Raw genomic sequence first — 57671 nt, 5'->3', positions numbered from 1 at the left:
TCAATTCCATTGCCTAGCGATTTTGACATCTTACGCCCCTGGCTATCACGGATTAATCCATGAATTAAAACATTTTGGAAAGGTCGTTTACCCGTAAACTCTAAAGATTGGAAAATCATACGCGACACCCAGAAGAAAATAATATCATAACCGGTCACTAGGGTACTGGTTGGGAAGTAGCGACGATAATCGTGACCTTCTTCTGGCCAACCCATGGTTGAAAATGGCCACAAGGCAGATGAGAACCATGTATCTAAAACATCCGGATCTCTTAACCAATTTTCTTCATCACTGGGGGCTTGTTCGCCAACATAAACTTCACCTGTTTCTTTATGGTACCAGGCTGGAATTTGATGTCCCCACCAAAGTTGACGTGAGATCACCCAATCATGAACATTTTCCATCCAAGTTTGGAAAGTTTGATTAAAGCGTGGTGGGTAAAATTCAACTGCTTGATCGGTTGCTTGATTAGCCAAAGCTTGCTGGGCTAAAGGTTTCATCTTGACAAACCACTGAGTAGATAGATAAGGCTCTACGACCGCCCCAGAACGCTCAGAATGGCCCACTGAATGCGTATGTTCTTCAATCTTAACTAAGTAGCCTTGCTCTTTTAAATCTTTTACAATTTGCTTGCGTGCATCGAAGCGATCCATGCCTGCATATTTTCCACCTAATTCGTTAATAGTGCCATCTTTTTTCATCACATTCATTCGTGGTAGATGATGACGGTTACCGACTTCAAAGTCATTCGGGTCATGAGCTGGGGTAATCTTCACTACACCTGTACCAAATTCTCGATCCACATACTCATCTGCTACGACAGGAATTTCACGATTCATTAATGGTAAGAGTACTTTTTTACCGATCAAATGTTGATAACGCTCATCAGCAGGGTGTACAGCAATCGCTGTATCACCTAAAAGTGTTTCAGGACGGGTGGTGGCAATTTGAACCACTTCATCACTACCAACCATTGGATAATTAACATGATAAAAAGCACCTGGTACATCTTTATGGATCACTTCAATATCGGATAGAGCCGTTTGGGCTTTTGGATCCCAGTTAATAATATATTCTCCCCGATAGATAAGTCCTTTTTCATAAAGTTTAACAAAGACTTTATTAACTGCTTTGTTTAAACCGTCATCCAGTGTAAAACGTTCACGCGCATAATCGACTGAAATACCCATTTTCCCCCATTGCTGGCGGATAATGGTTGCATATTCTTCCTTCCAAGACCAAGTTTTTTCTAGGAATTTCTCCCGCCCTAAATCATGACGACTTAAGTTTTCATCTTCTGCTAAACGCTCTTCCACTTTAGCTTGAGTCGCAATTCCAGCATGGTCCATACCAGGTAACCATAAAGTATCATAGCCTTGCATTCTTTTAGAACGGATAATCATATCCTGCAAAGTCACATCCCAAGCGTGACCTAAATGTAATTTACCCGTTACGTTAGGGGGTGGAATTACAATTGAATATGGCTCTGTTTTAGAATCTCCTGAAGGCTTAAATACACCTTGTTCTATCCATTTTTGATATTTACCTGCTTCAACCGTCTGAGGTTGGTACTTACTTGGCATTTGCTTCGTATTTTCTACCATCGTTACACCTTCCTTAATTCATTTTCATAAAAAAAATCCTATGCTTTGCATAGGACGTCAATTACGTGGTACCACCTAAATTTAATCAAGTAAAAAGTTACTTAATCACTCTTTCTTGTTAACGGAGCAGACTCCGTAAGACACTATTGTTGATTTCTCATGTCTTATGACTCCAAGCTACCTTCATTCATCGAGAAACTTTCAGCGCAAGGTTTCCTCTCTGGGTGGTGATGAATTACTCTTCTCTTCTTAGTCAAATTAAAATTTAAGTTGGACTTATTTTATCATTCTTTACAGCTTTGAACAAGGCCTTCGCCATTTAATCATTATTTGCTAAATAATCTTTCACTAACTGAAAAACTGCCTCAATTTTATCTTCAAAAATCAAAGCATTGGGCTTGCTAATTAGAATTGGTGTCTGATTAATGATTACTTGAGAATCTCCTCTAAAATAATGAATAAATGAAGCGGCCGGATAAACATTTAAGGAAGTTCCTGCGATAATCATGAGGTCTGCTTGACTAATGGCTTGGATTGATTGATTAATGGTCTCTTCATTCAAGCTTTCTTCATATAACACCACGTCCGGCTTAATAATCGCTTGATCTTTAGGACAGCGTGGAATGCCCTGAGCATCTTTTTCTAATTGATCCAGAGCATAGTAGCTACCACATTGCGTACAATAATTATTTAAAACAGACCCATGAAGTTCTAAGACTCGACTTGAACCAGCCTTTTGATGGAGGCCATCGATATTTTGGGTGACAACTGTCACTTCTTTTCCTTTGTTTTCTAATTCTTTTAGAAAAAAATGAGCCAAATTGGGTTGTATTTCTGGATAGACTAAATGCTCAAAATAGTATTCAAAAAAGATTTGAGGATGTTGTTTATAGAAGGAATGCGAGATTATTTCTTCCGCTGAGTATTGGTAATTGGTTTCTTGCATAAACAAACCATCTGCAGAACGAAAATCTGGAATACCAGATGCGGTTGAAACACCGGCTCCACCAAAAAAGACAATCTTGCGACTTTTCTGAATGATTTGAGCAAATTCTTTGATCTGATTTTCGATCATTATTTTCAATCTCCTTTAAATTTTAAAAAAGAACCGTCAACAACCACTTACATCAGTCGTTAGACAGCTCTTTTTAATATCTTATAAATTATAAACTAGCGATTACTTCAATTTCTACTAACACATTCTTAGGTAAGGTCTTAACAGCCACTGCTGAACGAGCTGGTTTGGATGTGAAATATTCAGCATAAATTTCATTAAAAACGGCGAAATCACCCATATCTGCCAAGAAACATGTGGTTTTTACAACATTTTCTGCAGAGTATCCTGCTGCATTTAGTAGAGCATCGATATTAGCAATTACTTGCTTTGTTTGATTTGTTATTTCTTTTGCTTCTATTTCACCTGAGGCTGGATTGATTGGGATTTGACCTGAACAGAAAAGTAGCTCTCCTACTTGTTTTGCTTGAGAGTATGGTCCAATTGCTGCTGGGGCTTTTTTTGTATTGATTGTTTTAATTTCTGTCATAATTACTCCTCTTTCTTAATGAATTCTTGCGACAACAACTTATAATAAATCATTGAAGGCTGTAGCCGCTTCGCTTTGATAACTAGCAGTGATTTCACTTGTCTTGATATTTTCCAAGGCTTCTTTCACTAGTTGGTCAATTGGTAAGAGCGCCTCATACTCTTTAACAGTATGAAGTCTAGGCTTAGTCCAAGGTGACTTTGGTGCAAAGACCGTACAGCAATCTTCATAGGGCTCATTAGAAATATCGTAAGTTCCAATGGTTTCAGCCATTGCTATTATATCATTTTTATCAACCGCAATTAAAGGTCTTAATATTAAAGAATGGGTCACTTCATTAATCACTTGCATCGATTGTAAAGTTTGTGAGGCAACTTGACCTAGCGACTCCCCATTAACAATTGCTCGGGCTTTATGCTCTTTTAACAAAGCATCCATTAGACGTAACATGATCCGACGCATAATAGTCATGGATAAATTATCGGGAACATGTTCTCGAATCGCCAACTGAATATGAGCAAAAGGAACCTCGTGAAAAGTAATCGCAGTGGCGTACTGAGCGAGAACTGCTGTTAATCGTTTAGCTTTTTCAAGCGCTTGTAAAGAAGTATAAGGTGGACTGGCAAAATGAACCATTTCCAACTTCATTCCCCTTTTTATCATTTGATAACCAGCAATCGGTGAATCAAAACCACCCGAAAGCATTAATAAGCCTTTCCCACTTGAACCATAAGGTAAGCCACCCATACCTGGATAATTTTTTAAACTAAGATAGGCAATATCTTGATGGATGGATATGACCACTTTGTGTTTAGCTTTTCTCAGATCAACCGTTAATTCCGGATGGGCTTGCAGAATGATGCTCCCTATTTCTCTTTGAATGGCAATACTATCATGCTCAAAGTTCTTATCCGATCGCTTAGCAATTACTTTAAAGCTATCTCCCGGTTGAGCATTTAACTCAGCAAAAAGTTCAAGGGCTTTTTTTCCAATTTCTTGAAGATCCTTTTCAACAGGAAAAACAGGTTCAAACCTTTGAATTCCTGGAATTGTTTTAATGATTTCAATCAGTTCATCGTAAGCTGTTTCGTGCCAATAAAGATGCATGAAATCATGATGTGCATGAATTTTAATTTTCTCTAAATGTTTGGTTTTATAGCGTATATGCTCAGCAATTTTATTTTGAAACATTTTACGGTTACGCCCTTTTGTTGAGAGCTCCCCATAGTGAATTAACATCTCTTTCAATCTTTTAGGCTCCTTTCAAATCTTGCTTAAACTTTGTTGAAATCTCATGGATTGGTTTAATTAATTGATCTACTTCTGCTTGGCTGGTTGTCTGCGATAAAGAAATTCTTATTGAAGAATTAGCTAAATTGTTATCAATGCCCATCGCTTTAAGGGTATGATGGTCATTTTTCTTACGACTTGAGCAAGCAGAAGTTGTCGAAATCATGATATCAGCATTGGAAAAAGCTTGAAGTAATACCTCGCCTGGCACACCTGGAAAGGCCGCACAGATAATATGTGGACTCACTTGCTCCTGGCTACCACCAAAGACTTGCCAATTCATTTTTTTAAGTGCTTGAGTTATTTGAGTGCGATAATGATTTATGTGTTTGATACTTTCTGCTTGGTTTTCCCAAGCTAATCTTAAAGCTTTGGCCGTTGCTACAATCGCTGGTAGGTTTTCAGTAGAAGAGCGCATACCAAACTCTTGACCGCCTCCAAATAATAAAGGTGCTTTCGTAACACGTTGGCGAATGGCTAAGAGTCCCACCCCTCTTACCGAGTGAAATTTATGGCTAGAAAGAGTTAATAAATCAATTCTACTATGATGCATAGCTTTCATCCTACAAGTTATGGCTTGAACAGCGTCAACATGCCAAAGGATTTGTGGATAGTTTTCTAATTTTTGTGCCAATGGTTCAACTGGTAAAAAAGATCCTACCTCATTATTGACTAACATAGTAGAAACAAGTAATACTTGATCACTCAGTAGATTTTCAAAGCTGTTTAAATCCAATTGACCATTATGATCCACCGGTGCTAGGATTACTTCAAAGCCTCTTGTTTTTAAGTGGTCAATTTGCGAGCGAATAGAAGGGTGCTCAATAGCTGATAGGATAATTTGTCGCCTATTAGGATGAAGCTTAGCGTGAGCTGATAATAGACTTTGAAGTGTCCAATTGTTAGATTCAGTCCCTGATGAGGTACAAAAGATTTCATTGCTTTTAAAAAGTAATAAGTCTGCAATTTGTTGCCGAGCATTATTCAACAGACTATTGGCCTCTTGACCTAATTTGTGGGCACTTGAAGGGTTAGCAAAATATTTTTGAGCTACTTGATTGTAGGTGTCTAAAACAGTAGCACGAGCTGGAGTGGTTGCGGCATGATCAAAATATAACATCTGTAATCCTTTCTTACTTCTATTTAGTAACGACAATTGACTCAAGAAAAAACCGAACAGATCCCAAAACCAAGGAATCTATTCGGACTTTACTTTTAATAAAATCGGATTTGTTTTTCTTGATGATACATCCTTCGAACTTGCGTCGGTGCATCTGGATCGACTTGACGAAGGACTTTTTCAATGGTTGCCAAAGCTTCACGGTAACGGAATTCTTGGTGGAAGTAGTATTGCGCTTCTTTAATTGCTTGGTCTACCTCTGGGTAATCGTAGCGAAAACGATTGGAATGTTGAATCATATATTCGGTGAGCATGGCTGAATCGATGGTTTCTTCAGTCATTGCCTCCAATTCATCTAAACCTTGTTCTAAATTACCTTCCATCTCATCAATTTGATTCATATCCACTCGGACACGATTGAGTTGTTGAGAGAGGTTCTCAATATGATCAGTTACCTTATAAAACAATTCATAATAGCTATCATGTAAGCCAGGCAAATGGTTTTTTTCTAACTTACGCTTCATATTTCTAAGGTCTAGTTCATATAAATCAAGATTTGATTTAGCTTCTTTCTCTCGACTGGTTAAGCCAGCTATCGATTTTACTAACTGATTTTGTTCATCTGCTATTTCTTCAATAGAACGCTCGATTTTACGCATTTTGCTTTCTATTTGAGTAAATACGGCATGATTTTGTTCAATATCAACTTCCATAGCTTTGAATTTTTGATACTCTAAGCGAATTCTTTCGGTTAAGTCATTGACTTGGTCTAATTCATTATTATGTAAGATGTAAGATTGAGAGATCCGATCGACTTCTATTCCTGCATAACGATTGTTTTCAGTTACTGCTTCAATTCGTCCCTTCAATTGATGAAGGTGACTATTCACATATTCTTTAGCCATAATTTCTGATTCTAACTGATCGTATAAGGAATTAATTTCACGCTCTGCTTTGTCCATTAAGGTTTTAGCGTCAGCTAAATCAGCATTTTTAATCTCGTTTTTGGCTTGGTTTAACTGCTCTTGAATTTTATCAATTTCTTCTAAAACATTAATATTATCAAAGTTAAAGCGACTAGCCACCATTTTTTCGTAGCCATCTCTAATATCTTCAAGTGAATCTTCATATTCACTTTGAATCTTATCGTACATACTTGGAATCTTTTGTAAGATTTCTTCAAATGACGATAAGTCAGCCTCTAAGTTATCTAGCATATCTTGAGCATCTAGATGATCACCGTTAGCAGTTAGTTCATTATATTTAGTGAAGTTCAACTCTAAATATTGAAGGTTTTTTTCAAGCGTTTCAATCGCTGGCCCATAATCAAAAGAATGATTCATGACACTTTTGCGAGCAGTTTGATAACGTTCAAGTAAGGCTTCATAACGTTCTTGATTTTCATCCTCTGTTGCCAATAATTCTGTTAATTCCTGGTGCAATTGATGAACTTGAATTTCTGTTTCATCAAGAATTTCACGTGCTTGATTTAGTGCGTTTTTTGCTCTCACTAGATTCATTTGTTCTACAAATTGTTCAGAACCTACCAAAGCGGCTTCTATTTCAGTAAATTGAAAGTTGGTAATGGTTTGCCAAGTAGCCACTAAACTTTCATATTTTCTTTTTGTTTGACCAGATAGATTCATATTCTTCAAAGTAAAGAGCTGGTCAGCAACAGAAATAGACATCATTTCATCTTTACGTTGTTCCAAATCTTTAATTTCTTTCTTTCTCTGTGTACGGAAATAATAAATTAATCCATAGATTAAGAGTATTGCTACAATGATCAAGAACAGGATGTCCGTGAATTTAATACTCATTCCTTTTCGCTCCTCTACTTATTTCTAATCCCCTGCCTATTGGCCTTTTGCATAAATAATCACCATACATTATAACATTTGAAGGCTTTCTTTTAAAGGCATTGTTCAATAAAAAACTTCCTTAGGCTCTAATGGAAAAAAATAAGATTGGGAAAGCTCCCAATCTTATGTAACAATCTCTTTAAGATTTAGCCTAATTTATTGTAGTATTCTACGACTAGGGCTTCATCAATTTCAGCATTTAATTCGCTACGTAATGGTAAACGAACTAAGCTACCTTCTAATTTATCTGCATCAAAGTTCACAAACTCTAAACGAGTAACTGTTGTTTCTAATGCTTCCTTGATGATAGCTAAATTACGTGAGCGTTCACGAACACTAATTACTTGTCCTGGTTCAACAATATATGACGGGATATCTACACGCTTGCCATCAACAGTAATATGGCCGTGGTTTACTAGTTGACGTGCTTGACGACGAGTAGTAGCTAAACCTAATCGATAAACTAAGTTATCTAAACGACGCTCTAACATAACCATGAAGTTTTCACCATGTTTACCTTCGGAGATTTTGCCAGCGCGATTAAATAAAGTGCGGAATTGGCGTTCATTTAATCCATACATAAAGCGTAATTTTTGCTTTTCATTTTTTTGTAAAGCATATTCTGATAATTTTTTACGTTGATTACCGTGTTGTCCTGGTGGGAACGGACGTTTTGATAACTCCTTACCAGTTTCAGTTAATGAAATTCCTAAACGACGAGATTGTTTCCATGAGGGTCCTGTATAACGTGACATTAAAATTCCTCCATAAAATATGTATTGGAGTAAAATAAGTGGTTAGAAAATCGAATGCGTGCAGTTAGTTTTTCACCTTGTGCAGCCGTGGTTACTCATTAACGCTGACGTTACTAACTGTTGACGCGCTTTCTTTTTCTATGCTGCATTATTTTACACTCTTTTTATTATACCGATTAATAAAAGATTAGCAAGTTTTTTAATCAATTTTACTCAGTAAATCGATTACCATCTCAGCTGATTTGCGTCCGGCCAATAAAATAAATTCATCAAAACTTATTCCAGCTTCTTCATCTGCTTTATCGGAGATTGAACGAATGATAATAAATGGTGTTTTTAGAATATAAGCAGCTTGTGCGATAGCCGCTGATTCCATCTCAACTGCTTTTACGTTAGGAAAAACTTGACGAATATTGTTTACTTGTTGACTGTCACTAATGAATTGATCTCCTGAAGCAATCAGTCCTCTAATTGCGGTTTGTCCTTTCTCTTTAGCCAATCGATAGGCCAATTGACTGATATCTTCATCTGGTTGATATATTGTCGGCATGCCAGCCATTTGACCTTGGTCGTATCCAAAGACTAAAAGGTTTACATCGTGGTGGATTAAACCATCAGCAATCACCAAGTCACCCACTGATAAGTCTGGTGACAGACCTCCGGCACTTCCAGTGTTTATAATTAAATCCACCTCAAAATGATCAACCATTAAAACAGTTGAAAGGCTAGCATTAACTTTTCCAATTCCTGATTGAACTAGGACAACTTCTTTACCACTCAATCTTCCTTGATAAAACTCAAAGCCATAGTAATTATGAACTTCTAAATTTGATAGTTCATTTTTTAAGAGACGAATTTCTTCTTCCATTGCACCAATAATTCCAATTTTTTTCATCTAACCACCCCTCCTATGCCAAAAAAGCGATTAACAAAACTAAGACTAATAGAACACCTACTATGATAATGCCATTATTTAAAAAACGGTCAATTTTAGCTGAATATTTAGCTCTTTTTCTAATAGAACTAATATCTTCCCCCATTGATTGATGGTGATAATCCTCGAGTGAACTTGCTTGGTCTTTATCAACTGATTGCTCATTAAAAGCTTTGTATACTCCATCTCCTTCTGCATCCATCTCATTAGTCATGTCAAAGTCATTCTGACTATCAAATTGTGAAGTCACTTCCTCATAATAATTTGGATAAGGTTGTGAATCATCCATCGCTTCTGCCCGATTAACAAATTCGTGGTAGAGCTCACTATCTTCTGAATAGATCGACCGATCAAAGCAATCCACTTGATTGTTTGAAGAAGGCTGATGATTTAAACGATCATTTCCTTCTTGCTCATAATTTAAATAAGCTTGATAATCGTCGTGTTTTTTCTTTTTACTTGAAAATAGTCCCATAACTAAACCTCCAAACTATTTAACCAAATGCTTAAAGCATATAAAGTTTTTAAATCAATGATTTCACCATTATTAATCATTTCCCTCACTTGTTGGGCCGTAAATAAGTAATGCGAAACTTCTTCATTTTCATCTTGATCTAGCTTTTCTTTTGCCTCTTCAATGGATTTAGCAAAGAAAAGGTATATGGCCTCATCAATATAACCCGGTGAAATATAAAATTTAGAATTAAATATCCACTCTGCTGAAGCGTAACCCGTTTCTTCATTTAACTCACGTTTGGCGGCTATAAGAGGCTCTTCGAGTTGACCTTCTACTTGATCGATAATTCCAGCTGGGATTTCGTAAATTTCATCAGCAATAGCCGGACGATACTGTTTAACCAGGACAATTTCATTGTTTTTTGTTTCAGCTAATATACCCACTGCTGGCAGGTGATGAATCAACTCACGTTTTGCCGTTTGACCGTTGGGTAGACGTACTTCATTTTGATAGAGTTGTAAAATGGCCCCATCGTAGATTTGGTTAACAGATAGTGTTTCATTATTTTTGATAAATGAAATTGTCTCTGCCTTATCTTTCATAATTTTCACCTCTTAAAACTATTTCCTTAGCTATTAATTCCTACTCAGTTTAGCGACTACTATTCTTTCTTTCAAGTCTTTTCAATGGTTAAGTTTAAGAATAGGCCTCAAGTCCGATAAGACTTTTTTCTAGTTATGGTATTCTAAAATTAATAAAAGGGAGGTTGCAATCATGTTAGCTTTAATCAATATAATTTTTATATTCTTATTAGCAGGCCCTCTGCTAAATATTGTTCGCAAATTCAATCATTTTGTTAAAAAAGGAAATCATTTATCTGATATTTGGACGGTTACTTTGAAGAAAAATATCCTTGCCTTACTTTCTTTAATTGTGATGGAGCATGTTTTAACATTCATTTTTTATAATAGCTACTATATAATGGCCCTCGTCTATTCCACTTTAGCTATTGTTGCCGGATGGCTTCTCTTAGCCTTTCTCTTTTACTTTATTCGTAAAATAAATTCTGCGGCATGGATTTGGTTTTTCTATTATGTTGGTCAAGTCCTTACCTTATTAGTGGGTCTGGCTATTGCTAGTAGTCAATCCCAATCTTATGGTTATATTGGTTTAGAGAGTTATTTTACTGCTTCTGCCATTAGCTTATATTATCTAAGCATTGCTATTCTATTTTGTTCAGCTGGGGTTGCTTTTTTAGCGCTTATAACAAAACCGAATACATTTAAAACCCACAGGAAGTCATTTTTCCATCCTACTCACAAAAAGCCTAGTCGCAACATGCTAGAGCATTATCAAGCAGCAGGCTTAAGTAAACAAGAAATTGAAGCTTTCAGAAGTCAAATGGCTGATTCGCGTAAACAGATTATTAATATTGAAGCCAACTTTCAAAAAACGGCTAAAATGCGCGCCATTGAAATCCGACACAATATCGTCAAAGTTTCAAAGAATTACTTTAAAGATATCGTTGAAGAGCCCAATCGTCGACTGGATGCTTCTGATTTCCTCATCAATTATCTTCCACAGTTAGACGATCTATTAGAAAAATATAATGAAATTAATTCACATGTGGCAAAAAATAAGCAAAGCTATTTAATTTTAGAAAAAAGCGCCCAAACAATCGATCAGTTGAGTCAAGAAATTGTTGAGGATTATTTGAAATTTCACTCCGAAACCTATCAAGAATTGGAAGATGGCTTGAAACTAGCCGACCGAATGTTACATAATGAATCTAATAATCAAACAAATCGATTCAGCCAAAATTCAAAAAAATCTAAAATGGATAATTTTGATATGGATGACCCTTTTGAAGAGCTTAAAGAACTAGATAATGAAGGAGAATAAAGCGATGAATGAACTAAACTCAAATAATCAGGATTTAACTCAAGCCACTTCTTTTGATGAAATTGATGATCTTCTGACGGATCCCTTTGACCAAGAAGAAGATCGGATTGAACCCATTCAATCTTTGCAAAGCGAATTATCAAAAGCTTCAATTCTTTCACAGAAAAAAGTTACCAATGAGAAAACAATTGACCGCTTGAGTAAAAATCGTCAAGCTCAAGCACGTAAACTCGCCCAGCAGATTGACGAGAAAAACCTTTCTGCTGTTATCACCTATGGGGCTAAAGCACAAAAGCGTTTGTCAGAATTCTCCCATTCAATGCTACATAATGTCCAACTTAAAGATACGGGTGAAGTCGGTGATGTTTTAACGGATTTAATGACTACCTTACAACAGTCGAATCCTAAGGAGTTAACCAGTCGACCTAATCTTTTTCAAAAAGTTTTTGGCCAAGTCCGTACCTCCATCTCTGATACCCAAATGAAATATCAAAAAATCGGTAATCAATTAGACAAAGTCGTTATTCGTTTAGAAAGAGAAAAAAACGAATTACTCAATGACAATATGATGTTAGAAACACTCTATCAAAAGAACAAAGACTACTTTGAGGCTTTAAATGTCTATATTGCAGCGGGTGAAGTTAAAATTGAAGAATTACAATCCAAAACGATTCCTCAAGCTATTAAAAAAGCTCAAGAAAGCAATAGCCAAATGGATGTGCAGGAAGTCCATGACCTTAACCAATTTTTAGATCGTTTAGACAAACGCACCCATGATCTAAGACTTACCCGTCAAATGACTATCCAGCAAGCTCCACAAATTCGGATGATTCAAAATACTAACCAAGCCTTGGCTGAAAAAATTCAAGCCTCTGTTCATACCTCTATTCCTCTTTGGGAAAATCAAATTACCATTGCCCTTGCACTTTTGAGACAGCAAGACGCTGCCACTTCTCAAAGAATGGTCTCAGAAACAACCAATGATTTGTTACGTCGCAATTCCGCTATGCTGAAACAATCGGCCATTGATACAGCTAGAGAAACTGAAAGAGGTATTATCGATATCGAAACCTTACAAAAAACGCAGGCTGATTTGATCGAAACGATTGAAACAACATTACAAATTCAAGCTGAAGGACGACAGCAAAGACAAGCCGCTCAAATAGAATTAGAATCAATGGAAAGTCAACTGCAAGAACGGTTATTAGCTATTTCAAATGAACAAAAACAACAAGCTATGAATCCTAAAACGTCACAAGATAATTATTTTGATGATTTTTAATTTTTACTTTAAACACTCTTTAGGAGTATTAAAAGAAACTAGGTAAAAAGTCCTAAATACGACAAAAATCAGCCCATTATCTATGAATTTCCCCAGCTTTTAGGGCTTGTTATTCACTATTTTTATTTATTAAACGACAAAAACAGTGGCGAATCTCATATCAATTCGCCACTGTTTTTTAGGGCTTTGGCCCTGTCTTTTTTTTTTAATAAAGTTATTCCTTATTCTCAAAATATTCAGGATAGTCCGCTTTCACAATTTCATGGCAGCGATGACAAAGTTCTTCTGCTCCTTCAATTGTGCCGACTTCTGGTCTTACTGCACGACAACGATCACAAACATCTCCTTTTGCAAAATCAACTTTCACGGCATAATCTTCAAACGAATGTGCATCTTGTGGTGCTTGATTAATGGATTGAACGTTTAATTGTGATACAGTAAATAATTGTGCAGGCTGATCACTTAGTAAATCGAAGGCTTTTTGATCTTCTTCATTAATATATAGTGAAACGGCTGCCTCAAAGGATTTCTTAATTGCCTGTTCTGGCTGATTCTTAGCTTCTTCGAGAGCCTTGTTTACTCCTGTTTGTAATTTAAAAAAGACATCCCATTTAGCAACAATCTCTCTAGCTTGCTCAAGCTGTTCTGCCTTAGGCATTTCAGCTAATTGAATAAAACCATCTACCGCTGGTAAATCTTTCCATGCTTCTTCAGCTGTATGTACAATTAATGGTGTCAATAAAATTAACATATCATGAACTATTTGATAAATCACTGTTTGCATGGAACGGCGCGCATGACTATCTTTAGCTTCAATATATACAATATCTTTAGCCACATTTAAATAGAAAGCTGAAAGATCAGAAGAAATAAAGTTCATAGTGCGCTTATAAAGTTCTGGGAACCTATACTTGTCATAAGCTTCTAAGATATCCGCTTTAAACAAGTTAAAGTTAGCATTCATATATTGATCGAGATTGGTGAGTTCTTCCTTAGGAACGGCATTTTCAGCTGGATGATAATCATTCACAAGACCTAACATAAAACGAAGCGTGTTACGAATCTTACGATAGGATTCAGAGACTTGTTTGAGGATTTCATTAGAGACACGTACATCAGCTTCATAGTCCACAGAAGCGACCCACAAACGAATAATATCTGCTCCTAAATCATTCATTACTTCAACTGGATCAATAACATTTCCTAAAGACTTAGACATCTTTTGACCCTTACCGTCATTTACAAAACCTTGTGAAAGAACCGCCTTGTATGGTGGAAAACCATTGACAGCCACAGAGGTAGTGAACGATGAGTTAAACCAACCACGATATTGGTCAGAACCTTCAAGGTATAAATCAGCTGGGAAGTTTAAATCTTCTCGCGCTTGTAAAACGCCAGCATACGATGTACCCGAATCGAACCATACATCCATAATATCCATTTCTTTTGTAAATTGACCATTTGGCGAAGCAGGATGTTGGAAGCCTTCTGGTAAAAGGTCTTTTGCCTCCCACTCAAACCAAATGTTCGTTCCATGTTCTTCTACTAAATCGGCTACATGATTGACAATATCTAATTCTAAAATAGCTTCTCCGTTTTCTGCGTAGAAAATTGGTAAAGGCACTCCCCAAACACGTTGACGAGAAATTACCCAGTCGCCACGGTCACGAATCATATTATAAATACGACGTTTACCCGATGGATGGTGCCAAGTGACTGCATTTTCAACATTATCAAGCAGTTCTTCACGGAATTTATCAATCGAAGCAAACCATTGAGGCGTTGCACGGTAGATAACCGGCTTTTTAGTTCGCCAATCGTGCGGATAAGAGTGAACAAATTCTGAATAATGCAAGAGGCTACCATTTTCTTTTAAGGTCTTAACAATTTGCTTTTGACCTTTCAAATAAAAGACACCTTCCAAACCAGGCGCTTCTTTTGTAAAATGTCCTCTACCATCTACTGGCGACAAAATATCCAAACCATACTCTAAACCAATCCAATAGTCATCTTCACCGTGACCAGGAGCCGTATGAACTAATCCCGTACCTGTTTCTAAAGTAACATGATCGCCTACCATTAGTAAGGATTCACGGTCATAGAATGGGTGTTGAGCAGTCAAACGGTCAAAATCTTGCCCCTTATAATGTGCTTCGACTGGATAATTTTCCCATTCAAGCGTCGATGCTACTACTTCTAATAAATCTTCAGCGACAATAAAGTGACGGCCGCCAACTGCGACTTGCACATAATTAGCCTGTCCTAAAACAGAAATCCCTAGGTTAGCAGGTAATGTCCATGGTGTAGTCGTCCAAATAATAAATTCTGCTTCTTGAGGAAGGATGCCACCACCGTCTTTCACTTTGAAAGCTACATAAATTGAAGGTGAGCTTACGTCTTGATATTCAACTTCAGCTTCAGCTAATGAAGATTCTGACGACCAGGACCAGTATACCGGCTTCGCACCTTTATAGATATAGCCTTTATCAGCCATTTGTCCAAAAATACGTAATTGCTGTGCTTCATATTTAGGTTGCAAAGTTAAGTATGGATTTTCCCAATCCCCATTAACTCCCAAGCGCATAAAGCTTTCTTTTTGACCTTCAACTTGTTTTAAAGCATAGGCTTCGCAAAGTTTACGAAATTCTGCTGTTGAGTGTTCTTTACGATTCACACCTTCATTCTTCTGTAAGGCTGACTCAATTGGTAAACCATGAGTATCCCAACCAGGGACATATGGAGAATAATGGCCTGTCATTGAACGAAAACGTGTAATAAAGTCTTTTGAAACTTTATTGAACGCATGTCCCATATGTACGCGACCATTGGCATATGGCGGACCATCGTGTAGAATCCATGGTTCTGAATCCATATTTTTTTCTAACATTTTGTGATAAACATCAGCTTCTTGCCATTCTTTTTGTAAGCTTACCTCTTTAACAGGAAGATTCGCTCGCATATCAAAGGATGTTTTTCCAAGGTGCAAAGTATCTTTTAATTTCATTAGTTTTCTCCTCTCTATAAAAAAAGCCCCTTCCTAAGAAGGGACGTCAAATACGCGGTACCACCCAATTTAATAGTTAAACTATTCACTCTTCATGATAACGCTTTTGAAGCGGATCTAGCTAGTCAACTTTGACTCACTAGTCATTGAATAGAATGATAAAGAAAGATACAGGGACTCTTGAGCTTGCACCATCCTCAAGTCGCTAATGTATTATATCCATCTTCTTGTTTCTATCTCAGCTTTTACCAATAATTTTCTTAATTATATTAGTCTTCTGTTGGAAGGTCAATACGAATTGTTTCACCATGTAAGGCTTCATCAGATTTTTCTGCTTCATCAGAGTCTCTATCTGATGAATGATTTCGTTCAAAAGCCTCTAATTCTTCACGACTTAAAGGCATAGTTTTCATAGACTCAGAAGAATCTTCATCTTTTTCATCCACATGAATTTCCCTTAAGTCATTCAAATCAAAAACTTGCGTCATAGATAAATCTTCATTTTCTTCACTATCTATGGCTTCAAGCTTAGCATTTTGTTCTAAATCTTCCAGACGATTACTCGTTACTGATCTTTGTTCACGTGTCTGAGCAGGTGTTAAAGCGGTACCATCAAACAAATCTTCAAATGAAGTGTTATTTACAATGGATAATTGATTTTCAATTAAACGACGTAATTCTTGACGATATTTTTTCGTTACACTTCTCAACCTCTCTGCCTCTTCAAAAATTTCATTTGATTGCGCATTCGCTTCATCAATTACTCGTCCTGCTTCACTTTCAGCTTCATAGAGAATTAATTCTGCTTCCTTACGAGCATTTTGTTTTAGACGTTCTGCTGCTTCTTGTGCAATAATAATTGAAGAATTTAAAGATTCTTGTAATTGTGAAAAATAGTCAATTTTATCTTTAGCTTCTGCTAAATCACGCGTTAAATTGTGATTTTCTTCTAGTTTTTTCTCTAACTCTACGCGCACAATATCTAAAAAATCATTTACTTGTTCTGGATCATAGCCACGGAACTTATTATTAAATTCTTTTTCTAAAATATCATTTGGTGTAATTGTCATAAAGATCCTTCCTTTTTTATAAATTTTACGATACTTTTAACAAATCAATGGATAGTCTAAAATTATCTTTTTTCGTTTTACCATCTACTGACTGAATACGAAAGCGCCCAAAATGCCTGAGTGAAACAATATCAGAAATACCAACCAAAGTATCACTTCGATCTATCTCAGTAAAATTAATTTTAACTTGTCCTGCTTTAACTGCATCCTTGGCTCTTTGGCGCGAAATATTATATACCTTAGATATTAAACTATCTAATCTCAGAGAAGATACAATGACTGTTGCTTCTTCCCATTCATCAATCGATTGCAAAAGGTTCCCTCGTTTTATGGGATTCAAATGGACTCCTACATTGGCTATCTTTTTTACTTCATCCATTAAATAAGTTTGCATTTTTAAATCAACTACTAGCTGCCATGCCTGACTATCAGTGATAATATCTCCTATCCTTCCCCGCTCAATCCCTGTTGAGAGAATGGTTCCAAGTATTTTACCATGAGACAGTTCAGCAAATTTAATGGGGTAAGTAATTTCCAAGAATCCTAATTCTAAATCTGCTAAATCCAATAGATAGTAGTTAGGATAGATTAAGGCTCTCTTACGCTCACTTTCTTCATATCCTCCATCTAAATGATAATTCATCTCATCACGGCCGTTAACAATGTTTTTTAGAATAGTTGCTTCTCTCGGCGTTAAAAAAGATGTTAAGACGGGAGTATAAAGACGGTCAACTTGATCGATCCAATCATAAACTTGGTCTACAAAAGGAATTTCTTCCTTACGATAATGCTGATAAATAGACTCTTTCATTTACTAGCCTAAAATGGTAATAATCAACCAAATGACGCCCTGCTCAATAAAAGTCAATGTGAAGAGAGCGATGATCACATTGATTGAAATAGGACCAATGGGTGGAATATAGCGATCAAAAATATCGAGATATGGACTTGCCAGACGATCAATCATTCGTCCAATCGAACTTTCTCTTGCTCCGGGTAACCAGGAGAGTAAGGCATAGAGTATCAAGACCCATTGATAGACACGAAAAATTGTAGACACAAATTGGATAATTGCATTTAAATTCATAATACCTCCGACTTTATTGCTAAAAATTGGTGAAAAGAGGAAACACTGCTGCTTCCTCTAAGAAAATTAATGACGATTTCTTTTACGGAAGAAAGGAGGTGTTTCTAATTCGTCTTGCTCGTCAGATTCCGCTTGACGTACCTTACTTTCTGATTCCGATCTTTCAAAGGTTCTTTCAACCTTTTTTTCCTTAGGTTCAATATCTGCCACATCACGGGTAATTTGTTCGCGTTTAATATCCCAATCACTGAATAAATCACGTTCAGTCTCTTTTTGATTTGCTTGTTTTAAGTTGATTGAGCGGTCAGATGAATTCATCGATGGGGAACTTGATGCAGATGGGGTACTTTCGTTTGTCGAGAAAGTGTTGTTATGAGAGAAATTCGGACGGTTTTGACGCATTGCTTGTTGTTTATTGATGGTATTCTTTTCAGCATCAATTCCGGTAGCAATTACAGTAACAACCACCTCATCACCTAAGCTCTCATTAATTGAAGTACCAAAGATAATATTGACATCTTCGCTAGAAGCAGAAGAAATAATATCACTTGCATCTTGTGCTTCAAATAAGCTTAAGTCCGGTCCACCTGTTACATTCAGTAGAATTTGTTGAGCTCCATCAATTGAAACTTCTAATAATGGAGAAGAAATAGCTTTCTTAGTCGCTTCTGCTGTGCGGTTTTCCCCGGCAGCTGTACCAATTCCCATTAAAGCTGTTCCTTGATCCTTCATAACGGTTTTCACGTCTGCAAAGTCCAAGTTAATAAAACCAGGAGCGACAATCAAATCAGAAATCCCCTGAACACCTTGGCGTAAAACATTATCTGCTTCAGAGAAAGCTTCCATCATTGGTGTTTTTCGATCTACCACTTCTAGCAATCGATTGTTTGAGATGACTACTAAAGTGTCAACAGCTTCCTTGAGGTTTTGTAATCCTTCAGCAGCAAAGCGACCGCGCTTTGGACCTTCAAAAGTGAAAGGACGGGTTACGACTCCAACTGTCAAAGCACCTAATTCTTTTGCAATACGAGCGACAACAGGTGCAGCACCCGTTCCAGTTCCTCCACCCATTCCAGCAGTGACAAAAACAAGGTCTGACCCTTCAAGGACTTGTCGTAATTGCTCTTCTGATTCTTCAGCGGCTCTTAATCCTATTTCAGGAATCGAGCCAGCTCCTAAGCCTTTAGTAACTTTTGGACCTAATTGAATTTTAGTTTCTGCTTGAGAACTTTTTAAAGCCTGTGTGTCAGTGTTAGCGACGATGAATTCAACTCCTTGAACATCTTCGGAAATCATTCGGTTGACAGCATTGCCACCTGCTCCCCCTACACCAATAACTTTGATAACTGCTCCTTCAGGATTAACCGTTGGATCAAATGATAATTCCATTAATAAATTCCTCCTCTTGTGCTGTCTTAATTAGTCAAAAAACGTTTGAAAATATGCTCTTAATTTATTTACAAAACCACCCTCGTTAGTTGATGGGTTTTTAGTCGAAGCATCCATCCATTCTTCTTCAGAATATTGGTCTTCTGATGGATAATTATTATAAGATTGCGCTTGGCTATCGTTGTAGGCATAATAATCTGAGTGACTGGAATTATTTGAAAAAGCTTGACCATTAGGATGGGGTTGCGATAATGAAGGACTTTTAGGTTTTTGTCGAGCTTGACTTTGATTACTAAATCCTCCTTGAAGCCCTCCTCGTTGTCCGCCGCCATTACGAGCTTGATAATATGAGTTATCTGACTCACCATAAGGACGACCTTGGCCCCCGTCATACGGATTGGAAATTAGTGGACCAGCATCCCTAGCTGCAGCGTGCTGAACCCTTTGTGCTCGGAAAGTTGCCTGAGCGATTTGATGCACTTCGTCTAATTTTGACACATATTCAACCATCCCCATACTGGTCGTATAGACAGGGTTGCGCAGTCCCATTTGTTCTGGGATATATACACGAACTTGTGGCCCAAAGTACTTTTTGGCCAATTCTAATACGCCTGGTAAAGAAGAAGCGCCCCCAGTTAAGACAAAGCCTCCCGGTAAATCCAAAGCATCAACAGCTTCAAGATCCTCATGAATAGTTTCAAAAATTTGAACTAAGCGAGCTTCAATAATTTCAGATAAATAGCGCTCGTCTACACGAACAGGTTCTTTACGGCCGACTGTTTCAACCGGGAAATACTCTTCTGGTGAAGTTTGACTAGAAATGGCATAGCCGTATTCACGTTTTATGCGTTCAGCAGAATCTAGTGAAGTATTTAAAATAACCGATATGTCCTTAGTGACATAGTCTCCGCCTTCTTGATCTACAAAGGAATATTTCAATTGATTATCGTAAATAATCGAAGCTGAAGTTTGGCCGCCCCCCATATCAATAATCACTGTACCAAATTCTCGCTCATCTTGATTTAAAGCGGTGGTTGCAATTGCTTGCGGCTGAATAACAAACTCAGAAATTGAAAGACCTGCTTTTTCAACACACCGTCTAATATTATGAATAATGGTACGTGGCCCTGTCATTAACCGGGCATAAAGTTCTAAACGAACGCCAATCATTCCGCGAGGATCACGAATACCATTGAAACCATCAACAATGAACTCTTCTGGTAGAATGGCAATTACTTCTCGCTCAGGTGGAACAGAACGTACTTTTGCTGCCGAAATAACATTATCTACATCGCGCGAGGTTATTTCGCGGTTTTCACTTGCTACAGCTATCATGCCATGACAGTCATCAATAGCTAACTTGTTACTAGGCACCCCAACGACCACTTCATTAATTTTAACATTGGCTTTACGCTCTGCTTGCTCAATAGCTTTTTGAATCGAAAGAACTGTCTCATCGATATCGACAATAACTCCACGACTTAAGCCACGTGATTTTTCATTACCTACACCAATTATATTTACATGTCCGTTCATATACTCAGCAACAACAACTTTAATCGATGTTGTTCCGATATCTAAACTAACAATTATCTCTTGATTTCTCATCCAGGTGATGAACCCCCTTCATTTGCACAAAACATGAGTTTTTATCACATTATAGTACTTTTATATTAACACACCCATAAAGCCAATGAAATTAAAAGAAGTCCTTGTTATCAATTCGTAATCATACTTATCTTAATTATTATTAAGCTTGACTGAATTAGTTTCATTTGCCATAGGCGTAAAATAAGCTCCCACTTCAAGATCAATAATTCCTTTACGATTGTTGAGTTGTTCTAACATTTTAGGATAATAATTTATTTTTTCCACTACTGTTGAACTCACTGCTTTTATGAGATTACCATCCTTCATCTTGATTTCGATATATCCCTCTTTACCTGGTTTGGAAGAAGGTGTTATTTTCTCAACCCTTTCTAAAATGCTTGTGTCGAACTGATCTAAAGCAATAGCAAGTTGTTTAAGTGCTGTTTCTGAAAACTCCCCTTCAATTAGAGGAAGTTGAGCCATTTGTTCAGCAATTAATTGATTTTGAATAACAGCTTCATCTGAAGTATAACCTTTACTCATCAGCGCATAATTTTTACCATTGCTAGAGTAAATACCAACAATTTTTTGTTCTTTAACAATAATGTTTATTGCCTTCCAATCGTCGCGCTGAATACGAACATCCTCCAATAAAGGATTGTTAGTGAGTATATGGTCTTCAATTTCTTTGCGCCATTTTAAAATATCTTTTGCCTTATCCATCGAATGAATCTTAACTCCATTGAGAATTGACTCACTCTGAAGGATTTGATTGCCCGAAACACTTAGTGTATTAACATTATCATAAGGTAATATTTGCCATCCAGACCAAACCATTAAACTGTAAATAATTAAATAGAGAATAAAAATTTTTCTCTTTCCTTTAGGAAACCCTTTTAACAATACTTCTTTACTTGGTAATCCATCTAACCAATAGCTAGGAGTGGGATTATGAGGGGTTATTCTTTGACCATCTTGTCTATTTTTAAAAACAAATGACTCTTGAGAATTAGCGTCTATACGATAATTTTGTGAAGACCTTACTCGATAATAAGGCTCATTCATCGAGCTATTGTAATAATCAAGCTGTTGACTATCTCGATAATCATTTAAGGAATATATATTGGATCGATTTAAACGCTCTTGATTAAGCGAATGTTCAAAAGAAGTCGGAAGAATAGGTTTACCTTGAGAATCCAAACGATAATTCCCCATAGGGGCTGTTACTGGCTGATTATTTCTTTCTGAAATTGTCCTTTTATTCTGCCGATTCTGGTTCTTATCTGGTAACCGGTAATTAACCATCCCTATTCCTCCTCTCTTTTAAAATAGTTATACCATCTCGTTCATCATTTGAATGATTCGATCACTTGCATCCGTAATTCCCATGCTTTTAGCCGCCTGACCCATTACTTTTAAATCTTCAGGGGCCACCATTAATTGGCTAACTTCTTGATATAAAGACTGTCCACTAAGCTTTGACTCCTTTATCATAACAGCCGCCTTGTTATTTACTAAAGATAAGGCATTATGTTCTTGGTGATTATCTGTTACATAGGGACTAGGTATTAAAATACTTGGCAAGCCAAGAGCTGTTAACTCAGTTAAAGTTGTTGCTCCAGCTCGACAAACAACCAAATTAATAGCTTGAAAAACACTTGGCATATTATCGATATATGGAACGATTCGAACATTATTACTCTGATTAATTTCTTCAACCATCTCTTCATTCAGTTCTTGGAAGTGATTTTGTCCCGTTGCAATAATCACTTGATAATTAGCGCTTAACCATTTATCCAGCGACTCAATTCCTGCTTGATTAATAGCTGGTGCTCCACGAGAGCCTCCAAAAATTAAGACTGTCGGTTGATTATCTTTTAACTCAAATTGTTCAGACAAACAGTGAGGCATTGCCGGTGTCGATATCACTTCTTGCCCTCTAGGGTTTCCTGTTAAAACTACTTTATTTTGGTTTTTGCCAAATTGATGGCTCGCTTCTTCAAAACAAACAGCAATTTTATTAACAAAACGAGCTAAAAATTTATTCGTAATTCCTGCTACTGAATTTTGCTCATGAATAATAGTCGGAACTTTAAGCATACTGGCAGCTAATAAAACAGGTCCACACACATACCCACCTGTTCCAAGTACAATGTCCGGTTGGAAATCACGGATCATTTGCTTTGCCTTATGAGTAGAATGAAACATTTTAAAGATTAATTTTAAATTATCTATACTAATTGACCTTTTTAAACCTGTAATTTCGACTGCTTTAAAAGGTATTCCCGCTCGAGGAACAATTTTCGACTCCAATCCTCTTTGTGTTCCAATATAAAGCACTTCCACATCGGATCGTTCTTTCAATACTCGATACAAAGCTAATGCTGGATAAATGTGCCCTCCGGTTCCACCACCCGAAAGAACAATTCGTTTCACTTTATTCATTTCTTTCTCCTTTATTTTGATGCACTTTTAAAAGACTCGACCTGCTCGATAAACCGATCACCTCTAATTTCATAATTCTTAAATTGATCCCAAGAAGCACATGCTGGTGAAAACAAAACAATTTGTCCTTCTTTAGCATAAGCAAACGCTGCTTGACTCGCTTGGTCTAAATTTTCAAATAAATTGATTGTTTCGATTTTAGCTTGTCTAAAATCTTTTGCCATTTTTTCTCTCGATTCACCGTATAAAAAGGCTGCTTTCACTTTGTTTAAATAAGGTATTAAGTCCTGAAAATCATTTCCACGATCTAGACCCCCACCAATATAAATGATGTCTTGGTCAAAACTTTTAAGGGCTGTAATGGTTGCAGCCGTATTGGTTGCTTTGGAGTCATTATAAAATTCAATCCCCTTGATTGTACCCAGAGCTTGGATACGATGACGAATACCAGTAAAGTTTGCTAATTTTTCTTGAATAGCTGTATTATCTACCCCTTGAATTTTTGCAATAGCAATTGCGGCTAGCGCGTTTTCTAAATTATGCTGGCCAGGTAGATTAAACTGCTCGATTAAAGCGACTTCTTGACCTCGAAAATAAAAAGAATGATTTTTAATATAGGCACCCGCTTTTACTTGTTTGTGACGAGAAAACGGAACCTTTATCGCTGGAGAATGCTTCAACCATTCTTCAAGTTCAGCTTGATCGGCATTATAAATTAAATAATCTCTCTCGGTCATTTGCTGAATCAGTTTTAATTTTGCTGCAATATAGTCTTGCCTGGTTCCGTGGTAATCTAAATGTGCTGAATGAATATTGGTAAAAACCGCAATATGTGGATGAAATGAATGGATACCCATTAATTGGAAAGAAGATAGTTCCATTACGATTAAGTCCGTTTCATTTACTTCTTGAGCCACTTCAATTGACGGTACGCCCACGTTTCCTGCTAATTCAACTTTACCTTTCCATGAACCTTCTAGAAGATGGTGGGCTAAGCAAGTCGTGGTTGTTTTTCCATTAGAGCCTGTAATGCCAATAATAGGCGCTAGACTTTCACGATATGCTAGCTCAACATCCGTATAAATAGGTATCCCACGATGCTCAGCTTCTTGAATAAGCTCTAATGAATAAGGTATCCCAGGTGTCTTAACGATAAAGTCAATTCCTTCTAATATTTCGAGTGGGTGTCCCTTATCCACTACTCTAACTCCTGACTTTAATAGCAAATTAACCGACGGGTCCTGAGAAAGGTCCCCTCGGTCATTGAGCGTAATTTTTGCGTTTTCTTTTTGTAAGTAATTCACAACACTCTTGCCAGTTAGGGCATAACCCATAACTAGAATATGTTGGCCAGCGTATTTGTTTGTCATTTGTTTTCACACTTTCTCGCTTATTATGCCTATTATAAAATGAAATAGAGTAAGCTAGCAAGTAATCCTACTGTCCAAAAAACAAGCACGACTAGCTCTTCAGACCAGCCAATCATTTCAAAGTGATGGTGAATGGGTGACATCTTAAAGATCCGCTTTCCTCTGGTCTTGAAAGAAGCAACTTGTAAGATAACAGATAAAGTTTCTATTACAAAAACCATGCCGATGATTAATAGGGACCATGGGTTGTTTAAAAGTATTGAAATAATTGCTAATCCTGCCCCTAAAGCTAGCGAACCCACATCTCCCATGAAAATTTGAGCAGGTTTGCGATTAAATATTAAAAAAGATAAAAGGCTTGCTGTAACAATTAAGCAAGCCATAGCAACGGATGCTTGCTCTAGGCGAATAGCCAACATAAAGTAGGCTCCATAGGCAATGATATTTAACCCTGTGGCTAAACCGTCTAATCCATCGGTTAAGTTAACAGCATTGGAAAAACCAGTAATCCAAAAGAAGGCAAAAGCTATTACAACTATTAAATAGTTAATTTCCAAAGAGAAAATAGGCAATACAAATCTTTTACCTAAAACATAACCCGCTAGAACGACGATACCAGAAAATAAAAGCTGTAATAGAAATTTTTGTTTAGCAGTTAGCCCTTCATTTTTACCGGTGAAAATAGATATAAAATCATCGGCAAACCCAATGCCACCAAAAAATAACCAAGTTAGCACAATCATCAAGAGATTGGCATCTAGTAGATTAAATAGCCAGCCAAACATCAAAGTAATCATTATAGATACTGCAATAAACACCGTTCCTCCCATAGTGGGAGTACCTGTTTTTACTTGGTGCCATGAAGGGCCTTCTTGCCGAATAGCTTGTCCCATTTTCTTATTTAAGAATAAACGGATAAAAAGGGGCACTAAAGCCAGGGTTAAGAGGCCTGAACTAATAAAAGCCATTAATAACTGCATCATCTTTTCCATTTGTTTTCTAACTCCTCTTCTACAATCGCAACCTCATCATAAGGTATATAATCATCACCAATTACTTGATAAGCCTCTCCTCCCTTACCAGCAAAAAGAAGTGTATCATTAGCTTCGGCATGATTTACTAAATAATGAATGGCTTTTTTTCGATCTTCAATTAAATCATAAGGAACTTCTTGATGATCTCTTACCATTTCAGAAACAATCTTTTTAATGGGTTCATTTCGAGGATTATCTGCCGTAAATACAATATGATCCGCCCACTTAAATAAAATATCGCCCAAATCAGGTCGAGCAGCCGAATCTCTATTACCTCCGGAATGCCCAAACATTACTCTTAATTTTCCGTTTGAGGTTTCTTTTAATTCACTTAAGACATTTTCTAAAGCATCTGGTGTATGTGCAAAATCAATCACCACTCGATAATCTTGACCCTTATCAATAACTTGCATTCTTCCAGTGATACCTTTTAATCTAGGTGTCAAATCAACTATTTGTTCAGCTGAATAGCCATAATAAACTACCAGACACAAAAAGGCTGCTAAATAATTCATAACATTATAAGCACCAATCATCGATAAAGCAACTGGATAAGTTCTAGCTTGATAGTGAAGCTTGAATTTTTGTATTGAAGCTTCTGTCGTCAGCTCATCCACATAAACTGTGGCCTGAGGATCTTTCATACTATAAGTAATTACAACCGCCCCAGTAGCTCGACTCATTACATCTGCATAAGGATCATCTTGATTAATAATCGCTAGTCTTGGTTTTTGATGGTGAAAACTCTGTCCCAATTGTGCAAAGAGCAAACTCTTAGCATAAGCATAATTGTCCATAGTTTTATGAAAATCCAAGTGTTCTCGAGTTAGGTTAGTAAAAATTGCACAGTCCACATCGGTATACCAAAGACGGCCTAAGGACAAAGCGTGAGAAGAGGCCTCAATTATGATATCACTGCAACCCTCCTCGACCATCGACTTATAATACTTTTGTAAACTAACTGCTTCTGGCGTTGTATTAATAGCCGGAAGCAGACGCTCGCCAATTTTGTAATGCAGGGTGCCTATCACACCTGTCTTATGATTCAATAATTCTAAAAATTGAGAAATCAAATGTGTGGTGGTCGTTTTTCCGTTAGTCCCAGTAACCGCTACTAGAGGAAGCTGGCTAGATGGTTGACCGAAAAATTGATGAGATAGTATTGCTTGCGCTCGATAAGTTGAAGGGACTTTGACTAGCGTTATTTTTTTATTCAAAGCCTTTTCTATTTGTTTAGAAGAGAATTCTTCGGCTACTATCAGTGAAATGTTTTCTTTCATCAGCTGATCAATTACTGAATGGCCATCAAACCTTTCACCTTTTATAGCGATAAAGGCAGCATTTTCAGTGAGCTTTCGACTGTCATTGGTCAGATCGTATATTTCTTTATTAAGATCTAAATCACCTAAAAGTTCGTAGTTAATTAAAACTGATATTAGTTTATTTAATCGCATTTCATTTCCTTCTCTCTACTGCTTGATTAATATAGACTCTAACATTGGATGAAAAACTTCGGACAGCATCTGAGTTCCATAAATACCATAGTCATTTTGTGGCCTTTTAATAAATAAATATAACATGTATTTAGGTTCTTCAGCAGGAAAGAAACTGATGACTGAATAAAAATAGTCGTTTTGTCCCGTTAGATAGCCTGTTCCCTCTTCATTAGCAATTTGAGCCGTTCCGGTTTTTGCCGCCACTCTGACTATGTCAGATTTAAAAGGTCTTGAAGTCCCATTTTGATCCTCAACCGCTTTAGTCATCAAGTCAATAATATAGAAAGTTACTTCAGGTTCAATAACTTGCCCTAAGTTTTGTTTTTGATAGCTTTGTCCGCTTTTATCAATATGATCAATATATTGAATTTTCATCATTTGCCCTTTGTTAGCAACCGCACTATAAGCTTGTAAAAGTTGCATCGGTGTAGCTGAAAATGCTTGGCCAAAGCCAGACATTATTCGTGATGTAGGGTTAGTGAAATCGAGTGAACCCGGATTTTCATTCGCTAGTTTACTATTTGTGCTAACGCCAAAACCAAATTTTTTTAATTCTTCAGTCCAAACTTGGTCTCCCATACGATTCACTAATTCGACCATTGCCACATTTGAAGAGCGAATGAAGCCATCTTCAAATGAAATTTGTCCCCAACCGAATTGGTTATGGTCTCTTACTTCACGATCAAACACTTTTACCATACCCGATAAGAACGTTTCTCCCGGTTGATAAACACCCATTTCTTTTGCTTTAGCCATGGTCAAAATCTTAACAGTTGATCCTGGTTCGTTAGCTGTTTCAACTAACAAATTCTGCCAAAGAGAGTCGATTCCTTCTCTGGTATTTAAATTAAATGAAGGTCTTTGAGCTGAGGTTAATAATTTACCAGTTTCTAATTCAACCAAGTAAGCCCCCATTGACTCAGGTTGATATTTCTTAAAAATCTTATCTAGAATAGTCTCGGTCTGATTTTGGATACGACTATCTAAAGTTAAATAGATATCATTAGCCAATTGAAGGTCAGTTGAATTTTTGCTTGATTTCCCACTCGATAATATATCATCAAATGCCGCTTCAATACCCATGGCTCCAACTAAACTTGATTGAGAACCTTCTTGGTTACTTTCATTAACTTCTGCATAACCTATTAAGTGAGAGGCAAAGTAGTCATTGAAATAATAACGGCTCACCTGACTAGTGAAAAAGATTCCCGGTAAGTTTTCAGCTTCAATTGCTAATTTTGTCTGTGCTGATATGTTTTTAGAAGCTGAGCCAAACTCAACTTGATTGACATTATCACTATTTAATTGCGTCCATATTTTTTCTTTCGGCATATCGATATATTTAGCAAGAATGGTCGCCGTATAATCAATGTCTTTAACCGTTTCACCTTCTGCCCAATCAGCATCTAGAACAGCGTACATAGAATAAGAAGTAGTATCCATTGCAATAGGCTGACCAAACTGATCATAAATTGTGCCTCTTTTTGCTTTAGCAATACTACTTCTATTGTCTACTTGCATTTCTAGTTTAGTTAAATTAACACCATTTACTTGTTTGAATAAAGCTATTTGTGCCATTCGACCAATCATTACTAAACCGATTAAAATTACAATGATAGCTAAAAAAAACAAATTCATCCCTTGATTATTATTCGCATTATTATTAGTCATTTTGATCGATATCCTTTACGCGATCCATTTCTGCTTTCATACCGTTGGCTTCTGCTACAAGCTCAATATTTTTATACTTTAAGTTTTCAGCCTTTTCGACCATTAACATTTCTGTTTCTTTGACAAGCTCAGCCTCTTCCAACTGGATCTCTTGAATCCTTTGGTTAACCTGGTTGACTTGCCAATGAATATAAAGACTCGCAAAGCAACAGCTAACCATTATAAAAATACCTAGCAATGCTAAGTTTCGATTCGTTATAATCGTTTGCCTTTTTGATCTCCTATCTTCATTATCAAACCAATCAGATTGATGGGAAAGTTCCCACTCTTCAATCTTTCGGACTGCTGAGCCATCAAACGTATCAGTAGATTGACCGACTAGCGATTGGGCTTGGTCTTTATTATAATAATTTCTTCTTTGATAACTTTCAGTCACAATCGCTATCCTCCTCAATACTACATACTAATTCTTTCAATAATTCTTAATTTTGCTGATCTTGAACGATTGTTATTCTTTAACTCTTCTTTTGAAGGTAGTATCGGTTTTCGATTAACTATTCGATAATCTGCTTGTTGATTACTTAAAACAGGTAAATTTCTAGGTGTTTCTGGTAAGGTAGATACTTGCTTAAACATTTGTTTAACCAATCGATCTTCTAAGGAATGGAAGGTAATAACTGCCATCCTGCCACCTACTTTTAACAGTTTTAACCCCTGTTCAATTGAACTTTCGACTGCGCCAAGCTCATCGTTAACAGCTATTCGAATGGCTTGAAAAGCTCGCTTAGCTGGATGTCCACCGGTCCGACGTGTCGCGGCAGGAATCGCTTCTTTAATAATCTCTGCTAATTGAGTAGTTGTTTCAATTGCTTGTTTTTTACGACTTTGTTCAATATTTCTTGCAATTCTTTTAGCAAATTTTTCTTCACCATACCGGAAGATAATACGCACCAAATCATTATAATCCCAAGTATTTACTACTTCATAAGCATCGAGCTCTTGCCTTTGGTCCATTCGCATATCTAGCCTTGCTTCTTGATGATAGGAGAACCCTCTTTCCGCAATATCTAATTGTGGTGAAGATACTCCCAAATCATAGTAAATCCCATCAATTAGGTGAATTGATTGCTCCGATAAGGCGACTTCTAAATCACGAAAATTTCTTTCAAAAAAAGTTATTTTTCCTTGGGATAATTGCTCTTTTAAAGTTACTTTAGCATTATTAATTGCCATAAGATCTTGGTCAAATGCCAATAATTTTCCACGGTCTGAAAGAAGGCTTAATAAGTATTGAGCATGTCCAGCGCCACCCAATGTACAATCAACATAAATTCCATTGGGATTCACTTCTAAACCATCAATTGTTTCCTTTAGTAAAACTGTTTCGTGCTCAAAGGACATATTGTCACCTCGTTATTTTAAAATCCAAAATCAATCATTTCTTCTGCAATATTTTCAAAATTTTCCTCAGCATCCTCTGCAAAATCTTCCCAAAGCTCACTGCTCCAAATCTCGATACGGTCTGATACGCCAATCACACGACATTCCTTATCAATCTTAGCGAACTCTATAAGATTTTTTGGTAAATTTATCCGTCCTTGCTTATCGATTTCTACTTCGGTGGCAGCCGAATAGAAAAAACGAGTAAACTTACGTGCGTCTTTTTTAGCTAGAGGTAATTGTTTTAATTTTTCTTCAATTGTTTCCCATGCATTCATGGGGTAGCCAAATAAACAGCCATCCAGACCTCTAGTTACTATAAAAGTCGAACCTAGTTCTGGACGAAACTTAGCAGGCATGATCAAGCGGCCTTTGGAATCGATATTATGTTGATATTCTCCCATTAACACGACTTGTTCACACTCCTCTCCTAAGTTAGATTAATTTTACCACATACTCCCACTTTTCACCACCTTATAGACAAAATTGAATAAAAAAACAGGTTTTGCTAGAAAGCAAAACCTGTTAAAGCTTGATATTATGATCATTTAAAGCTATTAAAAAAGTGGTGGGGTAATTAGAAAAAAATCGTCCACCATCTTAAAATAATCATTCCCACTAAATAAAAAACCAAGAAATAAAAAAGTAATTCACTTGCAGGCAAATAAAATTGCTTAAAATAGAAATGGTCGATTTCTTGTATATACTTATGTAATTGAACACCGATTGCAAAAGAAGAAAATAAAATAATAAATGGTAGCACATTAAAACCAAAAATTAGCCAGCCAAAACCGTAAATTAAAACCAATAAAGTGGGTAATAAACAAATGGCTAATGTTATAGGCCAATTTTTAAAATAGGTTAAATAAGGTCTCCCATATTTTTTAATTAAAAAAATCATAGTTAGAGGAATGATATAAAGCAATAGCTCAAATACAGAAAAATCACTTGTCTGCAAAGTATCCCTTCTTTCCTCTAATGAATATTTCCTTTTAATATTATTCAATAAATGTCAATAAATGCAACCAAGTATCTTGATTAAATACTTCCCAATAATTTCCGTCTCCTAAAACAGCGTAACCGATAACTAAACCCATTCCAAAGACAATAATTAAAAGGATGATAAAGAAAAAAACTTTGAAGATCCCTTTCATAACTTGTTTAAATAGTGGATATTCTAAATATTTTAACTTCTCTGCCATTTATTCACCCCTAGTTTATTTCCAAATGGATTGCCACAATCTCATAAAGAAATTTGGCTTACTTGGTTTTTTATTATTTTTGTTTGGATCAATTAAACCGGATTCGACCCAATCCATCATTATACCAGTTCCTAATGCTACAGCATTCATGGGTTGATCAGAAGGAATAGCTGAGACTTTTATCTGCTCAGTGATTAACAAATCTAGATCTTGGATCATCGCGCCCCCGCCTGTAATAACCAGTCCTTGATCATGGATATCTGCGATTATTTCTGGAGAAGCTTGTTCAATCACTCTGCGTATTGTTCTCACTATTTGATCTAATAAATCTTTTAATGCCCGATGTAAATCGTTAGAGTCAACATTAATTGCTTTTGGTAATCCTGTAACAAGATCGCGCCCCTTTAACTCTTGGTTATGAACATCTCTTCCATCCACCTTTTTAGCACAGGCAAGTTGCATTTTTATCCTCTCAGCTGATTGGATCCCAATGAGTAGTTGGTAATGGTCCTTAAAATACTGGATAATAGCTTCATCAAAGTCATCACCAGCTATCTTAATCGATTCTGCGTGAAGAATTTCACCTGAAGCAATAATTGCTATATCCGTCGTTCCTCCACCAATATCTACAATCATACTTCCTTTGGCTGATAAAACATCTAGGCCCGAACCGATAGCCGCTACCATCGGTTCAACTTCTACTCGAACCCTACCCGAAGTAACTTTTTGAACTGCCTCGAATAGTGAAAGTTGTTCTATTTCACTTACATTGGTTGGCGTTGAAATTAAAACATTTGCCTTTCTCAAGCCACGTCGAATGTGTGCGCGCTTGAAAAAGTGAAGAAGCATGGCTTCGGTTAAGTCATAGTCTGATACCACTCCACCTTTTAAAGGTTGTATAACTTCAAGAGACTTTGGCACTCTACCCCGCATTTCATAAGCTTCTCGTCCCACTGCCATTACTTCTTGAGTCGATTGATCTACAGCAATCACTGCGGGCTCATTTAAAATGATTCCTCGGCCTTTAAGATGGATTAATACATTGGTTGTTCCTAAATCAATACCTATATCTCTAGCCATTATACTCATCCTTTCTGGATGATAATTAAGCAAACACAGCTTTTACAGCTGGTTTATTTTGAATGGATGGAATTGGCTGGATATTAACACGTTCGATGTTTGCTCCTAAGCGAGCTAGCTTTTCATGGAAGAGGTAATAACCACGATCAAGATATTTCAACTCAGAAACCCTTGTCAATCCTTTAGCAGTAAGTCCTGCAATAATAAGAGCAGCTGCCGCACGAAGGTCTGTCGCTTTAACCTGGGCACCTGATAATTCTGCAGGTCCGTACATTACAACTGTTTGGCGTTCAATTTTGAAATCGGCGCTCATTCGACGCAATTCTTCAAAGTGCATGAATCGATTTTCAAAAACGGTTTCAGAAAGTGCTGAGTCTCCCTTAGCTAATAATTGAGCAATCGACATTTGTGCCTGCATATCCGTTGGAAAGCCTGGATAAGGCATGGTTTTAATGTCTGTGGGTTTCAAAACCTTGGGACCAATTACCCTTAGCGAAGAATCAAACACTTCAAAAACAACGCCCATTTCTTGCAACTTACTAATTAGCGGTTTGTTGTGATGAGCAATCGCTCCTTCAATCATGACATCTCCATTAGTCACAGCAGCCGCTACCATAAAAGTACCGGCTTCGATACGATCTGGCATAACTTCATAGTCCGTAGCCAAAAGTTCTGAAACACCTTCGATACGTATTGTCTCCGTTCCAGCACCTGAAACTTTAGCACCCATTTTATTTAAAAAGTTAGCTAAGTCAACAATCTCTGGTTCTCTAGCAACATTTTCAATCACTGTTTCGCCTTTAGCTAAAACAGCAGCCATCATAATATTTTCAGTGGCTCCCACCGAAGGGAAATCCAGGTAAATATTGGCTCCGATTAACTGGTCTGCTTTTGCTTCAACATATCCTGCTGCATTTTCAATAGTAGCTCCTAATGCTTCAAATCCTTTTAGGTGCAAATCAATGGGACGTGTACCGATTGCACAACCGCCTGGCATGGCCACACGCGCATGACCAAAACGTGCTAACATTGGTCCCATTACAACGATCGAAGCGCGCATTTTACTAACAAAGTCATAGTCCGCCATAGTTTTAACCCGACCTGTCGCATCGAGCGTCATCTGATTATTCGCTTGATTGAATTTAGTCTCTAGGTCAATATTCTTTAGCAATTCGTTCATTGTTAAAACGTCTGATAAAACAGGCACATTACTTAGTCGTGTAATTCCTTTCGACGCCAAAATAGAAGCTGCCAGAATTGGTAAAACTGCATTCTTAGCACCTTCAACCTTGACTGTACCCTCCAAACGGTTGCCACCTTGTACAATAATTTCTTCCATTTTAAATGAATCCCCTTTTGAAGACTATCGCTTTGGAGTAGGCGAGAGACTTATACACATGATTAGAGAAACGCTGACATCAATAGTAGACGTAAGGTTTCAATGATTGTTATAAAAAACGAACTTGTCAAATAGCCCAAGCCAATACTACATAAAATACATAGGTATCGGTCCATTGCTTGGTGTTGAGGCTGTAAAACACTCCTCCAATTAACTTTTGACAGAGCCATATAGGCTAGGATGACAAAGAAAATGCGAAAAAACAGTACTGCCATACCATTTATAATTGCATACATTTAAATCACCCTTTCATGTTCGTAATCATCATAGCATAAATAAGAAGTAAGTAAAATGACTATAAAGCAAAAATACTATCAAAAAGAAATAGGGCTTAACTTTTCACAATAAAAAAGCTATCCTGCTAATCTTTAACAGTATGAAATCTATTTATTACTTTTTAAAGTCATTTTGATGACTAGCATTTTGTAGATAATAACGTCGATGGTTATCAATCTTAGCCAAATAAAACTCTCCTTCATGAACACTTGGATCAAATTCAATTATTTCGTCACTAGGCTCAATGGCTTCTAAGTATAGCTTTTCATATTCCTCAATGCTTAACTTTCGACGTTTCTGGAACATTGCTTCAATTTCATTCAAGAGTATAGCCTCTCTAAAACCTGGCTGTAATGCTCCAAAAAAACATTCAGCAACCGCACCTGAACCATAAGAAAATAGGGAAATCTTATCGCCTTTTTTAAGACTTTGATCATGAACTAAAAGTGAAATTAAGCCTAGATAAAGCGAGCCAGTATAAATGTTGCCAATATGTCTTGAATATTGAACAGCGTGATCGTAATGTTTATCAAAACGGTCTAAAGCCTTCAACTTCTGATCTACATCTTTGAGTGTATTTGTTGAATCATTTAAATACTGACGATAGTTTTTAATCGCCTTACGACCCATTTTGGTAAATGGTAAATGGAACAATTGTACTTGATAAGCATCCCAAAAATCCGGTTTACGCTTACCTACTTCTTCCATAATATTCAAAAAGGTCTGATTATATAGATTGGTAGAAAACTTACCGTCTACACGTGGATATATGTCGTATTGTGGTCGCCAAAAATCAAATTGATTGTCAGTATAAGCAATGCTTTCTTCTTCAATAGCTAAAATCGCTGGATCAGCAGTTATTAACATAGCCACTGCTCCTGCTCCTTGAGTCGCTTCTCCAGAAGACGCTAGACCATATCGAGCAATATCGGTTGTAACGACTAACACCTTTCTTTCGGGTCTTAAGCGCACATAGTCAACAGCCGCTTGTAAAGCTGCCGTTCCTGCATAACATGCCTCTTTGATTTCATAGGAGCGTGCAAAACGGTTAATCTTTAATGCTTGGTGCAAATATATTGAAGCTGCTTTAGAATAATCAAAAGACGATTCAGTAGCTACAATCACTTGGTCAATTAAGTCCCGATCTTCTTTTGAAATAATTGGTAACGCTGCATTAATGGCCAATGTAACAATATCTTGTTTGTAATCCGTGACAGCCATTTGACTTTGGCCGATTCCAATTGTAAATTTTGCTGGATCAATATCTCTTGCTTGAGCTAATTCCTCCATGTCTACATATTGGGGTGGTATATAAAAATGAATACGGTCGATTCCAACTTTTGTTTTCATTAATTCCCTCCTCAGTTTTTTCAATCATAATAGACATTATCTTACGAATTTCTCATTTTGTCTAGTAAATCCCTTGCAATCTGAGAGTTAAAGCTTTCTCTTACTTTTAACAATTTAACTAATAGGTCGATTTCATCGGCTTTGGCTCCCACTTGTATCGCTAAGCTACGAGCCTGCAATCCCATATGACCCTTTTGTATACCTTCGGATACGATGGCTTTTAAGGCTGCAAAGTTTTGGGCTAAACCGACAGAAGCAACAACTTGAGCTAACTCTAAAGCATTAGGATTTCCCATTAAATTTAAAGACCACTTTGCCATTGGATGAATGGATAAGGTCCCCCCCACCGTAGCGACTGGAAGAGGAATGTCCATATGTCCGCTCAATTCAGCCTTCTTAGAATCATAAAACCACTGACTTAAACCTCGATATTTTCCTTCTTTACATGCAAAGGCATGAACACTCGCTTCTACCGCACGCCAATCATTTCCTGTAGCAATCAAAACCGCATCCACTCCATTCATAATCCCTTTATTATGAGTTGTGGCACGGTAAGGATCCAATTGGGCATAGTCACTAGCCATAGCAATTTTTTGGGCAATAGGATGGGCTCTATCTAAATTTATATCTATACGCTCAATAGAAAGAGTCGCTTCCACCTTAACAAAATTTTGTGGATTGTAATTTGAAAGAATTGCCATTAAAACCTTGCCACCAATATCTTTTTTTATCTCAAAGGCTAATGCTTCCAAAACAGTATTTAAAGAGTTGGCTCCCATAGCTTCACAAGGGTCAAATAGTAGATAATAGGAATGGTAGAGCGTCTGATTGCTACGATAAGCCGAATACTCAATATCTAAAGGTCCCCCTCCTCTTTCTACCATCCGATAAGCTACTTTTTTAGCAAAGCTCAACCACCCCTCTTTATGCTTGTTAAGAGCTTGTTTCGCTTCAGCTTCTGTCCAATCAGTTAAAACAATTTGTCCTTTAATTGTTTTACGGTCTAAATGCGCTTTAATATTACCCAAATGTTTGGCGCCATTGGATGCCGCAGCTATTACCGATGGTTCTTCTGTTACCATCGGAACTATGTAGTCCTTTTTGTTCACTTGAATAGTCGGTAATATCCCCATTGGAAGGCCATAAGTGTAGAGATAGTTTTCAATCATCTGATTGGCTCTTTTTTCATCTAATATAGGAAAATCCATCTTATTTTCTAAATAAGGGGAAATATTTAAACGTCTTTCCTGTAATGATTGACGGTAAAATTTCTTAAGTGTCATTAAATGCTCCTCATAAAAAAACACAGGTAGAAAAATCTACCTGTGCAAGTAATTTAAAAATTATTTAGTCCCGAAGATACGGTCACCAGCATCACCAAGTCCTGGTAGAATATAGGAATTCTCATTTAAGCGCTCATCCAAGGCAGCTGTGAAGATATCAACAGTTGGAAAAGCTTCTTGCAAAGCCTTCACTCCTTCAGGAGCAGCCACTAAACATACGAATGTAATGTGCTGCTTATCAACGCCATATTTCTCAGTTAATTGTTTAAGAGCCGAAATGGCAGATCCTCCTGTAGCTAACATTGGATCGACTACAAATACTTGGCGATCTTTAATATCAAGAGGAAGCTTAGCAAAATATTCAACAATCTCTAATGTATCATGCTCACGATACAAACCAATGTGACCCACGCGAGCAGCGGGGACCAAAGATAAAATTCCGTCTACCATACCTAATCCTGCACGAAGAATTGGAACAATAGCCATTTTCTTACCAGCAATTTGTTTTTGCTTAGTAACAGCTAGTGGTGTTTCAATTTCAACTTCTTCAAGCGGTAGGTCGCGTGTGATTTCATAAGCCATCAACATAGCAATCTCATTGGTTACTTCACGAAACACTTTAGTTGAAGCGTTCTTATCGCGAATAATGGTTAGTTTATGTTGAATTAAGGGATGATCAACTACCGTAAATTTTGCCATTCTTTTTCCTCCTAATCTAAAGTATCTTAGTGATAAGCGTTAAGAGGCTTGTCAGCTACAATTGCTTCTGCTTGCTTACGTAGTTCAGCAAGTTCAGACTCTTCGGCTTTAAGAGCCTTAACAATAATTTCAGCAATTTCACGTGCTTGATCTTCTTTAATACCTCTTGAAGTAATTGCTGGTGTTCCCACACGGATACCTGATGTTTCAACAAATGAACGTTGGTCATTTGGAATAGAGTTCTTATTAACAGTGATTGCAACTTCTTCTAAACGGTTTTGTGCCCACTTACCAGAAACATCAAAGCTTGTTAAGTCTAATAACATTAAGTGGTTATCTGTACCACCTGAGATAACGCGTAAGCCACTCTCGTTAAATACTTCTGCCATAGCAGCAGCATTCTTAATAACTTGTTGTGCATACTCTTTAAATTCAGGTTGTAAAGCTTCACCAAAGGCAACTGCTTTAGCTGCAATAACGTGCTCTAAAGGTCCTCCTTGGATTCCTGGGAAGATAGCAGAGTTTAATTTCTTACCATATTCTTCTTTAGAAGTTAAGATCATGCCACCACGAGGACCTCTTAAAGTCTTGTGAGTAGTAGTTGTAACTACATCCGCGTAAGGAAGTGGATTTGGATGTAAACCAGCCGCTACTAAACCAGCGATATGCGCCATATCAACCATTAAAATAGCGCCAACTTCTTTAGCAATCTTTGCAAATCTTTCAAAGTCGATTGTACGTGAGTAGGCAGAAGCACCCGCAATAATCATTTTTGGCTTCTCTTCACGCGCAATTTTTTCTAAAGTGTCATAGTCTAGCTGTTCATTTTCATCAAGACCATAAGCTAACATATGATATGATTGACCAGAGAAGTTAACTGGTGAACCGTGAGTCAAGTGCCCACCTTGAGATAAGTCCATACCTAATACTTTATCTCCTGGTTCTAAGAAGGCACGGTAAACAGCTAAGTTAGCTGAAGAACCTGAGTGAGGTTGAACGTTAACATAAGTTGCGCCAAATAATTCTTTGGCACGATCAATTGCTAATTGTTCTAGGATGTCTACGTATTCACACCCACCATAATAACGACGTCCTGGATATCCTTCAGCATATTTATTGGTTAGGATTGACCCTTGAACCTTCATAACATCTTCAGATACAAAGTTTTCTGAAGCAATTAATTCGATACCATGCGTTTGACGTTGGCGTTCTTTTTCAATTACCTCAAAAACTTCTGCATTAATATTTGACATATATACACCCTCCAAAAAAATAGTTACAACATTTAGTTGTAGTTTAATTATAACATAAATGACGACGCTTTCGTAACCCTATTCATGAAAGCAAGTGTTTTCTCATCATTTTCTAATCCTTGAACATAAATTTTCTCTGCCGGACCTTTTTCTAGAGCCCTAAGTCCAGAAAATAAATGTTGTGAAGCGCTCTGCCAGTCATTCGGTTGACCCAATGAATAACTATCGACAACCTGGGGCCATTCTTTCAAACCATCAATAATAGCATTATCAGCCAAAATGCCTATCTTCATCGATTCTTTATTGACTAATTCAACCCATTCTTCTATTTTTCTCGGAAATGCTATCAGGTAAACCGGTTGTTTGGGACTATAATGACGATATTTGACTCCTGGGGAAGCTACATTTAAGTTAGCCAATTGCATTTTTTCAGAAACAATCTGAACAGGACAGGCTGTTTTAGCTTGAATCTGACTAGGCGTGATATGGCCTGGTCGTAAGACATCCACTCTATCCTCATGGGGATAGACAACTGTCGACTCAATACCCACCTCCGTTAAAGCTTGGCCATTATTTAGAATTCCAGCAATTACACCTCTAAAATCATGTAGTACATGCGCCAAGCTCGTCGGACTTGGTTTGCCAGATAGATTTGCTGACGGACCTACTAGTGGGGTTCCCACTAAGTCAATTAATTCTAAGGTGAGAGACTGATTAGGCATCCGAATAGCTACGCTTTGCTTACCGCCAGTCACGTTATCAGCTACTTTGCCTTTTTTAAGTGGAAAAATAATCGTTAAAGGTCCCGGCCAGAAACTATCCATCAATGATTGAGCGATGGGGGAGATTTCATTCACTAGTTCTTCAACTTGATCTTGATTGGCAACATGCACGATTAAGGGGTTGTCATTAGGACGGCCCTTTGCTTTAAAGACTTTTTCCACAGCTACTGGATTTGTGGCAATAGCCCCTAATCCATAAACCGTTTCGGTTGGAAAAGCGATTAATTCCCCCTTTTTTAGTAGTTCTGCTGCTTGAGGCAAGCTTTGCTTATCAAAAATTAGAGTCTTCATTTAAATCCTCCTCTCGCATCAAAGATACATATCGATCTTTACCCGCAAAATCACGTCCAATTTGAATAAAAGCCGCTGGAAAAGCGTCTTGTAATATCGTCTTAACAGCCAGTCCTTGGGCAAAACCTATTTCCAAAAAAACACCGGCTCTTGGTTTTAAGTGTGAAGGTAATTGCTTAGCTAAAGCTTTATAAATGGCTAAACCTTCATCTTCCGCAAACAAGGCGGATTGTGGTTCATATTTTTTTACAGAAGCATCCATTAAATCCAACTCACTTTGAGCAATATATGGTGGATTAGAAACGAATACATCAAATTGAAAATCTGGCTTAAAGGCTTGCATCAAGTCTGAATGGACAAATTGAATATTCACTTGATGGTCATTAGCATTTTTCTTAGCTAGTTGAAGGGTTGCTTGTGAGAAATCACTAGCATATACTTCCCAAGTTGGTAAAGCTTTCTTTAATTCAATAGCAATTATGCCTGAACCGGTTCCTAAATCGATTACTTTGCCTGGAGGCAGCTGACGCATATAAGCCAGCGCTTTTTCAACTAAACCAGCCGTTTCTTCTCGTGGGATCAAGCAAGCCGGACTTACCTGATATTTGTGGTCCATAAAATAAGTGTAGCCGCTAATATACTGTATCGGTTCATCATTTACTATCCGGTGGAGAGCAGAATCAAATTGGCTGGCTAGACCTTGTGAAATCGGTTGATTTAAAAACTTGACGGTCTGACTTAAATCCCAATCAAACAACTGCATCCAATAATAGCGCGCCAAATTTGCATCGTGGCCGTGTTGATTCAAAAAAAATGAAGCCTTTTGGAGGGCTTCATTTAAAGTTAGTTCTTTATGCTCCTTGACCATTGAGCTCCTCCAACTTTTGCGTTTGGTCATATACAACAAGGGCATCAATGATTTCATCGATATTGCCTTGCATAATAGAATCGAGTTGCTGAATGGTTAAGCCAATCCGATGGTCGGTCACACGGTTTTGTGGATAATTATATGTGCGAATTCGTTCAGATCGGTCTCCAGTACCTACTGCCAACTTTCTTTCAGAATCAAAAGCTTCTTGCTTTTCAGACTGCAGAATATCGTAAACACGTGTTCTTAATACTTTCATGGCTTTTTCTCTATTTTTTAATTGTGATCGCTCATCTTGCATAGCTACCACAACTCCTGTTGGGATATGGGTCATTCGAACAGCTGAAGCTGTCTTGTTAACGTGCTGTCCACCAGCACCAGAAGCATGATAAATATCCACACGGATATCATTTTCATCTAAATCAAAATCGATTTCCTCTTGTTCAGGCATTACCACTACTGTAGCAGTGGATGTATGAACCCGACCTTGCGATTCGGTTTCTGGTACACGTTGCACTCTATGTGCACCGTTTTCGAATTTTAGTTTGGAGTAGACTTTTTCGCCTGTAATCATTAAGGTTACTTCTTTGTATCCTCCAATGCCTGTAATATTGGCTGACATTAGTTCGACTTTCCAGCCCTGGGCTTCAGCAAACTTGGAGTACATAGTTAAAAGATCCCCTGCAAATAGTTGTGCTTCATCCCCACCGGCTGCTCCTCGAATTTCCATGATAATGTTTTTGCCATCATTAGGATCTTCTGGCAACATCATCAATTTAATTTCTTCTTCTAATTGATCTTTTTCTTCCTTCAAATCAGAAAGTTCTAACTTGGCTAATTCTGCCATATCAGGGTCTAAATCGCCCGCTAACATTTCTTCTGTATCTGATAGTTCTTCATTGACTTGTTTATAACGACGAATTTTAGCTACCTTGGGTCTTAAATCGGATTCCTCAATCGATAACTTTCTTAATCGATCCGAATCAGATATAATTTCTGGATCACTCATCATTTCGATTACTTCCTCAAAACGGAAGATTAATTGATCTAATTGTTCAAACATGACATTCTCCTCAATCTACTTATTAAAGTCTTTTTTTAAATTTTTCCAGGGTTTTTATAACATTTACGACAAACAGGTAAATAAGCTTCATTGCCCCCTATTTGAATTTGGTCTCCTTCATAAACTGGTTGACCATCAAGAAACCTTAAATTCATAGTGGCTTTTTTATGACAGAACCAACAAATTGTTTTAATTTCTTCGATTTTATCAGCATAAAGGAGCAAATATTTTGACCCTTCAAATAGTTCATTGGTAAAATCATTTTTCAAACCAAAGGCCATGACCGGAATATTTAACTCATCGACAACCTTAGCTAATTCAATGATATGGTGTTTCTTTAAGAATTGTGCCTCATCAACCAAGACACAAAAAAGGCGGTCTTTTTGGTGAGAAGCCTTAATCTTTTCATAAAAGTTATCCTCATCAGAAATCGGAATAGCTTGTCGATTGAAACCTGTTCGTGAAGAAACAATCCCTACCCCGTCACGGTTATCTATTGCTGAAGTATAGATTTGCACAGCTTTGTTTTGTTCTTCATAGTTATGAGCAACTTTAATAATTTCTATTGATTTACCTGAATTCATTGCTCCATATTTATAATAAAACTTAGCCATTACCATGCTCCTCTTGTCTGTAGTTTAATTCAACCTATTCATAATAGGTTATTTTTATTTAGAAAGTCAATCCTTCACACACTATTCTATTCTATCACATCCTATCACTTGTCAAAAGAGATTCTTTCTTCCAAATTTACTTGAGGACTGATAGAATAATATTACTTGTATATTATGAAAAGTTGAGGTGGTAGCATGCCATTACGTAGCCAAATCGCTCGTATTATTGGAAAGACAAGCCGTTATTTATTAACTAAATTCACTCAAGGAGGGTCCTCCTTACCTGGAAAAATTGCCCTTACTATAGAACCCGATCTCTTAAAAGAATTAGCCAACAATTATCAAGTTGTGGTTGTTACTGGCACAAACGGAAAAACGCTAACAACCTCTTTAATTGTTGAAATTTTAAAAGAAGTAGAGCCCTTAGTCATTACCAATCCCTCTGGATCAAATATGCATCAAGGAATAGTAACTACGTTTTTACAAGCCCCTCGCTTAAAAGATGGCCAAAAAGGAATAGCCATTTTAGAAGTCGATGAAGGCTCTTTAAGCCATGTGGTTAAAGCCATCCAACCGGAGTATTTTGTTTTTACAAATATTTTCCGCGACCAGTTGGATCGTTTTGGTGAGCTTCATACTATTTTTGATTTATTAAAAAATGCTGCTAAAAGTGTGCCTACAGCCAAAATTATTGCCAACGGCGATCTACCAATGTTTAATTCATTAGAAATAGAAAATGAGAAAATTTTCTTTGGTTTTGATCATCAAAAGGATGAACGGATTGTTCCGCATCATAATACCGATGGTTTACTTTGCCCAATATGCGATCATATCCTAACCTATAAAATGATTACTTATGCTAATTTAGGTAAATATTATTGCGAACATTGTGGTTTTAAACGTCCCAAATTAACTTATACCGTCGATCAAATTAATGAGCTGGCGCTTACCCACTCCCAATTTTCGATTAATGGCCAGTCCTTCACTTTACCAGTTGCTGGTAAGTATAATATTTATAATGCTTTAGCCGCTTATTCATTGACTAGAGAGTTAGGGTTAGATGATAGTGAGATTCGACAAGCTTTTGAAAAAGCTAAGAAAGTATTTGGTCGACAAGAAAGTATTCAAATAAAAGACAAAAAGGTTCTACTTAATTTGGTGAAAAATCCGGTTGGTTTAGATCAAGTACTAGAACTGATTACTTTTGATCATCAACCCTTCACTTTAGTCAATATTCTAAATAATCAATATGCTGATGGGACAGATGTTTCATGGATTTGGGACGGTAATTATGAACGATTAAAGACCATGCCAGTCGCTGAAGTCATCACCGCTGGTGATAAAGTAGATGATTTGACCAAGCGAATTATTGTTGCGGGAATTGATGAAAATCAAATTAAAAAAGCTCACTCAATAGAAGAAATTTTCCAGCTGATTGAGCAAGCCAACACAGAAAACATTCATGTTTTAGCAACTTATACTGCCATGCTTCAATTAAGAGAAGAACTAAAAAAGCAGGGCTATCTAAATCATTGAGAGGAAGAAGTGAATGAGAACTTTTAGAATTTGTCACTTATATGGTAATTTACTTAATACATATGGTGATAATGGAAATTTACTGATGCTTCAATACCATGCCCAAAAAAGAGGGATGGATGTATTAACTGAAGTGGTAACAATTGATGACCCTTTTGATCCTACTGCCTATGATTTAGTCTTTTTTGGTGGTGGACAAGATTACGAGCAAAAGGTAATTGCTAAACAGATCCAATCCATCCGACCTGGTTTGCAAGAATTCATTGAAAAAGATGGTGTCGTTCTAGCAATTTGTGGTGGTTATCAACTCTTAGGTCATTATTATGTTAATGCTAAAGGAGAAAAATTACCGGGACTTGGTATTCTTGACCATTTTACTGAAAGACAAATTAACCACCGCTTTACCGGTGATACCAAAATCTATTCTGACTATTTTAAGCGCGAACTCATCGGGTTCGAGAACCACAATGGTGTGACTCATTTAGGAAAAAATCAAAAAGCTTTCGGAAAAGTCATTCAAGGATATGGGAATAATGGTAAAGACCAAACTGAAGGGACCCATTACCGCAATACTTTTGGCAGTTATTTTCACGGTCCCTTATTAGTTAAAAACGATTGGTTGACTGATGAGTTAATTGATTTAGCTCTTTCTAATCAACAGACTCCTAAAGTTGAAGCCTAAGGCAATTAAAGCCAAAGGCTTCAACTTTTTTCTAGTTAGCTTTAATAAGAGTCACCCTCATGTTAAAATAAATGATAATGATTCTAAAAAGGAGTATATTATGTCAAATATTCTTGCAGTCAAAGATCTTACTATTCAAAGTTCAAAGAAAACAATTATTTCTGACTTGTCTTTTAAGATTGAAAAAGGGGATTTTGTTTCTATCAATGGCCCTTCTGGATCAGGAAAATCAACCCTCTTAAAAGAAATTGTTTACTTAAATGCCCCTAACCTAAGCCGATCAGGATCTATTTTTTTTGAAGAGAAAGAAATTGACCAGTATCCACCCATTGAACTGAGACAAAAAATTTCCTACTGCTTCCAAACAGCTCAATTGTTTGGTCGAGATGTATGGGATAATTTGTCCTTCCCTTATGAAATTCGCGATTTACCCGCTGATAAAGATCGTATTGTTCAATTATTGCAAGAAGTAGAACTTTCAAGCGATTATTTAAGCAAAGAAATTAATAGTTTATCTGGAGGAGAAAAACAACGGGTTGCTCTTATTCGAAATTTAATTTTTCCGCCGGAAATTTTATTATTAGATGAAATTACCTCTGCTCTTGATCAAAGAACCAGAGAAATACTATGGCGTTGGCTACTCAACTATATTGACAAAGAAGGAATTACTACTCTTTTAATTAGTCATTTAGACAAGGACCACCAGCTTGCTAATCGCGAAGTTTATATATCGAAAAATATCGATGAAAGCGAGGAAGAATAATGACTCAGAATCTTCAAGTTAGTCCGCTTACTTTAGCCCTTTCTTTTTCCCTTGTTTTAATAACCTTTTATATTTCATATAAAGAACAACTGGACCTTTGGAAAGATTTATTGATTGCCATAGTAAGAGTTATTTTACAATTATTAATTGTAGGCTATGTCTTAGAACAAGTCTTCTCTATCGATAACGCTTTGCTTACTGTAGCCATGGTTGCGGTTATTATTTTCAATGCCGCTTGGAATGCTTCTAAGCACGGTAAAGGAATAAATAAAGCCTTCGCCATTTCTTTATCAGCAATCGGAATTGGATCACTCACTAGTTTAGCAATATTAGTCTTATCTGGTTCTCTAAAATTTACCCCTTCCCAAGTGGTTCCAATCACAGGGATGATTTCTGGGACGGCCATGACGGCTCTCGGTTTAACCTATAGAAATTTGAAACAGCTTTTTGAAGATCATAGACAGGCATTTCTAGAAATGCTAGCCTTAGGAGCAAGTCCACAGCAAGCTAGCACGCATATTAAAAAACTGGCCGTTAAATCTGGTATTCAGCCAACCATCGATAGCGTGAAAACTACAGGAGTTGTCACCTTGCCGGGTATGATGTCGGGTTTAATTTTTGCCGGTGTCGATCCAACCAAGGCAATTATGTATCAAATGATGATCTCCTTTACTTTATTAGGTACCACTTCACTGGTCTCAGCAACTTCCGCTCATTTAGCTATTCGTACTTTTTTCAATGATCGCTATCAATTAACCTTCATGCCAGAAAATGATAAAAAATAAAGTAAAATAAAATCCCCAAGAGGGGTTTCTTGGGGATTATTCTATACTCGATATCTTAATTGGCCATCTAAGTAGGTTGCTTGTAAGTCAGCATTTTGATTAAGAACAATAAAATCAGCTGCTATATCTTTTCTTATTGAGCCACATTCAGCTTGAATTCCGACAGAACGCGCTGGATTTAGACTCGCCATCCGAATTGCTTGGTCGACTGTTGCTAGTTCCCATATAATCATGTTTTGAACGCCTTGTATCAGTTCTAGAATAGAGCCCGCGAGGCTTCCTCCTTCAACTAATCGCGCTGTTCCTTCGCTTACCATTACATCAAACTCACCTAAACGGGAGATGCCTTCTCCCATGCCACCGGCTCGCATACAATCTGTAATTAAAACTGTCTCTTCTAGTCCTCTAGCTTTAAGTGCAATTTCAATAGCAGCTGGGTGAACATGGTGGCCGTCGGCTATGATTTCAGCAAAAACATCTTTCAAGCTAAGTGCCGCGCCAACCATACCAGGATTGCGATGGTGCAAACCTGACATACCATTGTATAAATGAATAAAAATATCAGCACCTGCCTCTACTGCAGCTTTTGCTTGATCATAACTAGCATCTGAATGGGCAAGTGCAGTATGGACTCCTTGGGCTTTGGCATATTCAATAAATGGAATGACTCCTTGACGTTCTGGTGCAATTGCAATTTTATTGACTAAACCCCCTGACAATTTTATCCATTCACTTAATGCATCAATCGAGGGATCACTCATGTATTTGGGATTTTGTGCCCCTTTATATTTTTCTGTAAAGAAAGGTCCTTCTAAAAAGATTCCTCGGACTTTAGCTCCCTGACAGGTTTGATAATTTGTTTTGATCATCGAACATACTGCATTTAAACGCTCAATCGAATCGGTTAAAGTTGTTGGCAAAAAGGAGGTCACTCCGCAAGTCAATAATTGGTCAGAAATATGGCGCAGACCTTCAGGATCATTATCCATAATATCGTAACCTTGATAGCCGTGGATATGTGTATCCACTAAACCAGGAGCAATTATCAGATTCTCATAATCTTTTATTCGCTCAACATTTGCTGGCAAATCACTCACAATTTCGCCAAACTTACCCTCATCTGTTACTTCAAGAAAGGCTTCCTCAACTACTGAACTATCTAATATAATTTGCTTTGCTTTATAGTATTTACTCATACCATCACTCCTCTTACTACATATTATACTTGTTTTTGAAAATTATAGAATAATTTTGCTAATAACTATGCTGTGATGAGATAGATAAGTTTATATAGGAGTTTAAAATTGATTAAAGCAATAGGTTTTGACTTAGATGATACACTCTATGATCGAAGTGCCATTTATCAGTAGGTATATGAAGCCTTTCAATCAGACAACCCTTATAACATCCCCTTTGATTCTTTTAATCCTGTCTACCAGCATTATTCGAAAAATCTTTACCAATCCTTTATTGCCGATAACTGTAGTAAACTTCATTATCAATTGCAGCGGACTATTGATGCTTTTAGCACTTTCGAGCATGAAATTCACTTAGATCCAGCTCATAGTTTTCTTGATCTATACAAGGATTGCAAAAAATATCTAACGCTTCGTCCAAATTTTCATGAATGCTTGCTCCACCTTAAAGAAAGTTCTGTAGAACTCTTTATACTGACTAAAGGAGCCAATGCTGGTCAAAGGAGTAAAATTGAAGTGCTCGGCTTAAGGCAATACTTTGATGAGGATCAAAATTTCATATCGGAAAACTTGGCTTATTCGAAAGCTGATGTTGAAATTTTCAATAAAATTACTAACTCACTTGCTTGCGCAAAAGATGAAATTATTTATAGTGGAGTTGATTGGACCAATGACATCGAAGGATCTTTAAATAGTGGTTGGCAAGCTATTTACTTTAATGTCCATAACAAACCTGGTAGGAATAATCATCCCTATCTTAAAGCAATCCAATTTGAAAAGGACCTTTGTAATTTACTATCCAATCTTTAAAAAAAATCCGAGCAAATTGCTCGGACTTTTTTTACGTCTATTCATATAAAATTATTGTTCAGAAGTTGTTTCTTCATTTTCTTCTGTTGTATCTGAATCTTCATTTTCATCAGATTCTTCTGTAGTTGTTTCTTCATGTCCTTCAGATTCCTCTGTAGTTGTTTCTTCATGTCCTTCAGATTCCTCTGTAGTTGTTTCTTCGTTAGAAGGAGCATCTTGACCACCATTGTTTGACTCTTGGGGACTAGTTACTGCATTCCCTTCACTATCTACCGCTTCTTCAACTTCACTGCCTTCAACTTTTAGAACTTCTAAAGTTGTAGCATCTAAAGTAATGGTCATCATTTTTCCTTCGGTTGGTTCTTCAGTGTTTTCATAAACAAATACGGCCACTTCAGTGACATCTGTTTCTTCATTAACTGAATAAACAAATTCTAATGCTTCACCCATGCCAGCTTCTTCTTCAGCGGCTTCTTTAATTTCGTCAAAACCAGCAAGATCTTCAAAATCAATAGTAGCTAAAGGCTCATCAGACATTTCCTCTTCAGTATCAGATTCGCTTTCTTCATTGTCTGACATCATATCATCCATTGCATCTTCTGCATCTGACATCATATCATCCATTGCATCTTCTGCATCTGACATCATGTCATCCATAGTATCTTCAGCTTCAGACATCCTATCTTCAACTTCGTTTTCGTCTTCAGGGATTTCTTCTTTCGTACGAGCATCATAAGAAACAGTTACATCTTCCATTGCTTCTTCATCTGTACCTTCAATCGTAATTTCAAATGGATCTACCTCATCCATTTCGTCTTCAGTCATTTCTTCATCTGACATTTCATCTTGGGTCATTTCTTCTTCAGATTCGTCATCAGCCATTCCCATTTCTGACTCGACTTTGACAGATAGATCATCTTCTTCATCTTCTTCTAAAGGTTGGATGATAATACGATTAATTCCAACTTCTGGATAATCTTCTTGATACTTTTTAACGATTTCTTCCAAAGCTTTCTGCATTGGACTTACTTCTTCTTCATCTTCTTCAACTGTTGTTTCTTCCATAGAATCTTCAATCATTGAGTCCACAGTTGTTTCACTATCTTCTTGAGCAAAGATAGATACAGTTGGAGCTATAGCTCCTAAGGTGATAGCGCTCATTGAAATTAAAACTAATTTTTTAAAAGATTTTTTCATTATAAAATCGCTCCTTTGTTCTTCTAGTATGTCTTCATCATACATCCTATATTCTATTTATGCTAGTAATTTGCTTAGAAATAATGATGATTTTTTTAAGAATATTATTCCCATCCCTATTGTAGATGCTTTTATATCAGTGTTTGTCGGAGTTTACTTTTTAATCCACAAACGAACACTCTTCTAATTTTGTTCACAATTTATTCATAATTATTATTTATGAATGAAAAATAGCGTTGGCAAACAAGCCAACGCTATTAAGTCAAAAATTATTGTTTAGCTTTTAATTTCTCAAGCATATCCACTGTCATCTTATCTAAATCATACTCTGCTTTAAAGTTCCATTCTTCTTTAGCAGCTGAAATATCCATTTCATCTGGCCAAGATTTCGCAATGCGCTCTAAAGTTGGATTCACATCGTAAGTCATTTCGAAGTCTGGCATGACTTTACGGATTGATGCCGCAATTTCTTCAGGCTCGAATGACATACCTGAAATATTGAAAGCATTGCGATGAACCAATTTATCAGCATCAGCTTCCATTAAATCAATGATTGCTTGAATAGCATCTGGCATGTACATCATGTCCATTTTTACACCTTGAGGAATATTGCAGACATATTTACCATACTTAATCGCATCATAATAGATTTGCACTGCGTAGTCAGTTGTTCCACCTCCTGGAGGTGTTACGTAAGATATTAAACCAGGGAAACGTACGCCACGAGTATCCACACCAAAGCGAGTATAGTAATAATCACACAGTAACTCACCTGCTACCTTAGTAATTCCATACATTGTTGTTGGGCGTTGAATAGTATCTTGAGGAGTACCAACTTTTGGTGTGTCTGGACCAAACGCACCAATAGATGAAGGTGTAAAAAATTGAAGCTCTAATGAACGAGCAACTTCTAATCCATTTACTAAACCTTGCATGTTAATATCCCATGCTAATAAATGCTTTTCTTCTGCAACAGCTGATAATAAAGCAGCCATATGAATTAATGTGTCTACTTCGTGATTTTTAGCAATAGCCATAAATGCGTCCATATCCATTACATCTAAAATAGCGAAGTTAGGATGATTACAGACTTCATTTCCCTCTACTACACGGATATCTGTAGGTACGACATTTTCTTCACCATACATATCATTTAACTTAACAACTAATTCCGAACCGATTTGGCCTAATGCACCAGTAATTAAGATTTTTTTCATGATTCCCTCCTAGATTACGCCTAATTCTTTACCAACTTTTTCGTAGATGGTAATTGCTTGGTCTAACATCTCTTTAGTATGTGCAGCTGTTGGCATATTTCTCACACGACCAGTTCCGAGTGGTACTGTAGGAAAGACAATTGATTTAGCATAGACTCCTTCTTCTCTTAACCGTTTAGAGAAGGCTTGAGCTAATTTTTCTTCACCTAAAATAACTGGTGTAATTGGTGTTTCCGAGTTGCCAATATCAAAGCCTAATGCTTTTAATTCAGCTTTAAGATAGTTACCATTCTCCCATAGGCGATCGTGTAATTCTGATGATTCCATTAAGATATTAATCGATTCAGTAGCAGCTGCAGCATCCCCCGGTGTTAATGAAGTTGAGAATAGGAATGGACGTCCAGCTACTTTTAACCAGTCGATTAATTCTTGTGAACCCGCAACATATCCACCTACTACACCAAGAGCTTTTGAAAGGGTTCCAATTTGTAAGTCAATCTTATCCGATAGACCGAAATGCTTAACTGTACCCGCACCTTTACCCATTACTCCTGAGCCGTGCGCATCATCAACATAAGTAATTAAGTTGAATTCTTCTGCAATTTCAACAATTTCTGGAATATTAGCTACGTCGCCATCCATTGAGAAAACACCGTCTGTAATGTACATTACTTTTTTGTATAAGCCTGATTCTGTTGCCTCTTTAGCTTTTGCACGTAAATCATCCATGTCTTGATGTTTCACTGGAATGATTTTAGCACGTGATAAACGGCAGCCGTCAATGATTGAAGCGTGGTTTAATGCATCTGAAAGAATAGCGTCTTCTTTGTTCATGATGGCAGAAATAGCAGCCATATTACAATTGAAGCCTGATTGAAAAGCTATTGCAGCTTCTGTTTTCTTAAATTCTGCAATTTTCTTTTCTAGAATATTGTGGACATCCATCGTACCATTAATCGTACGAACCGCACCTGCTCCCACTCCATACTTATCAATAGTTTTTTTAGCTACCTCTTTTAAACGTTCGGAAGTTGCTAAACCAAGATAGTTGTTTGATGATAAATTAATGAGCTCTTGTCCGTTAATTTCAATGATTGGGCCGTTTGCAGAAGATAAGGCTTCGATTTCATTATAGAGATTCTTTTCTTTCTTTTCTGCAATTGCTGCTGATAAAAATTCATGTAAGCTTTGTACCACTTATAGTTCCCCCTTAATACTTTTACTATATTATAAAACGCTTCCAGGTTTAAAGCAAATACAATCGCAATTATGATTAAATCCTTATTGATTTCTCATTATTTTCTTATTCTAAAGCTAAATTAAACTAGTTCCGCTTGTTACTAAAATGTCGCGTCGACTGAACAGCCCTTCTCCAACCTTCATATAAATCTTCACTGCGATTTATTGACATTTTCGGTTTAAAAGTTATAGCGGGTTTAACTAAGCTTTGGATTTCTTCAATAGACTGCCAATAGTCTACTGCTAAGCCTGCTAGAAAAGCAGCCCCCAATGCCGTGGACTCAAGATTGGATAAGCGTGTTACTGCCGTATTTAAAATATCTGCTTGAAACTGCATCAAGTAATTATTTTTACAAGCGCCTCCATCGACTTTTAATTCTGGAATGACGACCCCCATTTCATCCTTTATTACATCAATGATGTCGCGCACTTGATAAGCTAAAGATTGCAAGGTCGCTTTAACGAAGTCAGCTTTATCAGTGCCACGAGTTAAGCCAAACACAGCTCCTCTAGCCTGAGAATCCCAATAAGGAGCTCCTAATCCCGTGAAAGCTGGCACCACATATACTTCATCTTCGTTTTTTGAATGTTGGGCGAGTTCCTCAGATTCAGAAGATTCTTCAATCATCCTTAATCCATCTCGTAACCATTGAATAGCTGAACCCGCTACGAATATAGAGCCCTCAATACAGTATACTGGAGATTGGTTAGGAAATTTATAAGCGATAGAAGTAGATAGCGCATGCTTAGACAGCTTTAGCTCATTCCCAATGTTCATCAATATAAAGGCACCTGTTCCATAAGTTGATTTAACTTGCCCTTTATCAAAGGCGAGTTGACCAATCAATGCTGCTTGTTGATCTCCAGCCATACCAGCTAATGGTATTTCGTGACCGTAAAAATGATAGGTGGCTGTTTTTCCGTATATTTCAGAATTTGATACCACTTGGGGTAATAGTTGAGCAGGTATATTGAATATGTCTAAAAGCTCTCGATCCCATTCCAGAGTTTCAATATTAAATAAAAGGGTACGCGAAGCATTAGAATAGTCCGTAATATGGTGTCTGCCACCTGACAATTTCCACATCAACCAAGAATCTATTGTGCCAAAGGCTAAGTCGCCAGCTTCTGCTCTTATTTGAGAAGTTGGAAGATGGTCTAAAATCCAACGAATTTTACTCGCTGAAAAATAAGGGTCAAGCGGTAAGCCTGTCTTTTTCTTAATAATATCTTCATAGCCACTCTTTTTAAGCGCTTGGCATATTTCGCTTGATTGCCGCGATTGCCAGACAATCGCGTGATAGATAGGCTCTCCGCTTTCACGGTCCCAAATGACTGTCGTCTCTCTTTGATTAGTGACTCCAATTGCTACTATCTGCTTAGGTTGAATATTACCATTAATCAAAGCTTGAGAAATGACGGACTGAACGGATTGCCAAATCTCATTAGCATCTTGTTCTACCCAACCAGATTGAGGAAAAAATTGTTGAAATTCTTTTTGAGCACTGGCTATAAATTCACCTTGATGGTTCACTATGACTGCTCTAGTAGATGTCGTTCCTTGATCGATTGCCATTATATATCGGTCGTTTAACAAAATAAAGCCCCTCTCTTTAATCGCTTAATTGAGTGATTGTATTATAGTTCTTGTCAATATACTTCTCAAGTTTCGTTTAATTAAGACTTGTATTCTATTAATTTAAAGGTATAATTAAGACAAGAATCTTAAATAAGGACAATTGTTGTCAGTGGGAGGTATTATCATCAGACTCAACTCAAATGAAAAGCGTGTTTTGGATTTAATTAAGCAAGACCCTTTTCTTACTCAAACTAAACTTGCTGAAATTTTGAGTATTAATCGATCTACTCTAGCTAATATTGTGTCATCACTTACGCAAAAGCGCTACCTGCAAGGTAGAGCCTATATTGTCAATGAACCAGCTGATATTTTTTGTATCGGAGCTATGAATATTGACCGTATCTTTCAGTTAAAAACACCTTTACTCAAATCCACCTCTAATCCTGTTAACTCAACAGTGACTGTTGGAGGAGTTGCACGAAATGTAGCAGAAAACCTCGGAAGGATGGAACTCTCAGTGAGTTTACTATCTTTAGCAGGTATCGATGCTGATTTTGAAGAAATTAAGGCTATTACTCAGCCCTTTGTGAATTTAGACCATGTGAAATCCTTAGAAAATCACAATACGTCCTCCTACACAGCCATTCTCGATGAAACAGGTCAAATGGAAGTAGCCTTTGCTGATATGGAAATCTGTGATCAAATGAATGCTGAATGGATTACTAGTTTCCATTTACAAATTGAAAATTGTCAATTCATTGCTATGGATCTTAATCTCACTCAATCTGCCGTTGAACAAGTGATGAATATAGCGAAAAAACAGCAAATACCTCTGGTGGTTATTCCAGTTTCCGGACCGAAAATGAACCATCTGCCAGAGAATTTAAAAGGAATTACATGGCTAATTGTCAATCAGGATGAATCTGAAGAATACTTTAATCACAAAGTTAAGACGGAAGATGATTTTATATATCTCGCTGAGCTATGGATTGATCGAGGAGTGGAAAATGTCATTATCACTCGTGGTACTAAACCATTGCTATACTCGAATCAAAAGAAAGAGTTTCTATATTTTCAACCTCCTAATAACCCTCGATTAGTTGATGTGACAGGGGCTGGCGATTCTTTTGTAGCGGGATTAATATACGGGCTCAAAAAAGAATATGCTCCAAGTGAAGCCATTCATTATGGTATTACTAACTCTTATTACACTGTACAATCCCCTTCCACAGTTAGAAAAAATCTTAATGCGAAACTGTTTGAAGAAGAACGTCAATTGATTGGAAATTGTCAAATATTTTAAAGAAAGAGGAATATAACTATGAATCAACCATATAATAAAGAAACAGCTAACGCTATGAATCATCCCCTATTATCCATCTCTAAAGAGGTTCAAGCAGCAATCATTCAACAAAAACCGATTGTAGCCTTAGAATCAACTATCGTTTCACACGGAATGCCTTATCCACAAAATGTTAAAATGGCACAAGAAACGGAACAAATTATTCGTGACCACGGAGCTGTTCCAGCAACCATAGCCATCATGAACGGGCAGTTTAAAATTGGCTTAGAAGAAGAAGACTTGGAAATCTTAGCTACAGCAAAAGATGTGGTCAAAGTATCCAGACGAGACTTAGCCGAAGTAATTGCCAATAAGCAATTAGGAGCCACTACCGTGGCTACAACCATGATTGGCGCTCATCTAGCCGGGATTAAAGTGTTTGTAACCGGTGGAATTGGTGGGGTTCATCGTGGATATACTGAACACATGGATGTATCTGCTGACCTTGAAGAGTTAGCCCAAACTCCTGTTACCGTGGTATGTGCGGGAGCTAAAGCTATTTTAGACTTACCAAGAACCTTGGAATACTTAGAAACTAAAGGGGTTCCGGTTACTGGTTATCAAACCGATTACCTGCCAGCCTTTTATTCTTCAACCTCACCTTACCGCTTGACTAGTAGGGCAGATTCTGCAGAAGAAATTGCCCAGCGAATGGTAGCCGCTGATCAACTAGATTTACAAGCTGGTTTATTGATTGCAAACCCAATCCCTAAAGAATACGAAATCCCTAACGATGAAATCAATGCTATCATTGATCAAGCTTTAATTGAAGAAAAAGAAGCTGGCGTTCATGGTAAGGAATCCACCCCCTTCTTATTAGCAAAAATTGTTGAATTGACTGAAGGACGCTCATTAGAAACTAATATCCAATTGGTTTATAATAATGCAAAATTAGGTGCAGAAATTGCGGTTCAATACCAATTGAAAAACTAATGTGTCTTCCAAAAGTATTTTTAGCCTCTAGTTTGGGTTATTCCTGAATTGGAGGCTTTTATATGTGATCATGAGTGATTAACTTAGAAAGCAAACGCTTGCTTTATCGACCTTATAAAGGTATATTATAGTTAAAACAAATGGAGGTATTCTATGAAAAAATTATTAACACTATCGGCAGCTGCCTTAACACTAGGTGCAGCTACATTACCTTTAGCAACTGTTGTTGCTCAAGAACAAATTTCACCAGTAATCATTACTGACGTTGGTGGAGTGGACGATAAATCATTCAACCAATCTGCTTGGGAAGGTTTACAAGCTTACGGTGAAGAAAATGAATTAGAAGAAGGCCCTGGTGGCTACTTCTATCTTGAATCTAAGTCAGATTCAGATTATGTAACAAACATCAATGCAGCTATCCAAGGTGGATCAAACCTTATTTTTGGTATTGGTTATAAGTTACAACCGGCTATTGATGAAGCAGCTGAACAAAACCCAGATGGACATTTTGTTATCGTAGACTCTGTTGTTGAAAAAGACAACGTAGCTTCTATTACCTTTAAAGACAACGAAGCAGCTTTCTTAGCAGGTGTTGCTGCAGCTATGACTACTAAGACAGACCACATCGGTTTTATCGGTGGAGTTGAGTCTGAAGTAATTGACCGTTTCGAAGCTGGTTTTGTAGCTGGTGCTAAAACAGTTAACCCTGATATCGAAATATCAATCGAGTATGCTGGTCACTTTGCAGATGCTCCTAAAGGAAAGCAACTAGCAGCTTCAATCTACTCTAGTGGCGCAGACATCATTTATCATGCTGCTGGTGGAACTGGCCAAGGTGTATTCTCAGAAGCTAAAGACCGTGTATCAAACGATCCTTCTCAAGAATTATACGTAATTGGTGTAGACTTAGACCAAGACGCTGAAGGCTTAATTGAAATTGACGGTGAAGAGCGTCACTTAACATTAACATCTACATTGAAACAAGTTGGTGAATCAGTGAAAGCATTTGCTGAAAAAACACAAGCTGAAGGTTTTGAAGGTGGCGTTCAAACTTTAGGTTTAGCTGATGGTGGTGTAGACCTTACAACTGAATTCTTAACTGACGAAGTTAAGAAAGCTGTTGAAGACTACAAACAACAAATCATCAATGGCGAAATCGTTGTCCCTGAAAAACCAGGTGAAGAGATGACCTCTAATGAAGATGCTGATGCAGAAAAAGCTGAAGACGAAACAGAAGAAGAAACTGCTGAAGAAACTGAAGCAGAATAATAATTTAAAATTAATTACAAAAAAGAGCAAGCTTGATTTATCTCAAGCTTGCTCTTTTTTCTATTTAGAACTACTTAACGTATATAATAGAAAGTCTTTTGATTGGATTAATTATATTCGACTATTACTTCTAGGAACAATTAGGATAATGTTTTTTCAACTATTGACTTATATTTCAAAATTGCGTAAGATATATGTGTATTTCTATATTGGGGGCGTAGCTCAGTTGGGAGAGCGCTACAATGGCATTGTAGAGGTCGTCGGTTCGAGACCGATCGTCTCCATATAAATAAATATATACTATTAAAAATTTTTATAAACCTTAACATTATAGGTTTTTAATAAAAATAATCACTAAATATTGCATAATATTTCGTGCAACATTCTAGCTCCCTAGGCAAATAGAGAGGACTAGCTTATTTGCTAGCCCTCTTTTCTTGTGAAATTTAGGCTCTATAATAAACAGGGTGGATGGAAGAAAAAAACACTTCCTTCCATCCTATTTTTTGCTACACAAAAACACAAAAGTCCGATCTATTAAAAGTGGTAACTAAAATAGAAAGGACTCTGTGCCAGGACTCATGATATACGAACATTACTCACTATAAAAGACCCTA

At 37.1% G+C, this 57671-nt stretch carries 53 protein-coding genes, 1 tRNA gene and 1 other annotated feature (1 of these 55 running past the window's edge); of the genes, 11 read left to right on the top strand and 43 right to left on the bottom strand.

What is annotated here, in order from left to right:
* The 10 genes from ACQV2R_RS03905 to ACQV2R_RS03860 all read right to left on the bottom strand — a co-directional run.
* Positions 1-1604: the 5' portion of a valine--tRNA ligase gene (locus tag ACQV2R_RS03905; RefSeq protein WP_428891853.1), read on the bottom strand. Its footprint begins 1042 nt before the window's first position; the window shows 1604 of its 2646 coding nt (coding positions 1-1604); its start codon is at positions 1602-1604; the stop codon falls past the left edge of the window.
* 47 nt (positions 1605-1651) lie between these two features.
* Positions 1652-1864: a binding site (T-box leader), on the bottom strand.
* Positions 1865-1923: 59 nt separating this feature from the next.
* Complete coding sequence (locus tag ACQV2R_RS03900) at positions 1924-2679, bottom strand: NAD-dependent protein deacylase (protein WP_428891852.1); 756 nt, start codon at positions 2677-2679, stop codon at positions 1924-1926.
* 88 nt (positions 2680-2767) lie between these two features.
* A complete protein-coding gene (locus ACQV2R_RS03895; RefSeq protein ID WP_428873886.1) occupies positions 2768-3148 on the bottom strand; it encodes a RidA family protein in 381 nt (126 codons plus the stop codon).
* A 39-nt stretch (positions 3149-3187) separates the two neighbouring features.
* Positions 3188-4387 carry a tRNA uracil 4-sulfurtransferase ThiI gene (gene thiI, locus ACQV2R_RS03890; RefSeq protein WP_428875004.1) on the bottom strand — a complete coding sequence of 400 codons (1200 nt, stop codon included), beginning with the start codon at positions 4385-4387 and terminating at the stop codon, positions 3188-3190.
* Between the two features lie 13 nt (positions 4388-4400).
* Positions 4401-5558, bottom strand: a complete 1158-nt coding sequence (locus tag ACQV2R_RS03885; RefSeq protein ID WP_428885113.1) for a cysteine desulfurase family protein — start codon at positions 5556-5558, stop codon at positions 4401-4403.
* A gap of 95 nt (positions 5559-5653) precedes the next feature.
* Positions 5654-7378 (bottom strand): septation ring formation regulator EzrA, encoded by a 1725-nt coding sequence (locus ACQV2R_RS03880; protein WP_428891851.1) that lies wholly within the window; start codon positions 7376-7378, stop codon positions 5654-5656.
* A 188-nt stretch (positions 7379-7566) separates the two neighbouring features.
* Positions 7567-8175, bottom strand: a complete 609-nt coding sequence (gene rpsD / locus ACQV2R_RS03875) for a 30S ribosomal protein S4 (RefSeq protein ID WP_428873883.1) — start codon at positions 8173-8175, stop codon at positions 7567-7569.
* Positions 8176-8374: 199 nt separating this feature from the next.
* Positions 8375-9070 carry a 5'-methylthioadenosine/adenosylhomocysteine nucleosidase gene (locus ACQV2R_RS03870; RefSeq protein WP_428891850.1) on the bottom strand — a complete coding sequence of 232 codons (696 nt, stop codon included), beginning with the start codon at positions 9068-9070 and terminating at the stop codon, positions 8375-8377.
* Between the two features lie 13 nt (positions 9071-9083).
* Positions 9084-9584: a hypothetical protein gene (locus tag ACQV2R_RS03865; protein ID WP_428891849.1), complete on the bottom strand. Its 501-nt coding sequence runs from the start codon at positions 9582-9584 to the stop codon at positions 9084-9086.
* Between the two features lie 2 nt (positions 9585-9586).
* Complete coding sequence (locus ACQV2R_RS03860) at positions 9587-10168, bottom strand: NUDIX hydrolase (RefSeq protein WP_428891848.1); 582 nt, start codon at positions 10166-10168, stop codon at positions 9587-9589.
* A 172-nt stretch (positions 10169-10340) separates the two neighbouring features.
* Between ACQV2R_RS03860 and ACQV2R_RS03855 the strand changes: the two genes are divergently transcribed.
* Positions 10341-11468 carry a 5-bromo-4-chloroindolyl phosphate hydrolysis family protein gene (locus ACQV2R_RS03855; RefSeq protein WP_428874982.1) on the top strand — a complete coding sequence of 376 codons (1128 nt, stop codon included), beginning with the start codon at positions 10341-10343 and terminating at the stop codon, positions 11466-11468.
* A gap of 4 nt (positions 11469-11472) precedes the next feature.
* The gene (locus tag ACQV2R_RS03850; protein ID WP_428873878.1) at positions 11473-12750 is read left to right on the top strand and encodes a toxic anion resistance protein; all 1278 of its coding nucleotides are present in this window, start codon (positions 11473-11475) and stop codon (positions 12748-12750) included.
* Positions 12751-12964: 214 nt separating this feature from the next.
* Here ACQV2R_RS03850 and ileS read toward each other — a convergent pair whose 3' ends face one another.
* From ileS to ACQV2R_RS03710, 28 genes are all read right to left on the bottom strand, one after another.
* Positions 12965-15754 (bottom strand): isoleucine--tRNA ligase, encoded by a 2790-nt coding sequence (gene ileS / locus ACQV2R_RS03845; RefSeq protein WP_428873877.1) that lies wholly within the window; start codon positions 15752-15754, stop codon positions 12965-12967.
* A gap of 269 nt (positions 15755-16023) precedes the next feature.
* Complete coding sequence (locus ACQV2R_RS03840) at positions 16024-16824, bottom strand: DivIVA domain-containing protein (RefSeq protein WP_428885108.1); 801 nt, start codon at positions 16822-16824, stop codon at positions 16024-16026.
* A 25-nt stretch (positions 16825-16849) separates the two neighbouring features.
* Positions 16850-17635, bottom strand: coding sequence for an RNA-binding protein (locus ACQV2R_RS03835; protein WP_428873875.1), 786 nt, complete (start codon positions 17633-17635; stop codon positions 16850-16852).
* 3 nt (positions 17636-17638) lie between these two features.
* On the bottom strand, positions 17639-17911 hold the full coding sequence (locus ACQV2R_RS03830; protein ID WP_428873874.1) for a YggT family protein: 273 nt from the start codon (positions 17909-17911) through the stop codon (positions 17639-17641).
* Positions 17912-17977: 66 nt separating this feature from the next.
* Positions 17978-19300 (bottom strand): cell division protein FtsZ, encoded by a 1323-nt coding sequence (gene ftsZ, locus ACQV2R_RS03825; protein WP_428873873.1) that lies wholly within the window; start codon positions 19298-19300, stop codon positions 17978-17980.
* A 30-nt stretch (positions 19301-19330) separates the two neighbouring features.
* On the bottom strand, positions 19331-20908 hold the full coding sequence (ftsA, locus tag ACQV2R_RS03820) for a cell division protein FtsA (RefSeq protein WP_428873872.1): 1578 nt from the start codon (positions 20906-20908) through the stop codon (positions 19331-19333).
* Between the two features lie 132 nt (positions 20909-21040).
* Positions 21041-22195, bottom strand: a complete 1155-nt coding sequence (locus ACQV2R_RS03815; RefSeq protein WP_428874976.1) for a cell division protein FtsQ/DivIB — start codon at positions 22193-22195, stop codon at positions 21041-21043.
* 27 nt (positions 22196-22222) lie between these two features.
* Complete coding sequence (gene murG, locus ACQV2R_RS03810) at positions 22223-23335, bottom strand: undecaprenyldiphospho-muramoylpentapeptide beta-N-acetylglucosaminyltransferase (RefSeq protein WP_428873870.1); 1113 nt, start codon at positions 23333-23335, stop codon at positions 22223-22225.
* 11 nt (positions 23336-23346) lie between these two features.
* Positions 23347-24705 carry a UDP-N-acetylmuramoyl-L-alanine--D-glutamate ligase gene (murD, locus tag ACQV2R_RS03805; protein WP_428882102.1) on the bottom strand — a complete coding sequence of 453 codons (1359 nt, stop codon included), beginning with the start codon at positions 24703-24705 and terminating at the stop codon, positions 23347-23349.
* Between the two features lie 32 nt (positions 24706-24737).
* On the bottom strand, positions 24738-25697 hold the full coding sequence (mraY, locus tag ACQV2R_RS03800) for a phospho-N-acetylmuramoyl-pentapeptide-transferase (RefSeq protein ID WP_428873868.1): 960 nt from the start codon (positions 25695-25697) through the stop codon (positions 24738-24740).
* On the bottom strand, positions 25685-27193 hold the full coding sequence (locus ACQV2R_RS03795) for a UDP-N-acetylmuramoyl-L-alanyl-D-glutamate--2,6-diaminopimelate ligase (protein ID WP_428873867.1): 1509 nt from the start codon (positions 27191-27193) through the stop codon (positions 25685-25687). Before ACQV2R_RS03795 ends, mraY begins: the two co-directional genes overlap by 13 nt.
* 15 nt (positions 27194-27208) lie before the next feature.
* Positions 27209-28906, bottom strand: coding sequence for a peptidoglycan D,D-transpeptidase FtsI family protein (locus ACQV2R_RS03790; protein WP_428873866.1), 1698 nt, complete (start codon positions 28904-28906; stop codon positions 27209-27211).
* Positions 28899-29342 (bottom strand): hypothetical protein, encoded by a 444-nt coding sequence (locus ACQV2R_RS03785; protein ID WP_428874974.1) that lies wholly within the window; start codon positions 29340-29342, stop codon positions 28899-28901. The genes ACQV2R_RS03790 and ACQV2R_RS03785 overlap by 8 nt, the downstream gene beginning before the upstream one ends.
* Before the next feature lie 20 nt (positions 29343-29362).
* A complete protein-coding gene (rsmH, locus tag ACQV2R_RS03780) occupies positions 29363-30307 on the bottom strand; it encodes a 16S rRNA (cytosine(1402)-N(4))-methyltransferase RsmH (RefSeq protein WP_428873864.1) in 945 nt (314 codons plus the stop codon).
* 17 nt (positions 30308-30324) lie between these two features.
* Positions 30325-30750 carry a division/cell wall cluster transcriptional repressor MraZ gene (gene mraZ, locus ACQV2R_RS03775; RefSeq protein WP_428873897.1) on the bottom strand — a complete coding sequence of 142 codons (426 nt, stop codon included), beginning with the start codon at positions 30748-30750 and terminating at the stop codon, positions 30325-30327.
* 173 nt (positions 30751-30923) lie between these two features.
* A complete protein-coding gene (locus ACQV2R_RS03770; protein WP_428874972.1) occupies positions 30924-31304 on the bottom strand; it encodes a hypothetical protein in 381 nt (126 codons plus the stop codon).
* A 40-nt stretch (positions 31305-31344) separates the two neighbouring features.
* Positions 31345-31548 carry a DNA-directed RNA polymerase subunit beta gene (locus tag ACQV2R_RS03765; protein ID WP_428874971.1) on the bottom strand — a complete coding sequence of 68 codons (204 nt, stop codon included), beginning with the start codon at positions 31546-31548 and terminating at the stop codon, positions 31345-31347.
* Between the two features lie 15 nt (positions 31549-31563).
* A complete protein-coding gene (locus ACQV2R_RS03760; RefSeq protein WP_428873861.1) occupies positions 31564-32628 on the bottom strand; it encodes a rod shape-determining protein in 1065 nt (354 codons plus the stop codon).
* Positions 32629-32653: 25 nt separating this feature from the next.
* Positions 32654-33967: a UDP-N-acetylglucosamine 1-carboxyvinyltransferase gene (gene murA / locus ACQV2R_RS03755; RefSeq protein WP_428873860.1), complete on the bottom strand. Its 1314-nt coding sequence runs from the start codon at positions 33965-33967 to the stop codon at positions 32654-32656.
* Between the two features lie 62 nt (positions 33968-34029).
* Entirely contained in the window at positions 34030-34197 is a 168-nt protein-coding gene (locus ACQV2R_RS03750; RefSeq protein WP_428873896.1) for a DUF1146 family protein, read from the bottom strand.
* Between the two features lie 220 nt (positions 34198-34417).
* Entirely contained in the window at positions 34418-35653 is a 1236-nt protein-coding gene (locus ACQV2R_RS03745) for a hydroxymethylglutaryl-CoA synthase (protein ID WP_428873859.1), read from the bottom strand.
* A 41-nt stretch (positions 35654-35694) separates the two neighbouring features.
* The gene (locus tag ACQV2R_RS03740; RefSeq protein ID WP_428891847.1) at positions 35695-36936 is read right to left on the bottom strand and encodes a hydroxymethylglutaryl-CoA reductase, degradative; all 1242 of its coding nucleotides are present in this window, start codon (positions 36934-36936) and stop codon (positions 35695-35697) included.
* A 60-nt stretch (positions 36937-36996) separates the two neighbouring features.
* Positions 36997-37635, bottom strand: a complete 639-nt coding sequence (gene upp / locus ACQV2R_RS03735) for a uracil phosphoribosyltransferase (RefSeq protein ID WP_428873857.1) — start codon at positions 37633-37635, stop codon at positions 36997-36999.
* Positions 37636-37661: 26 nt separating this feature from the next.
* On the bottom strand, positions 37662-38888 hold the full coding sequence (gene glyA / locus ACQV2R_RS03730; RefSeq protein ID WP_428891846.1) for a serine hydroxymethyltransferase: 1227 nt from the start codon (positions 38886-38888) through the stop codon (positions 37662-37664).
* Between the two features lie 47 nt (positions 38889-38935).
* The gene (locus ACQV2R_RS03725) at positions 38936-39961 is read right to left on the bottom strand and encodes an L-threonylcarbamoyladenylate synthase (RefSeq protein WP_428891845.1); all 1026 of its coding nucleotides are present in this window, start codon (positions 39959-39961) and stop codon (positions 38936-38938) included.
* Positions 39942-40829 carry a peptide chain release factor N(5)-glutamine methyltransferase gene (prmC, locus tag ACQV2R_RS03720; RefSeq protein ID WP_428891844.1) on the bottom strand — a complete coding sequence of 296 codons (888 nt, stop codon included), beginning with the start codon at positions 40827-40829 and terminating at the stop codon, positions 39942-39944. Before prmC ends, ACQV2R_RS03725 begins: the two co-directional genes overlap by 20 nt.
* Positions 40813-41892 (bottom strand): peptide chain release factor 1, encoded by a 1080-nt coding sequence (gene prfA, locus ACQV2R_RS03715; RefSeq protein ID WP_428882093.1) that lies wholly within the window; start codon positions 41890-41892, stop codon positions 40813-40815. Before prfA ends, prmC begins: the two co-directional genes overlap by 17 nt.
* Before the next feature lie 35 nt (positions 41893-41927).
* A complete protein-coding gene (locus ACQV2R_RS03710; protein ID WP_428891843.1) occupies positions 41928-42506 on the bottom strand; it encodes a thymidine kinase in 579 nt (192 codons plus the stop codon).
* A 195-nt stretch (positions 42507-42701) separates the two neighbouring features.
* On the opposite strand from ACQV2R_RS03710, the gene ACQV2R_RS03705 reads away from it, so the two are divergent.
* The 4 genes from ACQV2R_RS03705 to ACQV2R_RS03690 all read left to right on the top strand — a co-directional run bounded on the left by ACQV2R_RS03705 (position 42702) and on the right by ACQV2R_RS03690 (position 46272).
* Positions 42702-44042, top strand: a complete 1341-nt coding sequence (locus ACQV2R_RS03705) for a MurT ligase domain-containing protein (RefSeq protein ID WP_428876000.1) — start codon at positions 42702-42704, stop codon at positions 44040-44042.
* Positions 44043-44055: 13 nt separating this feature from the next.
* Positions 44056-44724: a type 1 glutamine amidotransferase gene (locus tag ACQV2R_RS03700; RefSeq protein ID WP_428882092.1), complete on the top strand. Its 669-nt coding sequence runs from the start codon at positions 44056-44058 to the stop codon at positions 44722-44724.
* A 100-nt stretch (positions 44725-44824) separates the two neighbouring features.
* Complete coding sequence (locus ACQV2R_RS03695; protein WP_428874964.1) at positions 44825-45487, top strand: ABC transporter ATP-binding protein; 663 nt, start codon at positions 44825-44827, stop codon at positions 45485-45487.
* The gene (locus ACQV2R_RS03690; RefSeq protein WP_428873848.1) at positions 45487-46272 is read left to right on the top strand and encodes an ABC transporter permease; all 786 of its coding nucleotides are present in this window, start codon (positions 45487-45489) and stop codon (positions 46270-46272) included. The genes ACQV2R_RS03695 and ACQV2R_RS03690 overlap by 1 nt, the downstream gene beginning before the upstream one ends.
* 41 nt (positions 46273-46313) lie before the next feature.
* Here the strand turns inward: ACQV2R_RS03690 and nagA are convergent, their stop codons facing one another.
* Positions 46314-47468, bottom strand: coding sequence for an N-acetylglucosamine-6-phosphate deacetylase (nagA, locus tag ACQV2R_RS03685; protein ID WP_428891842.1), 1155 nt, complete (start codon positions 47466-47468; stop codon positions 46314-46316).
* A gap of 306 nt (positions 47469-47774) precedes the next feature.
* On the opposite strand from nagA, the gene ACQV2R_RS03680 reads away from it, so the two are divergent.
* Positions 47775-48278, top strand: coding sequence for an HAD hydrolase-like protein (locus ACQV2R_RS03680; protein WP_428882089.1), 504 nt, complete (start codon positions 47775-47777; stop codon positions 48276-48278).
* Between the two features lie 51 nt (positions 48279-48329).
* Here the strand turns inward: ACQV2R_RS03680 and ACQV2R_RS03675 are convergent, their stop codons facing one another.
* The 4 genes from ACQV2R_RS03675 to glpK all read right to left on the bottom strand — a co-directional run bounded on the left by ACQV2R_RS03675 (position 48330) and on the right by glpK (position 53528).
* On the bottom strand, positions 48330-49475 hold the full coding sequence (locus ACQV2R_RS03675; RefSeq protein ID WP_428874962.1) for a hypothetical protein: 1146 nt from the start codon (positions 49473-49475) through the stop codon (positions 48330-48332).
* A gap of 269 nt (positions 49476-49744) precedes the next feature.
* The gene (locus tag ACQV2R_RS03670; protein ID WP_428873844.1) at positions 49745-50692 is read right to left on the bottom strand and encodes an L-threonine 3-dehydrogenase; all 948 of its coding nucleotides are present in this window, start codon (positions 50690-50692) and stop codon (positions 49745-49747) included.
* 9 nt (positions 50693-50701) lie between these two features.
* Entirely contained in the window at positions 50702-51889 is a 1188-nt protein-coding gene (locus ACQV2R_RS03665) for a glycine C-acetyltransferase (RefSeq protein ID WP_428873843.1), read from the bottom strand.
* A gap of 127 nt (positions 51890-52016) precedes the next feature.
* On the bottom strand, positions 52017-53528 hold the full coding sequence (gene glpK, locus ACQV2R_RS03660) for a glycerol kinase GlpK (protein ID WP_428873842.1): 1512 nt from the start codon (positions 53526-53528) through the stop codon (positions 52017-52019).
* Between the two features lie 151 nt (positions 53529-53679).
* On the opposite strand from glpK, the gene ACQV2R_RS03655 reads away from it, so the two are divergent.
* The 4 genes from ACQV2R_RS03655 to ACQV2R_RS03640 all read left to right on the top strand — a co-directional run bounded on the left by ACQV2R_RS03655 (position 53680) and on the right by ACQV2R_RS03640 (position 57338).
* The gene (locus ACQV2R_RS03655) at positions 53680-54813 is read left to right on the top strand and encodes a PfkB family carbohydrate kinase (protein WP_428873841.1); all 1134 of its coding nucleotides are present in this window, start codon (positions 53680-53682) and stop codon (positions 54811-54813) included.
* 54 nt (positions 54814-54867) lie between these two features.
* Positions 54868-55785, top strand: coding sequence for a pseudouridine-5'-phosphate glycosidase (locus ACQV2R_RS03650; protein ID WP_428873895.1), 918 nt, complete (start codon positions 54868-54870; stop codon positions 55783-55785).
* Positions 55786-55938: 153 nt separating this feature from the next.
* Complete coding sequence (locus ACQV2R_RS03645) at positions 55939-57054, top strand: BMP family lipoprotein (protein WP_428873840.1); 1116 nt, start codon at positions 55939-55941, stop codon at positions 57052-57054.
* Positions 57055-57265: 211 nt separating this feature from the next.
* Positions 57266-57338, top strand: a tRNA-Ala gene (locus tag ACQV2R_RS03640).
* Positions 57339-57671: the final 333 nt, after the last annotated feature.

It is taken from the genome of Facklamia sp. P12937, assembly GCF_050409505.1.
Taxonomy (GTDB): Bacteria; Bacillota; Bacilli; order Lactobacillales; family Aerococcaceae; genus Facklamia.
Note: the sequence above shows the minus strand (reverse complement) of the source record. Positions and strands in the feature narration are given on the sequence as shown.

Coding starts and splice junctions, on each gene's coding strand:
- ACQV2R_RS03900 (WP_428891852.1), bottom strand. CDS start 2,679: ATGATCGAAAATCAGATCAAAGAATTTGCTCAAATCATTCAGAAAAGT.
- ACQV2R_RS03895 (WP_428873886.1), bottom strand. CDS start 3,148: ATGACAGAAATTAAAACAATCAATACAAAAAAAGCCCCAGCAGCAATT.
- thiI (WP_428875004.1), bottom strand. CDS start 4,387: ATGTTAATTCACTATGGGGAGCTCTCAACAAAAGGGCGTAACCGTAAA.
- ACQV2R_RS03885 (WP_428885113.1), bottom strand. CDS start 5,558: ATGTTATATTTTGATCATGCCGCAACCACTCCAGCTCGTGCTACTGTT.
- ACQV2R_RS03880 (WP_428891851.1), bottom strand. CDS start 7,378: ATGAGTATTAAATTCACGGACATCCTGTTCTTGATCATTGTAGCAATA.
- rpsD (WP_428873883.1), bottom strand. CDS start 8,175: ATGTCACGTTATACAGGACCCTCATGGAAACAATCTCGTCGTTTAGGA.
- ACQV2R_RS03870 (WP_428891850.1), bottom strand. CDS start 9,070: ATGAAAAAAATTGGAATTATTGGTGCAATGGAAGAAGAAATTCGTCTC.
- ACQV2R_RS03865 (WP_428891849.1), bottom strand. CDS start 9,584: ATGGGACTATTTTCAAGTAAAAAGAAAAAACACGACGATTATCAAGCT.
- ACQV2R_RS03860 (WP_428891848.1), bottom strand. CDS start 10,168: ATGAAAGATAAGGCAGAGACAATTTCATTTATCAAAAATAATGAAACA.
- ACQV2R_RS03855 (WP_428874982.1), top strand. CDS start 10,341: ATGTTAGCTTTAATCAATATAATTTTTATATTCTTATTAGCAGGCCCT.
- ACQV2R_RS03850 (WP_428873878.1), top strand. CDS start 11,473: ATGAATGAACTAAACTCAAATAATCAGGATTTAACTCAAGCCACTTCT.
- ileS (WP_428873877.1), bottom strand. CDS start 15,754: ATGAAATTAAAAGATACTTTGCACCTTGGAAAAACATCCTTTGATATG.
- ACQV2R_RS03840 (WP_428885108.1), bottom strand. CDS start 16,824: ATGACAATTACACCAAATGATATTTTAGAAAAAGAATTTAATAATAAG.
- ACQV2R_RS03835 (WP_428873875.1), bottom strand. CDS start 17,635: ATGAAAGAGTCTATTTATCAGCATTATCGTAAGGAAGAAATTCCTTTT.
- ACQV2R_RS03830 (WP_428873874.1), bottom strand. CDS start 17,911: ATGAATTTAAATGCAATTATCCAATTTGTGTCTACAATTTTTCGTGTC.
- ftsZ (WP_428873873.1), bottom strand. CDS start 19,300: ATGGAATTATCATTTGATCCAACGGTTAATCCTGAAGGAGCAGTTATC.
- ftsA (WP_428873872.1), bottom strand. CDS start 20,908: ATGAGAAATCAAGAGATAATTGTTAGTTTAGATATCGGAACAACATCG.
- ACQV2R_RS03815 (WP_428874976.1), bottom strand. CDS start 22,195: ATGGTTAATTACCGGTTACCAGATAAGAACCAGAATCGGCAGAATAAA.
- murG (WP_428873870.1), bottom strand. CDS start 23,335: ATGAATAAAGTGAAACGAATTGTTCTTTCGGGTGGTGGAACCGGAGGG.
- murD (WP_428882102.1), bottom strand. CDS start 24,705: ATGACAAACAAATACGCTGGCCAACATATTCTAGTTATGGGTTATGCC.
- mraY (WP_428873868.1), bottom strand. CDS start 25,697: ATGGAAAAGATGATGCAGTTATTAATGGCTTTTATTAGTTCAGGCCTC.
- ACQV2R_RS03795 (WP_428873867.1), bottom strand. CDS start 27,193: ATGCGATTAAATAAACTAATATCAGTTTTAATTAACTACGAACTTTTA.
- ACQV2R_RS03790 (WP_428873866.1), bottom strand. CDS start 28,906: ATGACTAATAATAATGCGAATAATAATCAAGGGATGAATTTGTTTTTT.
- rsmH (WP_428873864.1), bottom strand. CDS start 30,307: ATGTCCTTTGAGCACGAAACAGTTTTACTAAAGGAAACAATTGATGGT.
- mraZ (WP_428873897.1), bottom strand. CDS start 30,750: ATGGGAGAATATCAACATAATATCGATTCCAAAGGCCGCTTGATCATG.
- ACQV2R_RS03765 (WP_428874971.1), bottom strand. CDS start 31,548: ATGGCAGAGAAGTTAAAATATTTAGAATATCCACTATTTAAACAAGTT.
- ACQV2R_RS03760 (WP_428873861.1), bottom strand. CDS start 32,628: ATGGCTAGAGATATAGGTATTGATTTAGGAACAACCAATGTATTAATC.
- murA (WP_428873860.1), bottom strand. CDS start 33,967: ATGGAAGAAATTATTGTACAAGGTGGCAACCGTTTGGAGGGTACAGTC.
- ACQV2R_RS03750 (WP_428873896.1), bottom strand. CDS start 34,197: ATGGCTCTGTCAAAAGTTAATTGGAGGAGTGTTTTACAGCCTCAACAC.
- ACQV2R_RS03745 (WP_428873859.1), bottom strand. CDS start 35,653: ATGAAAACAAAAGTTGGAATCGACCGTATTCATTTTTATATACCACCC.
- ACQV2R_RS03740 (WP_428891847.1), bottom strand. CDS start 36,936: ATGACACTTAAGAAATTTTACCGTCAATCATTACAGGAAAGACGTTTA.
- upp (WP_428873857.1), bottom strand. CDS start 37,635: ATGGCAAAATTTACGGTAGTTGATCATCCCTTAATTCAACATAAACTA.
- glyA (WP_428891846.1), bottom strand. CDS start 38,888: ATGTCAAATATTAATGCAGAAGTTTTTGAGGTAATTGAAAAAGAACGC.
- ACQV2R_RS03725 (WP_428891845.1), bottom strand. CDS start 39,961: ATGAAGACTCTAATTTTTGATAAGCAAAGCTTGCCTCAAGCAGCAGAA.
- prmC (WP_428891844.1), bottom strand. CDS start 40,829: ATGGTCAAGGAGCATAAAGAACTAACTTTAAATGAAGCCCTCCAAAAG.
- prfA (WP_428882093.1), bottom strand. CDS start 41,892: ATGTTTGAACAATTAGATCAATTAATCTTCCGTTTTGAGGAAGTAATC.
- ACQV2R_RS03710 (WP_428891843.1), bottom strand. CDS start 42,506: ATGGCTAAGTTTTATTATAAATATGGAGCAATGAATTCAGGTAAATCA.
- ACQV2R_RS03705 (WP_428876000.1), top strand. CDS start 42,702: ATGCCATTACGTAGCCAAATCGCTCGTATTATTGGAAAGACAAGCCGT.
- ACQV2R_RS03700 (WP_428882092.1), top strand. CDS start 44,056: ATGAGAACTTTTAGAATTTGTCACTTATATGGTAATTTACTTAATACA.
- ACQV2R_RS03695 (WP_428874964.1), top strand. CDS start 44,825: ATGTCAAATATTCTTGCAGTCAAAGATCTTACTATTCAAAGTTCAAAG.
- ACQV2R_RS03690 (WP_428873848.1), top strand. CDS start 45,487: ATGACTCAGAATCTTCAAGTTAGTCCGCTTACTTTAGCCCTTTCTTTT.
- nagA (WP_428891842.1), bottom strand. CDS start 47,468: ATGAGTAAATACTATAAAGCAAAGCAAATTATATTAGATAGTTCAGTA.
- ACQV2R_RS03675 (WP_428874962.1), bottom strand. CDS start 49,475: ATGAAAAAATCTTTTAAAAAATTAGTTTTAATTTCAATGAGCGCTATC.
- ACQV2R_RS03670 (WP_428873844.1), bottom strand. CDS start 50,692: ATGAAAAAAATCTTAATTACTGGTGCATTAGGCCAAATCGGTTCGGAA.
- ACQV2R_RS03650 (WP_428873895.1), top strand. CDS start 54,868: ATGAATCATCCCCTATTATCCATCTCTAAAGAGGTTCAAGCAGCAATC.
- ACQV2R_RS03645 (WP_428873840.1), top strand. CDS start 55,939: ATGAAAAAATTATTAACACTATCGGCAGCTGCCTTAACACTAGGTGCA.